The organism is Acidimicrobiales bacterium (genome assembly GCA_035533595.1).
Lineage (GTDB): Bacteria > Actinomycetota > Acidimicrobiia > Acidimicrobiales > Bog-793 > DATLTN01.
On record DATLTN010000025.1, the window covers coordinates 1 to 56343 of the forward strand.

Consider the following 56343-nt stretch of genomic DNA (forward strand, 5'->3'; position numbering starts at 1 on the left):
GCAGCGCAGCCCGCACTCTTCGTTTCTCCCGTAGAAGAGGGGCGCGAGGCGGTGCGCGCAGTAGGCGGCGACGAGGCCGACCTCGCCGGAGGAGTCTCTGAAGGCGACGAGGTCCTCGCCGAGGATGCGCACGCGGATCGGCGGGCTGTCCGGCTCGGCGATCTCCTCGGAGAGGCAGGCCGGGATCCAGTAGCGACGGAAGACCTCTCCCATCGGGGTCCCCGGTCCGACGCGGACGAGCCGCTCGTTCATCTCAGGTGTGATGTGCACGACGCACTCCCTTCGACACCGGAGCGAGCAGAAAGGTCCCCCGGGCTTTAACCAGCGATTCTAGCGGCGGGGGTCGTCCGCCAGCGGACCCGGCGCACGGGCGGGCGGGGGCGCCACTCAGCTGGCGAGGTCGAAGGCCCGCCAGAGGGTGGCGTAGAAGCCGCCCATCGCCACGAGCTCGTCGTGGTTCCCCGACTCGACCACCTGGCCGGCGTCGACGACGAAGATGCGGTCGGCACGGCGCGCCGTCTGCAGGCGGTGGGCGATGATCACCGTCGTCCGCCCGCTCGCGACGACCGCCATCGCGCGGTTGACCTTCGCCTCGCTCGCGAGGTCGAGGTTCGAGGTCGCCTCGTCGAGGAGGAGGATCGCCGGGTTGACGAGGAGCGCGCGGGCGAAGCAGAGGAGCTGGCGCTGGCCGATCGAGAGCGAGCGGCCCCCCTCGCGCACCGGTGAGAGGTAGCCGCCTGCGGCGACGATGAAGTCGTGCGCACCGACGCCCCTCGCCGCCGCCTCCACCTCCGCCTCGGTGGCATCCGGCCGCCCGTAGGCGATGTTGTCGCGGATCGTCGCGCTGAACAGGAACGGCTCCTGCGGCACGTAACCGAGGCGCTGGCGGTAGCCGGCGAGCTCGAGGGTGGTGAGCGGAGCGCCGTCGATCAGGATCTCCCCCGCCGTCGGGTCGTAGAAGCGGGCGAGCAGCTTCACCACCGTCGATTTCCCCGCCCCCGTCTCGCCGACGAGAGCGACGGTCTCCCCGGCGGCGATGTGCAGGTCGACCCCGGAGAGTGCCTCGGCGGCCTGGCCGGGGTAGGCGAAGTGGACGTCCACGAAGTCGATCGCCCCCGCCATCGCCTGCGGCACGACCGCCGAGGAAGCAGAGGCGACGCTCACCGGCGTCTCGAGGAGGCCGCCGAGCCGCCGCAGCCCCGCGGAGGCCTGCTGATAGGTGTCGAAGACCTGCGAGAGCTGCTGGATCGGCGCGAACAGCTGGGTGAGGTAGAGCAGGAAGGCGACGAGCGCGCCGACGGTGAGCACCCCCGAGTGCACGAGGTGGTAGCCGAAGCCGAGGACGAGGAGGATCGCGACGTTGCCGGCGAGCTCCGCGTAGGGGAAGTAGAGCGCCTGCAGGAACTGCGAGCGGATCCCGGCGTCGCGGTACTGGCCGGTGAGGGCACGGAAGTTCTCGGTACTGCGCGCCTCACGGCGGAAGGCCTGCGTGACGCGCACCCCCGACACGCTCTCCTGGAGGTCGGCGTTGACCGCGGCGATGCGGTCCCGCTGGCGGTCGTAGGCGACGCGCGAGCGGGCCCGGTACCAGAAGGTGCCGAAGAGCAGCGGCGGGATGACGATGAAGACGATGAGCGCGAGGTGCGGGTTCATCGCGATGAGGACGAAGCCGACGCCGAGGAAGCTCGCCCCGTTTACGAGCGCGTTCACGAGGCCCGACTGCAGGAGCTGGGAGAGGGTGTCGACGTCCGAGCCCATGCGGGTGAGGACCCGCCCGCCCATCTCCCGGTCGTAGTAGTCGAGGCCGAGCCGCTGCAGGTGGGCGAAGACCTTGGCGCGCATCCCGTAGAGGAGGCGCTCACCCGTCCGCCCGGTGATGAAGATCTCGCGCCACATGAACCACCAGTCGATGGTGTTCACCGCGAGGTAGAGGCCGGCGAGCGCGAAGAGCACTCGCTCACGGTGGCCGGTGATCCCCGAGTCGATCGTGTGGCGGACGATCTGCGGGCCAACGAGGCCGCAGAGGGCGTCGAGCATCACGAAGAGCGTCCCGAAGGCGAGCTGGGGATAGAAGGGGCGCAGGTAGCGGGCGAAGTGGAAGCGTCCTGCGACCTGCTCGGTCTCGCGCGCGTTGTCGAGGTCGGGGACGTCGCGCACCGGTGGGAGCTTGCCGATCTGCTCGAGCAGCTCTGGGGTGGGCGGCCCTCCGAGGCCGCGCCGGGTGGCGCGGCTGCTCACGAGGTCGAAGCGGACCCCTTCGAAGCCGGCGAGCTCGTCGGCGGGCGGCTCCCAGGCCTCCGGGCTCGCGGGGGCGTCGGCGGCGGCGGTGCCCCCCTCGGCGCTCTCTCCGGGGCCAGAGATCAGCTCCCGGTACGAGTCGCAGCGCGCCATCAGCTCCTCGTGGCTCCCCGAGTCGAGGACCGAGCCCCCTTCGAGCACGACGATGCGGCTCGCGAGGCGCAGCGTCGAGCGGCGGTGGGCGATGAGGATCGTCGTCCGCCCGACCATGAGGCGCCGCAGGGTGTGGTGGATCTCCTCCTCGACCCGACTGTCGATCGAGGAGGTGGCGTCGTCGAGGAGGAGGATCTTCGGGTCGGTGAGGAGCGCCCGCGCGAGGGTGATGCGCTGCCGCTGGCCCCCCGAGAGGAGCAGGCCCCGCTCGCCGACGACGGTGTCGTAGCCCTGGGGGAGGTTGCTGATGAAGCGGTGCGCCTCGGCGGCGCGCGCCGCGGCCTCGATCTGCTCCTCGGTCGCATCGGGGCGGCCGAAGGCGATGTTCGAGCGGATCGAGTCGGAGAAGAGGAAGGCGTCCTCGAAGACCACGCCGATCTGGCGGCGGAGGCTGCCGAGGGTGAGGTCGCGCACGTCGACCCCCTCGATGCGCACCCGCCCCTGCTGGACGTCGTAGAAGCGCGGCAGGAGGAGGCCGATCGTCGACTTCCCCGAGCCGGAGGTGCCGACGATGGCGATCGTCTCGCCTGGGGCGACCTTCAGGTGCAGGTTGGAGAGCACCGGCTCGGAGCGGTGGTAGCCGAAGGAGACCCCCTCGAAGGCGATCGCGCCGTGCTCGACGACCAGCGTCGAGGCGCCCTCGCGCTCGGTGACGTCCGGCAGCGAGTCGAGGAGCTCGAGCACGCGCTCCGCCCCGGCGCGCGCCTGCTGCGCGGAGACGATCACGCTCGCCATCTGGCGGGCCGGGGAGGCGAGCTGCGCGAGGTAGGTCATGAAGGCGACGAGCGTCCCGACCGAGAGGTGGCCCCGGAAGGCGAGATAGGCGCCGAGGGTGAAGACCCCGACCTGTGCGAACTGCGGGATCGCCTGCAGGGTCGAACTGCGCCGGGCGCGCAGCCGCAGGTTGCGCATCCGCGAGCCGAACAGCTTGACGAGCGCGGCGAGGAGGCGGTGCAGCTCGCGGCGCTCCTGGCCGAAGCCCTTCACGACCCGCACCCCCGAGACGGCGTCGTCGACGACGCCCATCATCTCGGCCATGCGGGCCTGGGCTTCCCACTGCGAGGGGTAGACGACCTTGCGCATCCGCAGCGAGAAGTAGAAGAGGATCGGGATCTCGGGCAGCACCGCGGCGGCGAGTGGGGCGTCGAGGAAGAACATGATCACCAGCGCGAAGAGGAACTGCAGCAGGTTCGTCAGCAGGTTCGGCACCTGGTTAAGGAGCTGGCGGACGAGGTTGAGGTCGGAGTTGGTCCGCGAGGTCAGCTGACCCGTCTGCAGCTCGTCGTGGCGGGCGAAGTCGAGCGACTGCAGGTGCGAGTAGACGGCGTTGCGGAGGTCGCAGTCGACCTCCCAGCTGATCCGCCCTCCGTGGAAGCGCCGCACCCAGCCGGCGGCGAAGCGCAGCGCGAAGAGGCCGCCCATCACGATGAGGTAGGGCGCCATCGGCTGACGTTTGTAGAGCGAGTCGTCGATGATGTGCCGCTGCACGAGGGGCGTCGCCGCCTGGGCGAGGACCGCGAAGATCGAGCCGACGAGGGCGACCGCGATGACGCGCCGGTGCGAGGCGAAGATCGGCCACAGGCGGCGGACCCAACCACCTGCCGAGGCGGGCGCGGGCTGCGGGCCGGCGGGGGGCGGCGGGGGTCCCTCGGGCGTCCAGCTCGACGGTGGGGGTGCGGTCGTGGTGCGGGGCGCCCTCATCGGCTCCTCGGCGATCGGTGGGTCATCTCGTCCTCGGGCGGACCGCCGGTGGCGGGCGGCAAAACCAGTAGGTAATCGAACTGTTTAACACACCAACTAAGTGGTGACGTGTCCACCGTTCGGGGGTACCTTCCTTCTGTCAGAGATCTGACTAAAAGACCCCCTCTTACTGTCCACTAGCTGACGATAAGAGGGGGTCTTTCCGGCAGACTTGCCACACTGCGCTCATGTTGCACGACGACGAAATCGTCGAGATGAACCCGTGGTGGACAGATCCCGCTTGGACCGCGAGAGACCCGGAACTTAGACGTCTCGCGAGTCAACCGACCCGACTGCCGACTCCACAGATTGCCCGCATCGACCTTCGGGACGTCGGCACCTACGTCATCCGAGGGCCTCGCCAAGTCGGAAAGTCGACGGACTTGAAGCTCCTCGCCACCCAGGCGCTCGCAGACGGACGCAAACCCACCGATGTCGTCTATCTCGCCCTGGACACGCGGGAGGACCAATCCTCCGAGCAGGTGACTCGCAGCGTCCGCCGAGCGTTCGAACTTTCTCGGTCCGCCCCTGACGGACTCCTCCTTCTCGACGAGGTCACTTATGTAAAGCGATGGGCGAACGCCGTCAAGGCTCTCTTCGAGGGCGGGATCACCGACAGAGCGACCCTTGTATGCACCGGATCCTCCGCGACCGACCTCGCCCTCGCGGAATCCGAGGGCTTACCGGGTCGGCGCGGAACGGGCGACGACATCCTCGTACTTCCACAGGACTTCGGAGCATTCGCCCGCGCCGTCGACCCATCACTGCCGGAGCCGCCCGGCATGACAATCGGTGCCCTCCTGAGCGACGACGGTAAGGATCTCATGATGCAGACGAGACTGCATCTGCCCCGTCTCCAGCAGGCGTTCGAGCGCTACCTCGTCTTCGGCGGCCTACCGGCCGCGGTCGCCGAGGCGGTGGAGGGGGCACCGCGGCCGAGCGAGGCGACGAAGCGGGTGCTCACCGATGCGCTCATGAGGGACCTCCGTAAGAAAGGGGGGACGGTCCCGGCAATCGAGGCGCTCCTGGAACGGGTGCTGCGTTCGCTCTCATCAAGGGTCAGCTGGCAACACATGGCCTCGGAGGTGGATGTTCCGCTCGGCGGACGCGGCCCGACTCCATCGAGGACGGATCGGAGGACTCTCCAGGACTACATCGAGTTCATGGCAGCCGGATACTTCGCCCTCGTTCTCTACTTCTGGAAAACCGACCTCGGCACGTCCGACCTGTCGAAGGATAAGAAGATCTACTTCGGCGACCCCCTTCTCCACACCGTCACCATTGATCGCATCGGCTCAACTCCTGACATGCACGCGCTGGTCGAGAATGCGGTCGGAATCCATCTCTATCGGCGCTACGAGCCGAGCGCCAGGCAACCGGAGACCTTCGTCGCTCCGGATTGTCTTCACGTCTGGGGCACCAGGAGCGGCGGCGAGATCGACTTCGTCTGCGGACCGCGAGACGGCATTGACGCGGTTGAGGTGGCCGACTGGGTGAAGGTGAACCGGCAGAAGGCGACGGCTCCGATGCGAGCGCTTCCGGATCGTCTGAGTCTTGTGGCAACTCGTACGGAGCTGGAGTTCGGCTCCGGGGTGAACTTGGTGCCCGCTGCGATGCTCGCTTGGGCCGTAAGCAGCCCCGCACGCTAAGCAGGATGCCAACGGCATCCGGCTTGGGTTCGCCAACGGACACGCCGCCAACCAAGTCATGGGATCGTAAGTCCTGGTGATCGCGGTCCGGCGCGGACCGCGCCGCTGTACGCTCGGCCGATGGCGGGCGGGCAGCACGACGAGCAGCTCTTCGCCGAGCTGCGTGCCGTCGCCACGGCGACCCTCGCGGCGCAGCTCCGCCGCCACGAGCTCGATGCCGCGGTCCTCTCCGGCCTCACCCCGCTCGCCCCCGGCCAGAAGCTCGTCGGCCGGGCACGCACGCTGCGCTACCTGCCCTTCCGCGAGGACCTCGCCGCCGCCAAGGGGATGGGGGTGCAGCGCAGCCTGATCGAGTCGCTCGCGCCCGGCGACGTGCTCGTGATCGAGGCGCGCGGCGTCACCGACGCGGGGACGATCGGCGACATCTCGGCGCTGCGGGCCCGCGAACGGGGCGCCGCGGGGATCGTCACCGACGGCGCGCTGCGCGACGCGGCGGTGATCGCCTCGTTCGGCCTGCCCGTCTACTTCTCCGGGACCAACCCCGCGCAGCCGAGCCGCCGCCACGTGCCCTTCGAGTCCGACGTCGCGGTGGCGTGCGCGGGTGTCCTCGTCGAGCCGGGCGATGTGCTCGTCGGCGACGACGACGGCGTCGTCCTGCTGCCCGCTGCGGCAGCTGCGGCGATCGCCGCCGACGCCCTCGCGCAGGAGGAAGAGGAGCGCTTCGTCGCGGCGCGCGTCGCCGAGGGGGAGTCGCTCCTCGGCCTGTTCCCGATGGGTCCCGAATGGCGCGCCCGCTACGAGGCCTCCAAGGAGCGCCCGCCGGCCCGATGAGGCGCGCCAGCGGCGGCCGCGGGAGCGCGGCCGCTCAGTGCGCGGCGACGAGCGCCCGGATGCGGTCGGGGTCGATACCCCAGCGCGGCACCTCGGTGAGGTAGCGCGCGTAGTCCTCGCCGAAGCGCTCGAGGAGGTTCGCCTCGTCGCCCTTCACCCGCTCGTTGAACCACGGCACGTTGCCGAGCGCGAAGCAGAGCGCGAGCGGGGAGGAGGTGAGCACCGCCAGCCCGAAGAGGTAGAGCAGGTGGCCCGTGTACATCGGGTTGCGGGTCAGCGAGTAGATCCCGGTGGTCACGAGCTGTTCGGGGGGTGGCCCGGAGAGCCCCGAGCCACCGCCGGCGATGCCCTGCCGGTAGGGGCCGCACAGGCGGTAGAGGGCGAAGCCGGCGGCCATCGGCACGAGGCCGATGAAGCGCAGCTTGCGGCGGCGGAACGGCTGGCCGAGGAGGACGACCGCGGGGGCCACCGCGAAGTCGCGCTTCGAGGTGGAGCGGCACCAGCGCCACGCCACCTGGAAGAGCTCGTCGAGCCGCGAGGTGGTCGGCTCCTCGCTCACTTGGACCTCGGTTCGGTCGGCTGGCCGATGATGTCGATCGCGACCGCGTAGGGGCCGCCCTGGGAGGTCTTCGGTATCTCGAGCAGCACCCGGCTGCCGACGGGGAGGCCGATCAGCGGGTCGTAGTAGCTCGGCGACTGCGGGTTGCCGACCGGATCGCCCTCGGGATCACCGCTCGCCCAGGTCGAGCCGAGCACCTGGCCGCTCCAGGCCGCCGCGACGTACTGCAGCACCACGAGGCCGGCCCTCACCTTCGGCCCGTCGCCCTTGGCGACGAGGAAGGCAGCGAGCGAGGAGGGGAGAGCGGCGGTCTTCGCGATCTGGATCTTCGGGACGCCGCCGAGCGCGCCGGTGACCTGGACGCCGTGCACGGTCGAGTGCAGCCCGCTCGCGTGCGCGTCACCGCCCTCGGTCGTCGGATAGTCGGCGACGACGTCGACCACGAAGACGAGGTCGTCGGTGCCGGTGATCCCGGCCCCGGTGTTGCCCTTCGCGCCGTAGCCGTCTGCGGGCGGGATGACGAGCAGCAGCCGTGAACCCACGCGAGCGCCGGTGAGGCCGGTGTCCCACCCCTTGATCACCTGGCCACGCCCGACGGCGAAGTCGAAGAGCTCGTGGTGCTTGAACGAGCTGTCGAAGTTGGTGTCGAAGACCTTCCCTCGCCAGATCTGGCCGAGATAGTTGACGACGACGAGGTCGTGGTTCTTCACGACCGGGCCGCTGCCGCGCGAGAGCACCTTCTCCTCGAAGGCGGTGGGCGCCTTGGAGGAGGGGAAGTCGAGCTTCGGCACGCTCCCGAAGCCGTCGCTCACGTGCGGGTAGACCGGCGCGCTCGCCGCGACGGCCGCCCCCGCCGTGAGGAGCGCGAGCAGCGGCAGAAAGACGAGCAGGACAGCGAGGGCGCGGCGCACGGGCACTCCGGAGAAGAGGTGGTCGAAAGGGCGGTGCGCGCCGAGCCTACCCCGCACCCGCCGAGCGGCGGCCGGCGGTAGTGGGTCAGTTTGACGATTGAAACTGACCCACTACCCGGCCGGTGGGGGGCGTCGCGAACAGGCCACGGACGTCGGGGAGCGCGTCCAGCCCCTCGACCGCGGCGACGAGGCGGTCGAGCTCGCCCGCCGGCCGCGGTGCGACTGACGCCGCGTTGGCGGCGGTGAGCTTGTCCGCGAGCGCCTCGCCGTCGAGGCGCTCCTCGTTGCGCGGCGCGAGCGGCTCCCGGTGGGCCGCACCCGCGGCGGTGACGACCTCGACAGCGGGCTCGCCGTCGAAGGTGTGGGCGGTCGCCGCGAGGAGCGCCGCGACCTCGGCTCCGCCGAGCGGCCCCGCCCCGGCGCGCAGGTCCGCGATCCGCAGCGCTCCGTGGGCGAGGGCGCAGGCGACCCCGAAGGCGATGCTGTTCGCCGCCGCCGAGGCGTTCTGTGGTTGGCGGCGGGCCGCTGCGGGCTCGAGCCAGTCCCGCTCGGCGGGCGCCGCGGTGATCCGCACCGCCGAGAGCTCGCTGGCGGAGAGAGCGGCACGCCCAGCTAGACGGAGCGCGGCGTCGACGTAGGGCTGCACGACGCCGCTCGCCGGCCACCGCTTGAGGGCCGCGCTTCCCGCCGACCACTCCTCCCCGAAGCCGTCGAGGGCCCCCGCGAGGGCCTCCTCCCCGAGCTCGAAGAAGACGGGCATCAGCCCCGCGTCGCCCTCGAGGGCGCTCATCCGCGCGTCGACCCCGCCGGCGGCGAGGGTCGCCGCGAGCACCCCGCCGAGGCAGGCGAAGGCACCGTAGAGGCCCTTCGCGGGTGCGTCCCCCTCGATCATCACCTGCTTGGTCCCCGCCGTCTGCATCAGCGCGAGGCCGAGCGCCGAGAGCGTCGCCTCGGGGTCGAGGCAAAGGACGCGGGCCGCACCGCAGGCGGCCGCCAGGTAGCCGATCACCTGGCCGAGGAGCCACCCGCCGTCGCGCCGGCCGTGGATCTCGCCGCCCCCCGAGCGCGCCGCCCTCGCGAGGCGCTCGGCCACCTCGCCGGCGAGGAGCGAGGCCGTGAGCAGCTCGGCACCGCTCACGGCGATGCTCCGGCTCTCGGCCGCGGCGAGGACGGGGGCGAGCGCGACGAGGCCGACGTGGCCACCCGAGGCGCCGTTGGCGTCGAAGTTCAGCGCGTGCACGTGGCCGCCGTTCACGAATGCGGCGTGCGCCGGGGCGGTCCGCTGCCCGCTCGCCAGCAGGGTCGCGGCTCCGGCGCCGGCGAGCGCCGGGGCGGAGGCCGCCTCGGCGAGGGTGCCGACGTCGACCTCGCTGCCGGCGAGGGCACAGGCAAAGGCGTCGAGGATCACCCGCCGCCCGGCGGCGCGCGTCTCCTCGGAGAGGGCGTCCGCAGGCAGCGTCGCGACGCTGCGCGCCAACCCCACGCTGAACCGCCCGAAGCCCTCGGCCATCGTCTCCTCCCCGCCCATGATCGCCGACGACGGGCGCCGCCGCCCGCGTGCGGGGCGGCCCCGCCGCGAGCGGCGGTAGCTTCGGGCTCGCCGACGAGCAAGGGAGCCCGATGCCAGAGCTAACGATCCGCCAGGCCGTGGACAGCGTCCTCGCCCAGGCGCACGCCGACACTCCGATGGGACAGGCCATCGCGAGCAGCCAGGTGCGGGTCACCGACGACATCGACGGGCACACCGAGATCCTCCGCCACCTCCTCTCGATGGGCGAGGCGACCGAGGCGCTGCTGCGCATCCTCGCCCTCGAGCTCGACGACCTGAAGGCCGCGCGCTGAACGACGCGCGGCGGCGCCTCGTCCTCGCCTCGGCCTCCCCCGCCCGCCTCCGGCTGCTGCGCGCCGCGGGGCTGGACCCGGAAGTGATCGTGAGCGCAGCCGACGAGCAGTGGGAGGGGCGGCGCCCGACCGCTGCGGTCGTGCAGCTCCTCGCCCGACGCAAGGCGGAGGCCGTCGCCGTGGCGGCCGGGGACGCGCTCGTCATCGCCGCAGACTCCCTCCTCGACCTCGGCGGCGAGGCGCTCGGCAAGCCCGGCAGCGCCGAGGTCGCCCGCGAGCGCTGGATCCGCCTCAGCGGCGCGCGGGGAACGCTCTGCACCGGCCAGTACCTCCTCGACGCGGCGACCGGCCGCGCCGCCGTCCACCTCAGTGAGACGGCGGTGCACTTCGCCTCGCCGAGCGACGAGGAGATCGCCGCCTACGTGGGGAGCGGCGAGCCGATCGAGGTCGCCGGCGCCTTCACCATCGACGGCCTCGGCTCCGCCTTCGTCACCCGCGTCGAGGGGGACGCGAGCGCCGTCGTCGGCCTCTCGATCGCCGGCCTGCGCCTGCAGCTCGCCGAGCTCGGCGTCGGCCTCACCGAGCTCTGGCGGGGCGCCCGCCGGGGCTGACGGCGGCGCCGAGCAGCGTCAGTTCTGCTGCACCGCCACGACGACGAGCGCCGCCCTGCCCCCCTCGACCGCCGCCAGCCCTCGCCGCAGCGCACCGTCGAGCTCGCGGTGGTGCTCGACCCGCTCGCCGTGCGCGTGGCAGGCGGCGGCCAGCGCGACGAAATCGGGGGTCCCCTCGAAGCGGGTCCCGACCGCGTCGGCCGCGAGCGCCGAGGCGCCCTCGGGGAAGAGCTCGTAGACCGGGAGGCGGCTCGCCCGGTAGCCGCCGTTGTCGAGCACGACGGCGAGGAAGGGGGCGCCGAGGGCGGCGGCCATCATCCACGCCGAGGTGGGCACGCCGAACAGCAGGCTCCCGTCGCCGCAGACGGCGACGACCCGCCGATCCGGGCGGGCGAGCTTCACGCCGACGGCACCACCGAGCGCCCAGCCGAGGCCGGGAGCGAAGGGGCCGGCGACTGTCCCCGGCTCGCTGCGCACGAGGTGCTCGTAGAGCAGGCCAGAGTTCGTCACCGCCTCCTCGATCACCACGTCCTCGGGGCGCAGGACGGCGTTCATCGCCGCGAAGACGTCGCGCGGGACGAGGTGCTCGGGGTCGGCGGGGGCCGCCTCCGGCGGCGGGTCGGGGACCGCCGCGGCGGCGCGCGCCGCCCACCTCTCGGCGAGGTCGGGATCGTCGGCGGCGCGGCGCGCCAGCGCCTCGACGAGCTGGGTGACGGCCGTCGGGCCGTCGGCGCGCACCGAGTGGTCGACCGGGAAGGCCCACAGCGGCATGGTCTCGTGCAGCGGCTCGGGGTCGACGTACACGACGGTCGCGGCCGCGGCGGGCTGCACGAAGCGGGGGATCCAGGGGACGTCGCACTCGACGACGAGCACGACGTCGGCGGTACGCAGGGCGGCCGCCTTGGCTGCAGGTGAGCGGCGGTGCAGCGGGTGCAGGGTGGCGATCGACAGCGGCCCGGTGTCGGCGCCGCGCACCACCTCCATGCCGAGCAGCTCGACGAGGCGGGTCGCCGCCGCGAAGCCCTCGGCGCTGCGTCCGAGGCGGGAGGTGACGAGGAGCGGGCGCTCGGCCCCGGCGAGCAGCCCGCTCAAATGAGCGAGCGTCGCGGCGTCGACTGCCGCGGGGCTCGGCACGGCGTAGCCGGCGCTGCGCGGCGCGGGCGCCGGGGCGTCCATCAACACGTCGCGCGAGACCGTCACGTACACCGGCCCCGCCGGGTAGCTCGTCGCGAGCTGCACCGCACGGCCGATGGCGCGGCCGAGCATCTCCGGGCGGGTGATCTCGAGACAGGCCTTGGTGTAGGGGCGGACGATCGAAGCCTGGTCGGGCACGTCCTGCAGCCACTGGATGTAACCGCTCCGCCCGCCGGGGGCCGTGGCGTCCTCCCCGTAGGGGGTGCGGCCGGCGAGGATCACCACGCCGGCGCGGTCACGGAAGGCGTCGTGCATCATCGCCCCGAGGTTCTGGGTGCCGGCGTCGACGTGGACGAAGAGGCACTGCGGCCGTCCGGTCGCCTGGTAGTAGGCGTGCGCCGCGGCGAGCGAGACTGCCTCGAAGGTCGAGGGGTGGACGGCGGGGATCGCCACTCCCCGCTCGGGGAGGGTGCGCATCGCCTCCTGCAGCGGTGCCGAGTCGGTGCCCGGGTTGAGGAAGAAGTGCTCGACGCCGTGCTCGGCGAGGAGCGCGAGCAGCTGCTCGGCGACCGTGGCGTAGGCGGCGCCCAAGGGGGCCTCCCTCAGCGGCCGATGAGGTCGGCGGTGGCCGCGAGCCAGTCGGCGCCCTCGGGGAGGATGACGCCCCCCGAGCGCACCCGGTAGACCTCGGGTTCGTCGACCCCGGGCGGAGCGACGCCCTCCTCGGCGAGCGCGCGCGCCGCCACGGCGAGGCGCTTCCTTAGGAGGATGACCATCACGTCCGAGCTCGCGAGGTGCTCGCGCTCGCGGTGCAGGAGCGGCCCCATCGACTCGGTGATCGCCTTGTCCTGCATGTGGATGCCGGGGATCCCCGTGTAGGAGTCGCGGCGCTGGGCGGCGCGGTCCATGCGGTAGTCGTTCCCGAAGACGGCGAGCGGCCGGAAACGGTCGAACCAGCCGCTGCCGTTCGGCTGCAGCTCGGCGTCGGAGACGACCGGCACGGTGCCCCCCTTCTCCCCCATCGAGAAGAACAGCACGTGCTCGTCGTCCATCGGCACCCAGGCGCGGGTGAGCACCTGCTCACCGAGGACGCCGGTCGGGATGTGCGAGAAGACGGGGAAGAGGAACTGCGCGATCCGCCAGTAGGTCTCCCCGCTCCCGGCCGGGCGGTAGGCCCCGTACATCGCCCCGTAGGGGGTGTCGAGCGCCGCATAGCGGGGGGCGCGGTCGCGGACCGTGTAGTAGTTGAAGGAGCCCTCCTCGAAGTCCTCCGGCTGCTGGGCGCCCATGTGCAAAAAGCCGAGGTGGCTCGTGTCGAGCTCGCCCTCGATCGCCTGCAGCCAGTTGCACTCGCGCGAGACGGCGTAGACCTGGCGCTCCGCCTCGCCGAGCTCTGCAGCCTCGAGGGCGGGCGGCGCGGGCGGGACCTCGCGTGGGCCGAGATAGGCCCAGATCACGCCGCCCCGCTCGGTGACGGGGTAGGCGCGCGCCGCAACGTGCTGCTTGAAGCGCGAGTTCGGCGGCTCGTTCGGCATGTCGACGCAGCGACCGCGGGCGTCGAACTTCCAGCCGTGGTAGACGCAGCGGAGGCCGTCGTGCTCGTTGCGGCCGAAGTAGAGGCTCGCGCCCCGGTGCGGGCAGCCGTGGTCGAGAAGGCCGACCTCGCCCGCCGAGTCCCGGAAGGCGACGAGCGCCTCGCCCAAGAGCATCACCCGCACGGGGTCACAGTCCGGCGCGGGCAGCTCGCTCGACAGGAGTGCGGGCAGCCAGTACTGGCGCATGAGCTCGCCCATCGGCGTGCCCGGCCCCGTCTCGGTGAGGAAGCGGTTCTCCTCGACGTCAAGCACCGGGATCCATCCTTTCCTCGCGCGCGCGGCCGGCGGCCACCTCGCTCGTTGCTGCGCCGGAGGTCGCGGCGCTCACCACAGCGCCTCGCTCGCCAGCCGGGCCCCGGCGGCGAGCGCCTCGAGCTTGGCCCAGGTGATCTCGGGGTGGCCGACGCGCGCCGCGAGGCCGCAGTCGGTGCCGGCGATGACGTTCTCCCGCCCGAGCAGGCCGGCGAAGCGCAGCAGCCGCTGGCAAACGAGCTCGGGGTGCTCGATGAGGTCGCTCGCGTGGCCGACAGCGCCCGGCATGAGGATCCGCCCCTCGGGGAGCTTCACCTCCTCCCAGAGCCGCCACTCGTGCTCGTGCGTCGGGTTCGCCGCCTCGACCGAGAGGCACTGCGCAGGGACGCGCAGCACGATGTCGATAATGTCGCGCAGCGCGATGTCGTCCCGGTGGGGGCCATGCTGGCTCCCCCAGCAGACGTGCAGCCGGACCTTCTCCTCGGGGATGCCGCGCAGCGCGTGCAGGAGGGCCTCGACGCGCAGCGTCGCGTAGTCCCGGTACTCGGCAACGGTCATCTCCGGGTACATCTGCCAGCCGTCGGGGAGGTCGGGGTCGTCGAGCTGCAGGATGAGGCCGGCATCGGTGATCGCCAGGTACTCCTCGCGCATCGCCTCGGCGATCGCGAAGAGCAGCGCCTCGTCGTCGGGGTAGTGCTCGTTGAAGAGCCAGTGCTCGACCGTCCCCGGGGTGATCGCGGGGAGGTAGGCCTCGACGTCGAGGCCGGCCGTCGCCTGCTGCAGGCGGGCGATGTCGGCCTGCACCGCCTCGGCGCCGATGTAGGCGAGGGGGGCGGTGCAGAAGTAAGGATCGTTGTTGGTGCTCGCCCGGTTGGCGTTCACCCCCCGCCCGACGCCGCCGAGGCCCGCCGCGTAGAAACCGGGGAAGTCGCGCTGGTCCCGCAGGTTGGGGCTGCGCGTCCGCAGCCCGTCGGGGAGCGGCCGCTGCTCGATGCCGGAGAGGCGCTCGCGGACGTAGCCGGAGAAGCCGCCGCGCTTCGCGACCTCGCCGTCGTTCACGACGTCGATCCCGATGTCGGCCTGGTGGCGCACGACCTCGGCGACCGCGCTCTCGAGGCGGGCGTCGAAGGCGGCGCGCGATCCCTCACCGGCGAGGAGCAGCTGCTGCAGGTCGTCGGGGCGAGGCAGCACACCGGCGTGTGAGACGCGGATCCGCCCTTCGCTGCGCTGCATCGGCCCCCCTCGCTCGGCTCGCGGCAGTGTAGGCCGAGGCGCGGGCCGCGCCACAGTGGCAGGGTAAGGAGCGCGCCACAGTGGCAGGGTAAGGAGAAGGAGGCGACGATGGCGGAGCAGAACGAGCGCAACCGGTTGCTCGCCGAGGAGTACCGGCGCAACGGCGGGTGGGTGGCGGAGGAGAAGTTCAAGGACGCTCCCCTGCTGCTGCTCACGACCGAGGGGCGCCGCAGCGGGCGCCGCTACGTCAACCCCCTCATGTACCTCCCCGACGGGGAGCGCTACGTGATCTTCGCCTCCCACCAGGGGGCGCCCGAGGACCCCGACTGGTACAAGAACCTCGTCGCCGCCGGTGAGGCGACGATCGAGGTCGGTCGCGAGGAGATCCCCGTCGCCGTCGTCGTCACCTCCGGGGAGGAGCGCGACGAGCTCTACCGCCGCCACGCCGGTCTCCATCCGCGCTTCGCGGCCTACGAGGACAACACCTCGCGCCTCATCCCCGTCGTCGCCCTCGCCCCGCGGCGCTGAACCGCCTGCCGCGGGCCGGCCCCGCCGTCAGGGCGCCGAGCCCCCCCCCGAGAGCGGTCAGACGCTTCCTCGCGGCGAGATGGCCGGCGCCCCGCCGCTGAAATGGCCGGAGGTCGGCGCGACGTCGGCGTAGCCGCGACCGACGGCGACCGTCAGGTAGCCGTCGCGGGTCGGACGGCCGTGCCTGGGGTTGAGCGCGAGCACCTCGCCGCCCCCGCGAGCACCTCCACCCAGGCGTGCGAGCCGCCTTGGCCGATCAGGTGGCCCGAGACGTAGCGGGCGCCGATCCCCGCGGCGCGACAGAGGGCGCGTAGCCCTGACAGACGCCGCGCCCACCGGCGAGCTCCGCGGCGGCGAGGCGGGCGTCGGCAGCGGTGAGCGGCGCCGGGCGGGCGAGGAGCCGGCGCGCCGGTCCGGCGGGCGCCGCGGGGCGGCCTCCCGCGCCACCGGCGACGCGCCCTTCCACGACAGCCCACGCGGCGAACGTGATCCCGCTCGTCACCTCGGCCGCCTCGACGTCGAGGACGTCGTTGCCGAAGCGTCGGTCGCCCAGCGCGAGCGCACCTCGGCACCGGAGATCTCGACGCCGAAGGCGGTGCGGCGGCGGCGGCCGTGGCGGGCGCGGGGGACGACGATCAGCCGGTGGCGCAGCCCGCGGATCGGGGGTTCGTTCTAGTAGCGGTACTCCTGCTCGAGGAGCAGCGCCTCGCCTTCGAGGAGCGGCGCCTCAGTGCGCACCGGCGACCTCGTCGGCCCACACCGTCATCCGCACCAGCTCTGCCGCACCCCAGGTCGTGACCATCGCCGCGTCCGACGCGTCGCGGCCGTAGGCGACGACCACGCGACCGGCGCGCGGCTCGTTGTTGCGCGGGTCGAAGGTCCACCAGCGATCGCCCAGCCAGACCTCGAGCCAGGAGCAGAAGTCCATCGGCAGGGGCGCCTCGACACCGATGTCGGGCAGGTAGCCGGCGACGTAGCGGGCCGGCAGGTTGAGCGCGCGACAGAGCGTCACGCCGAGGTGGGTGAAGTCGCGGCAGACCCCCGAGCGCGACCGCCACACGTCGACGGCTGTCGTCCACGGATCGCTCGCGCCGATCTCGTAGCGGAGCTGGTCGTGCACCCAGTCACAGATCGCCACCACCTGCAGATAGCCGGGAGCGACCTCGCCGAAGAGCTCCCACGCCTCGTCGTGGAGCGCGTCCGGCCAGCAGAAGCGGCTCGCCAGCAGGTAGAGGAGGGCCTCGTCGGGGAGCGCCTCGAGCGGCCCCTGCTCCGCCGTCGGGTCGCTTTCGTCGGCGCCGTCGGCCACCTCCACGAGGGCGTCGTAGCGGAGCCGCGAGGGCCCCTCTGGAAGGACGAGGCGGTCGCAGTAGTTGCCGTAGGAGTCGAGGTAGGCCGCCGCCGGGGCCGGTGGCTCCCAGCGCTCGTACACGATGCGGTGGGCTCCGTCGAGGCGCGGCCGCACCTGCCAGAGGGCGGGCACCCGCCCGGCGCAGAGGTAGTCGAACTCGCAACCGAGGCGTACCAGCACGGGGTGATCTTGGCCGCGAACGGCGCGTGGGGCGGGACTTGTCCGTGACGGGCGGGTGAACACGCCCGCCGCTACAGCGTCGCGTCGCCGATCTCGAGCGCCGTGCTCACCCTCGTGAGCAGGTCCTCGATGGCCGCCTCGTCCTCGCCGAGGGCCTCACGGACCATCGCCGTGGCGATGCGCATCGCGTACGCGAGGTAGGCCTGCAGGTAGGCCGGGCCGGTGACCCCGGTGGCGTCGGGGGCGATCTCGATCCCCGCGAAGGTCTCGATCACGACCTCGTTGGCGAGGGTGATGAAGGAGAGAACGTCGTGCACCGCGGCGGCACGCACGAGCTCGCGGGCGTGCGCGCCGATGCGCAGGCGCAGCTCCCGGTCCTCGGGGGGGAAGGGCCGCTCCTCGCTCACCGCTGCCTCCCCTCGGGCGTCGCCGGAGCGTACCAATGACGGTCCCGTGCGAGGCCGGAGCGACGCCCCTCGGCGCACCGGTTTGACAGCGCGGCGGGCGACAAAGACATTGAGGTGGTGACCGGCGACCGCACGCGCGCCGCCCTCGTCACCCCTGCCTTCCTCACCGTCGTCCTCGTCGGCCTCGTCTACTGGGTCGGTTTCAACATGGTGATCCCCGAGCTGCCCCCCTTCGTCACCCGCGAGCTCGGCGGCTCGAGCCTCGCCGTCGGCCTCATCGTCGGCGCGCCCGCCCTCACCGCAGTCTTCACCCGCCCCGTCGCCGGCCGCCTCGGCAACCGCTTCGGCCGCAAGGTGCTGATGATCGGCGGCGCCGCGACCGCCGGCGGCGCGATCGCCGCCTACGGCCTCACCTCCTCGGAGGTCGCGCTCGCCGCACTACGCCTCGCGACGGGCGTCGGACAGGGGCTCTTCTTCACCGGCGCGGCGACGCTCGTGAGCGACATCGCCCCTCCGGCGCGCCGCGGCGAGGCGATGAGCTACTTCTCGATCGCCGCCTACATGGGTACCGGGCTCGGTCCCCTCACCGGCCAGCTCCTCGCCGAGCAGATCGGCCTGCACGCCGTCTTCGGAGTCGCGGGGCTGTTCTGCGTGGCCGGCGCGCTGCTCAGCCTGCGCGCCCCCAACGTGCGCATCGTCGCCGGCGCGGGGCTGTCGCGGCCGGGCCTGTTCAACAGGAAGGGGGTCGGCCCGGGCCTCGTGATGATGTTCGGCCTGATGGGCTACACCGCCTTCCAGGCCTACGCCCCCCTCTACACCGTGCGCCAGCTCCACCTTTCGGGGCCGGCGGTGGCCTTCTTGCTCTACGCCGGGATCATCCTCGTCTGCCGGCTTGCCTTCGCCCGCCTCTTCGACCGCGTCGGCGCCCGCCGCTGCGCCTCGACCGCGACGCTCACGATCGCCGCGGGCCTCGTGGTGATCGCCGCATGGCCGACCGTCACCGGCCTCTACGTGGGCGTCGCCGTCTTCAGCCTCGGCATGGCGGTGCAGTACCCGGCGCTGTTCACGATGGCGGTGAACCGCGCCAACGAGCGGGATCGGGCGCCGGTGATCGGCACCTTCACCGCCTTCCTCGACCTCGCCACCGGCCTCGGCGGCGTCACGCTCGGCGCCGTCGCCGCCCTCGCCGGCTACCGGGCGAGCTTCGTCGGGGGGGCGGTCGCGGCGCTGCTCGGCTTCGCCGTCCTGCAGCGCCTCTTCGCCTCTCCCGCCACCAGCTGAGAGGAGCTCAGCCGAGCGCCTCCAGCACGGCCGCGAGCGAGCGCACGTGGCAGACCTGGGGGAGGATCAGCTCGAGCAGCGCCTCGCGCTCGGCCGGCTCGGCATGGCAGCCCTCGGCGACGGCGACGATCTGGTAGTCGAGGTCGCGCGCCGCGTAGATCGTGGAGGCGACCCCGATGTGGAACGAGCCGCCGACGATGAGCAGCGTGTCGACCCCGAGGCGCCGCAGCGAGAGGTCGAGCGGGGTGGCGAAGAAGGCCGACCAGCGGTGCTTGGGGATGTCGTAGTCCTCCGGCCCCACCTCGAGCTCGGCGAGGTAGGCCGTGCCCGCGGAGCCAGAGACGTAGCCGCCCGTGCCGTTCTCGGCACGCGCCGCGTAGGGGCGGTGCTCGCGGTCCATGTCGGGAACGGTGAGGGCGCGGTCGCGCCCGTCGGGGCGGTGGTCGCCGCGGCTGAAGAAGCGCGGCAACCCGGCCTCCCTGCAGGCGCGGGCGAGGGTGATGATCGGCTGCAGCGCACCGTGCGCCTCGATCGCCGCCCGGAACTGTTCGACGGCGTCGAAGACGATGAGCGCGCTGCGGCTGCGGTCGAGCTCGATGCTCGTTGGGATGCTCACCGAGCTCAGGCGAGGAACTCGGTGATCGTCTCCACGAGCCGTGCCGGCGCCTCGTAGGGGACGTTGTGGCCGATGCCCTCGTAGACGACGAGCTTCGCGTCGGGGATCAGCTGGGCGGTCTGCTCACCGAGCTCGAGGGCGTTGACCTTGTCCTCTGAGCCCCAGACGACGAGGGTCGGCGAGCTGATGTGCGGAAGGCGGCGCAACGTGTTGTAGCGGGTGCGCGTCTCGGGATTCGTCATGTGATCCATCAGGCGGCGGAAGGCGGCCGTCGTCTGCTCGTCGTGGAGCATCGCGAGGCGCTCCTCGAGCAGGACGTCGGAGGAGATGTTCGAGCCGGCGTAGCGCTCGACAGCGGCGCGCACGTCCTCCTCGGGGGGAGGCTGCCAGGCGACCATCGTGGTGAGGTTGCGCGTCGCCGCGCCGCCGCCCGCGATGTCGACGAAGCGGCGGACGCGGTTCGGACTCTCGTAGGCGAGGAGGACGCCGAGCCAGCCGCCCATCGAGTGGCCGACGAGGTGGCTCGACTCGAGGCCCATGACGTCCTGGAACTCGCGCAGGTGGTCGACGAGGTAGGCGAAGGAGAACTCCTGCTCGAGGTGGTCCCCCGGCCCGAAGTTCAGGCAGTCGAGGGCGTAGACGTGGAAGCGCTCGCCGAGGCCGGGAAGCACCGGCAGCCAGCCGTCGCCACCCGAAAGGAAGCCGGCGCCGTGCACGAGCAGCACCGGCTCGCCCTCGCCCGCCTCGAAGTACCGCGTCCTACCGTGGCTCATCTCGACGAAGTCCCGCTTCACCTCGACCATGGCACCCCTCCTCGCCCTGGCGCCGCGGCGCCCCCGGATCGGCCCCGACCTTAGAGGCTGTCCGCTGCGGCGACACTTCCCCGGGAGCGGCTCAGCGGCGTTCGAGGCGGGGGAAGAGCACCTCTTCGAGGATGAGGTGCAGGGTCGCCGCAGCGGGGATCGCGATCAGCGCCCCGAGCAGGCCGAGGAGGGCGCCACCGGCGAGGGTGGCGACGATCGTCACTCCCGGCGGGAGGCTGACGGTGTGGCGCATCACCCGCGGCGTGAGGAAGTAGTCCTCGAGCAGGCGGTAGACGACGTAGAAGATGAGGGTCGCGATGCCGAGGAAGACCCCGTGGCTGAGCGCGATCATCGAGACGACGAGGCCGGCGACGGTCGAGCCGACGATCGGGATGAGGTCGAAGAGCGCGACGAACATCCCGAGCAGCACCGGGTAGGGGCCGCCCACGGCGAGCAGCCAGACGAAGGTCCCCGCACCGGCGATCGCCGAGGTGACGAGGTTGCCGAGGACGAAGCCGCCGACACGGTCGAAGACCTCGTCGGTGAGGACGGCGACCCGCTCGCGCCGTGAGCGGGGTGCGAGGCGCAGCCAGAGCGTGCGGACGCTCGGCAGCGCGATGAGGAAGTAGACGGTGAGGACCAGGACGCTCAGCGCCGCCGCGGTCGTCGTCACGACGACCTTGCCAGCCCCGAAGAGCCCGTGGCTGAGACGGGTCTTCAAGACGTCGAGGAGGCGCGGGCCGACGACGCCGGTGAGGTGCGTCACCTTCAGAGCGTGGCCGAGCGGGCCGCTGCCGGTCGTCACGTCGTGGCGGATCGTCGGCCACTTGTGCACGAGGGCGCGGACCTCGTGCACGCTCGGCGGCACCGCCGCCACCGCGAAGGCGGCGAGCACGGCCAACAGCGCGGCGACCACGATGAGGGCGCTCGTGGCGCGGGAGAGGCCGCGCTGGGTGAGGCTCCCGATCATCGGGTTGAGGCCGATGGCGAGGAAGAGCGACAGGCCGACGATGACGAGCACCGTGCCGGCACCGGCGAGCGCGCGCACGATGAGGTAGGCGGTGGCGACGCCGAGCGCGCCGGTGAAGCCGATGTAGAAGGGGGCCCGCCGGTCCACCGGGGGGCCGCGCCTCGCGAGGCCCCGCTCGGGGGCGTCCACGTTCGGGGGCAGCAGGAGGGTGACCTCGGGGGGCGGCGGCTGGCCCCCCGCCTCCGGGTCCGGTACGGGCTCAGGCCCATCTGCCGCCGGCTCGCTCATCATCTGCGGGGCACCGGAGCGAGCCGGCGGGGATTACTCGGGCTCGACAGCGGGTGGGCCGTCGGCGACGGGCACCGCGTTGGTTCGGGTCGCGGTGGGGCCGGCCGTCGTCGGGGCGTCGGTCATCGCGTTCGGCCCGGTGACATCGGCGACGGGGACGATCGCCGGCTCCTCGGCGGCCGCCAGCATCTGCACCGGGACGGTGCGTGGGTTGCCCTGCAGCGCCGCGAACTCGCAGGCGAGGCCCCCCATGATCCCGAGGAACAGCCCGGGACCGAGGGCGTAGGCGATCTCCCGCTCGAAGGTGCCATAGGCACCGACGCTGATGAAGTAGCGATGCCCCTCGAGCACCGGCCAGGCGACCGGCCCGATCGCGAACCAACACCCGGCGGCGACCGCGAGAAGCCCTGCGACCATCACGCCCATGCGGCCGAAGCCGAGGCCGGCGATGCGCCCGAGCTGCAAGAGGGCGAGCCCGGCCAGCAGCGCGCCGCCCGCCGGGACTGCGGCGAGGAGGCCCCGGGAGAGGTCCCAGTGCCAGGTCGCAAGACCGTCCGGCGAGAAGCCGAAGACCGAGCCGATGAAGGGCATCAAGCCGCCCCACAGCGCCATCAGCACGAGCAGGCCGCCCGTCATCCCGAGACTCGTCCGGTAGCTCCAGCGGACCTCGCCGCTGCGCACCGTGTCCGGCGCGTCGGTTGCTCCCCTCATGCGCAACGGATGCGTGGCCATAACGCCCCCTCGTGAGCTGAGACCTTGGGCGTCCCCAAGCTGGGCCGCCCACGGCCCTATACCCAGCACCAGAAGCCAGTAACGCGGGCTGCGCGACACCCGTTGCGACTCAGGAGACGGTGAGCAGCCCCTCGTCGATGAGGAGGTCAACGAAGCCCTCCCGCCCTAAGCCGCCGAGGGCCTCGGGGGAGAACCACCCGAGCTCGGAGACCTCCTCTCCGTCGGCCCGCTCGCGGCCGCCGACGACGACGGCGCGGTAGACGATCGCGACGTAGACGAGCACGTCGCCGTTCGGGTACACGGTCCGGCAGCGGTCGCCGCCGAGCGCGGCGTGCAGCCCGGTGACGGCGACCTCGAGGCCGGTCTCCTCGAGCGCCTCCCGTCGGGCCGCCTCCTCGGGGCGTTCACCGGGCTCGACTGCGCCCCCCGGCACCGACCACAGGTCGGAGTCGGCCTTGCGGACGAGCAGCAGGCGCCCCTCGGTGTCATGCACCACGACGCAGGCCGTCGGCATGTGCAGGGGCGTCGTCCCGACGAGCGCCCGCAGGCGGGCGACGTAGTCGGACATCGGCACGGGAAGATCTTCGCCGAACCGAGCCCGGACGCGGCGATTCCCCGGCACGAGGCCGGGGAATCGCCGAAGAATCGGTGTGACTACGCGCTCACCATCGGTACCAGCTGCGCTCCGCGCCGTGGGCGAGGAAGCCCACGACCCACAGGACCAGGAGGATGACGGCGAGGATCCACAAGAAGTGGACAGCGAAGCCGAAGCCTCCGAACAAAAGCACGATGAGTAGCAGCAAAAGCGCAAGACCCATTGTGGGCGACCTCCTTGGGTGACGCTCAGGAGCTACCCGCACGCCGGTAGCAGTAAACCGCGCGGGTCAGCCGGGCCCGTAGACCTCGGGGTTGGCACAGTGCGGGAGGGGCTCCCCGCGCAGCCCCGCCAGGAGGTTGTCGACCGCGAGGTCCGCCATCGCGGCGCGCGACTTTTCGGTCGCAGAGCCCAGGTGCGGGATGGCGACACAGTTCGGTAGGCCGAGGAGGGGTTCATCGAGGGGCACCGGCTCGACCTCGAAGACGTCGAGGCCGGCACCGCCGAGATGGCCCGAGGCGAGCGCCTCGAAGAGCGCCCGCTGGTCGACGACCGGGCCGCGGGCGGTGTTCACGAGCAGCGCACCGCGGCGCATCCGGGAGAGCTCGGCAGCGCCGATGAGGTGGTGCGTCTCCTCACTGAGGGCCACGTGCAGGCTGACGACGTCAGACGAGCAGAGGAGCTCGTCGAGGTCGACGAAGGAGACACCTTCCGCCTCTCGGTGTGTCCGCGAGCACGCGAGGACGTGCATGCCGAAGCCGCGGGCGCGCCGGGCCACTGCCTCGCCGATGCGCCCGAGGCCGACGATGCCGAGGGTCGCACCAGAGAGCTCGAGGCCGAGGAAGCCCGACGGGCGCCACGTCGTCCATTCCCCCGCGAGGAGGGCGTCGCGCGCTTCGACCACGCGGCGGGCGACCGCGAGCAGGAGTGCGAAGGCGACATCGGCGGTCGCCTCGGTGAGGACGCCGGGAGTGTGACCGGCCGGGATGCCCCGGCCGGTCAGCGCAGCGAGGTCGAGGTTGTCCACGCCGACCGCCATGTTCGAGACCACCCGGAGCCGTGGGGCGAGCGCCAGCAGCGGCTCGTCGATGCGGTCGGTGAGCATCGTGAGCACCCCGTCGGCACCCGCAAGGCCCTCGACGAGCTCTTCTCGCGTCGGCGGGCGGTCCTCGGAGAAGAGGCGCACCTGCGCAAAGGACGCCAGCCGCGCGAGGCCCGCGCCCGGAAGCGCCCGCGTCACGAACGCCGTGAAGGCCACCTCTCCTCCCCTCGCGCCGCTACCGGGAGGGCCGAGGCGCTCACCCGAGGCTACTGATGGCCCACCTTTGCGCCCTCCGCGGCGGGCGGCCCGGGATCGGGGACCTCGGCGTCGGCCATCTTCGTCGGCTCGCCGGCGGCCGTGAAGCCGAGGACGATCTGCTGCTCGGGGCGGCGCTGCAGCGCGAGCACCTGCAGCCGCATGGCGCGCTCGTCGGCGTCGGTGAGCGGCGGCTGTACGAGCGCCCGCGGCCAGAGATGGTGATGCAGGACCGTGCTCACCTCGGCGGCGTAGAGCGTGGCGCGTGCCCCGAGGTAGAGCCAGGCGATGAGGCCGAGGACGACCCCGAACAAGCCGTAGGTGGCGCTCGCCCCCTTCAGGTCATGACCGACGACGTAGCCGCCAACCGCCTGCAGGATCGTGAAGAAGACGCCACCGACGATGGCGCCCGGCAACAACGTCCGGATCGCCACCTGTTTGGGTGTCAGCACGCGGAAGGTGCCGATATAAAAGGCCACATTCGCGAGGCCGGCGAACAGCTCGGCGAGTACACCGAGGGCGATGTTGTGCCGGCCGAAGGTGCCGAACCCCGACAGAACTGTCGTGACGACCAGCTCGAGAGCCAGGACGACGAGAAAGAGCAGGCTCCGCGCCAGCCCGGCGAGGAAGTTCGGCTGTTTGACGAAAGGGACGTTCCATACCTGCGACATCGCCGAGAGCCCGGTCTGCGCGAGGCTCGTGCTGCCATATATCAGACCCACGATCCCGATAATGAGGCCGATGAGCGAGCCGCGCTTCAACGCGTGGATGTTGCCGGCGAGCTGGTGGCCGACGATCGGGAACTCGCCGAATGCGGACGCGGTGATCCGCGCCCGTGCCGACGGGTCGCCTGCGAGCACGAGCCCGAGGATCGTGATGAGAAGGAGCAGCAAAGGAAAGATGGTCACGAACATCGTGTAGGTGAGCTGTGCGACAAGCGCACCCGCGTTGTCGTCCCCGTACTTCTTCTGCACCGCGTAGACGAACCCCGCGGCCCGGTGTCGCTGCTGAAAGGTGTCGACGGCACCGAGCGCCTGTTTGATCGCCTTCATCGGGCACTCTCCGAACCGCCACGGCCCTCGCCGCCGAAGTGCCCGCGGGCGGTCGGCGAACAGGCCTCGCGGACGGCACGAGAGCCGGTCCCCCCGCAGGGGGAACCGGCTCTCGTGCAGGCGTCCGTGCGCGGACGCGGTGACAACCCCGTAGCTACTTCGTGCCCCGCCCGATCCCGGCGCGTCGGAGCACCTCCGCGGGGACACCGACCTCGCGCCAGCTCTCGTAGCTGATCCCCTTGCGATTGCCGTACTCCGAGGCACCCTTCACGAAGGCATCCTCGAGGACCGAGATGTCCACGGACTGCCCGGAGGAATTGAGGCGCGCCTGAAGGTCCTTGCGCTCCTGGATGAGATGCAGGCGACGGAGCGGGTCCGCGCTCGCGAGCTTGGTATCGATCTCGGTGAGCTGCTTCTCTGTCGCCTCGACACTCGGACGACGGCCACGACGAGGCTTGTTCTCCTCGAGCGCCTGCAGGTACCGACGGACCGCAAGACCTTGGGTTCTCCCGACCGCCAGTGCCGCCTTGTGGTCGGCGGTCATCGGGGCTGATTTTCTTGGTGACATCGCGGAGCGACTCTCCTTCGTTCCTATGAATACGTGACCGATCCATGTGATCGCCGACGAAAGCGTAATACGTATTTCTCGCGCTCACGACACACTCAGCTCCTCGAACCATTTCCCTCAAGCATTGAGGGCTACCGGTGCATATCCCGGGGGCCGACGCAGGACCCCTGGCCGCCATATCACACACCGGGTGCCCAGCGCGACCCCGCCCGAACCGCGGAATTTCTCGCGGCTCCGTCTCGGATTGCCGCTGCCGGAAGCGATCCGGCGGTCGCGTTGCCGAGATACCCCGACGAGCGACGCGGCGGGCGACCGCGACCCGCGTTCGCTCCATTTCTCTCGGTGGGTCCCTCGTGAGCCTCCCAGCCATCGCCGAAGCGTGCCCGGCCGGGCGCGCGGGGGCCGAAGATCGGACAGGGTCGCCGCTCATCTCGCGCCGGCATCAGGGCGTAAGAGGCGCCGGGCACCTTCCTCACGAGCTCCCGAGACCGACACTCCACGAGAGGCCTTGAGAACGCAACAAGCGGTTGCTCGGCCGATCCATTTGCCAAGACTCCCCCCGCTCGGAGCGAATAGCCGCAGGACGCGGCGCTGCAACACGGCGTCGCCCACAAGCAACGGTTGCGGCGACCTGAGCAGTGACGACCAGTTCAATGCACTAACGTTTGTTACAAATAGGAGAACGACAGCATGCGTAGAACGCCCTGCTCAGTGTCATTCAGGTTGTCCGTCGTGGCGAGCGCTGCTGCACTCGTCCTCGGGCTCGCGGCGATCACCGCCGCTTCGGCGACGTCCACGCCGCAGACCCACATCGCGCCGTCGGTCAGTTGGCCCGGCGCCGCGTGGATCGCGCGCACGGTGACCGGCCGCAGCGCCGGTTACGTCACCCAGAGCTCGCCGACTACCGCGGTGTGGGGCAAAAAGACCATCGTCGCGGTCGGCGCCGAGAACGGCTTCGTCTACGTCATGGACGCGGCCACCGGTAACGAGCTCCCCGGCTGGCCACACCACCTCGCGGTCACGCCCGGCCAGTCGGCCGCCATCGAGTCGAGCCCGACGATCGCCTTTCTTGACGGCCGGCGGCACGCGCCCTCGATCATCGTCGGCGCCGCTTCCACCTGGGTGCACTCGAGCGCCGCCGAGGTGGAGGCATGGCGGCTCTCCGGCGCGGAGCGCTTCGTCTTCCATGTCGGCCAGGCCACCGGGACCGCCACCGGCGTGATCTCCACGCCTGCCGTCGGTGACGTGCTCGGCAACGGCCAGGAACAGATCGTCTTCGGTTCCTGGGACCACCGGATCTACGTGCTCGACGGCGCGGGCAACCAGCTCGGCTTCGCCTACGACAACGCCGACACGATCTGGTCGTCTCCCGCCCTGTACAGGCTGCCCGGGCAGAGGGCCGACGACATCTTCCTCGGGAGCGACGCATCGGGGCGCCCCTTCGGCAACCATCAGCGCTGCGTCGGCGGCTTCATCGCTGACTACCGCTTCTCGAGCGCGGCCCTCGACCCCGACACCTTGAAGACCGGGCCGGGCCTCGTGCGCGAGTGGTTCCACTGCCTCAACCAATCGATCTGGTCGAGCCCCGTGGTCGGCCTCATCGGCACCTCGCATCAGCCCGTCGTGATCGTCGGGACGAGCTTCTTCGAGCAGCCCTTTCCCTCGGACACGAGCAAGCTCTTCGCCTTCGACGCGGCGAGCGGCGCACCGGTGCCCGGCTGGCCGGTGTCGACCGCGGGCCCGACCCTTGGCTCGGCGGCGATCGGCGTCATCGACTCCTCGGGCAACCCCGCGGTCGTGGCCACCTCCTGGGACTGCACCGGGCCACGCCCCTCGAACTGCTTCACCGACCTCTCCAAGGTGTACGCCTGGAACGGGAGTGGGCGCCTCATCTGGTCGGCGTCGCTACCGGGGCCGGAGAGCTTCGCGTCCCCGGTCCTCGTGCCGCTGCAGGCGAGCTCCGCGCAGCCGAGCTCCACCACCGCGGGCGTGCTGAACGACGTCCTCATCGGCTCGCCGAACGGCCTCTACCCGCTCGACGGCGCGACGGGCGCCTTCCTCTTCGGCACCAACGGGTCGAACCAGTTCGCGGCGATCAACCCTGGCTGCCGGGTCTACAACTCGGTGGCCGTGATCGACGTGCAGTCCGACAACGCGCGCGCGGGATGGCACGCGGTCGAGGCTTGCGGCGGGCCACCCACCTTCCGGACGCCGGGGACGATCCTCAGCTACCGCCTCCCGGTCCAGGACTTCGCATCGGCGGCCTGGCCGATGTTCCGGGGAAGTCCGGAGCACAGTGGCGTCGCCTTCTCGAGCCTCGCCACCGTCCCCGCCTCGATCCCCGGGCTGCCGGTCGTCACGACGACCTCGCTCGCGCCCGTCGGCGCGGGCGGGCTGGGCTGACGCTCGCTGGCGATTGATTTCGGTGGGCGCGGGTAGAGGCGGAGTATCCGTCGCACCCGAGGAGCGCTCGATGAGTCACCTGCCCGCCATTGCCGAACTGGTCGCCTTCACCGCGGCGGTGAGCGCCTTTGCTGAGTTCCTGCGGCGCGTCGCGCACCACGAGCACCCGCTCGCACTGCACAGCCATCTCCACGAGGAGAGGGACTTCCGCGCGGTCGCCGAGCTGCCCGTCCCCCGTCGGCTCACGATCACCGCGATGACCGCCCGCGAGAGCGTCGCGCACCGCCGCGCCAGCTGAGCGCCGAGTCTCAGGTGAATCAGTACCGGATTCACAGAGCTTCCTCAACGAGTTCTCAGGCACAGCCGGTTAACTAGAGGCCAGTTGCGGTGGCAGGGGCCACTGCTGGCGACATCTAGGAGCCAGGAAAGATGGAAGGTTTCCCCGCTGAGGACCACCCGGCCACCGAGTGGTCGTTCGCTGAGCCCCTCGGCACTCCACTCCCCCGCCCCACGCGGCGGCGGAGAACCCTTTCGGGAATGTTGGCGGCCAGCCTCCTCGCGACGACCGGCGCCGGTGTCGCGATCGGACACCTCGCGTGGGGCGCCTCCGGCCCGGCGACGACGACCACGAGCGCTGGCGGCGCACTCACCCCGAAGGTCGGCAACGGCAACGGCAACAACTGCGTCGGGACCAACGTCTCCTACTTCTGCAACTACTTCAACGGGAACGGCAATGGCGCGGGCTCGGGCAACAGCGGCTCAGGTGGGACGGGGCCGGCGAACGCCTCGTCGATCGCGAGCGGCGTCGACCCCGGCCTCGTCGACATCAACACCACGATCTCGGGTGGCGCGGCCGCAGGCACCGGCATGGTCCTCACTTCCAACGGCGAGGTGCTGACGAACAACCACGTGATCGCCGAAGCCTCGAAGATGTCGGTCTACGACGTCGGCAACGGCAAGACCTACAACGCGCACGTCGTCGGATACGACAAGCGGGATGACGTCGCCGTCATCCAGCTGGAGAACGCCTCGGGCCTCTCCACCGTGCAGACCGCGGACTCCTCGGCAGTGAAGCAGGGGGACGAGGTCGTGGCGGTCGGGAACGCCGGCGGACGGGGCGGGACCCCCAGCTACGCCGGCGGCACCATCACCGCCAAGGACCGGTCGATCACCGCGAGCGACGGCACCTCGATCTCCCAGAGCGAGCAGCTGACCGGGTTGTTCGCGACGAACGCTGGCATCGAGCCCGGCGACTCGGGTGGCCCGCTCGTGAACAGCTCGGGCCAGGTGATCGGCATGGACACCGCCGGGTCGACGAACTCGAACTTCGGCGGCTTCGGCTCGACGATGATCACCCAGGGCTTCGCGATCCCGATCAACACCGCCGTCGCGCTCGCCGACAAGATCGTCGCCGGCAAGCGGACCGCGGCCATCCACATCGGCAAGACGGCCTTCCTCGGCGTCGAGCTCGGTGGGACGGGCACCCCCAGCGCGGGCAATGGCGGCGGCAGCGCGAACCCCTTCGGCGGCTTCGGCGGCAACGGGAGCGGCTCGGTCTGCTTCGACGGCAACTGCATCGAGGTGCCCGGGGTCGGCGGCAGCTCCATCGGGCAGGGCACCACCACCCCGAGCGCCCCGGCGGTGAGTGGTGTGCAGATCTCCGGCGTCGTCGCCGGGGAGCCGGCCGCGAAGGCGGGCCTCACCGCCGGCGACACGATCACCGCCATCGACGGCTCCAAGATCACCTCCGACGCCTCGCTCTCGGCTGCGCTCTTCCCGCTGCGCCCGGGCAGGACCGTCCAGGTGAGCTACGTCGACGCCAGCGGCACCGCGAAGACGGCCGCCCTCACGCTCGCCGCGGGTCCGCCGCAGTAACGGCACGCCGACCACGGTCGACGACGAGGGCGCCGAGCGATCGGCGCCCTCGTCGCGCTCACCCATGGCACAGCCGATGGGTCTCTCGGCAGCGCGACCGTCGTAGGGGCGCCGCCTTGCCGCGGACGCTGCCAGCCGGGCCCCGAGGTTCAGAGGCGATGCCCGACCGGAGCGGTCGTCGTCGTCGTGGTGGTGCGCGGGAGCGTCGTCGTCGGAGCTTGGGTCGTCGTCGGCGGTGAAGTGCTGCTCACCGGGGGCTGGCTCGTCGTTGTCGGCCGAGCGTCGCGGTCGCAGCGGGCGCGGCCGCGCTGGTGGTGGTGCTCGTAGGGTCAGCGGGCGCGTGAGACGCGGCTTTACTGTCGAACTCGCGCCCGGGACTTCACCACTGCCGTCTTCAGCACCGACCAGCGACCGGCCACACCTTCGCCTCCGTCGCTCCCGCCTTCCTGTCGCCCGAGTAGGTGTAGAGCGGGCTGCCGCGCCAGGTGACCTGCAGGCGGCCGCCGGGATCGCGCACCGTTCCCAGCGTGCCGACCCCACTGCCGCGGCGCGCCGTGGTGCCTCCCTTGGCAGGAGGAGTGGCGGCCCGGTCGTGGCCAAGGCACCGCGGGCTACCCCTGCCCGGCCGGTCGAGGGCGTACCGATAGAGCGTCCCTCCCGCCGGCGTGACGAGGATCGTGCCGAGCCGGCTCTTCGCGAGCACGGCCACCACCGCGGCGGACGGGGCGGCCGAGCGGCGGGCCGGTAGTGCGGCCGAGGCCCCGGCAGCGCCGGCGGCGCTACCGGCGGCAGCCGCGAGCAGCGCTGCGACGGCCCGCGTGCCACCGGTCGAGCTGTCACGTGTCCACTCCTCCCGGGTGCCACCCGCGCGGCGCTCCACCGTGAGGTACGCGCCATCCCCCCCGCGGGATCACTACGCAAGCGCGGTCCGCGGCCGCGATGATGGAAGTGGAACCGACCACAGGGGGTGCGCCATCGCCGACCCGGACGTCCGCCGCTTCCTCGACAACCGCCAAGGCGAGATCGACTCCGCCGCCGTCTACCGGGCGATGGCCGGCGCCGAGCCCAGCCCGCAGCTCGCCTCGGTCTACCGCCGCCTCGCCGACGTCGAGGAGCGTCACCTCGGCTTCTGGGAGGCAGAGCTCCGCGAGCGTGGCGTCGATGTCGGCACGCGTCGCCCTTCCTGGCGGGCGCGGGTGATGTGCCTCATCGCCCGCCGTTTCGGGGCGCACCTCGTCCTCCCGGTCGTGGCCACGCTGGAGAGCGCCAACCAGACCGAGTACGACGACCAGGAGGAGACCGAGGGCACCCCTATGCGCTCACAGGAGCGCTCGCACGCGCGGGTCCTCCGCTACGTCGCGGGCGGCTCGCCGCGAGGCGTCGCCGGGGAGACCCTCGCCCAGCTCGAAGGCCGTCACCGGGCACCGGGCGGGAACGCGCTGCGGGCCGCCGTGCTCGGCGCGAACGACGGCCTCACCTCCAATCTTGCCCTCGTGATGGGCGTCGCGGGGGCGGACCTCCGCAGGGCGGCGATCCTCGTCACGGGCCTCACCGGCCTGCTCGCCGGCTCCTGCTCGATGGCGATCGGCGAGTGGATCTCGGTGCAGAGCGCCCGTGAGCTCTACCGCCGCCAGGTGCGCACCGAGGCCGAGGAGATCCGCAGCGTCCCCGACGAGGAAGAGGAGGAGCTCGCGCTCATCTACGAGGCGAAGGGGCTCCCCCAGGACGAGGCCGAGCGGGTCGCCGCGCAGCTGATGGCCGACGAGCGCACGGCCCTCGACGCGCTCGTCCGCGAGGAGCTCGGCTTGGACCCCGACGAGCTCGGCGGCTCGCCGAACTCGGCGGCCGCTTCGTCGTTCGTGCTCTTCTCGCTCGGGGCGGTGCTGCCGATCCTGCCCTACACCTTCACGAGCGGCGGCACGGGGGTCACCCTCGCGATCGCCCTCGCGGCGCTCGGCCTCTTCGCGATCGGGGCGCTGATCAGCCTGCTCACCGGGCGGGGAGCGCTCTTCTCCGGCACCCGTCAGCTCGTCTTCGGCCTCGCCGCGGCCGGGGTGACCTACGGCCTCGGCCATCTCATCGGCCGGGCGATCGGGGCCTGAGGGACCGTCATCGCGAGACGACGACCTCGGTCCTCCACAGCAGGATGTACTGCGGACAGGCGGTGCCCGGCGGGCAGTACGGGCGCTCGGTTGCCTGGATCGTCGCTGTCCCGTCTTCCGTCGCCCGGTAGTGAGCGACGTAGCCGCGCCCGAGGCGCGCCGGCTCACCGACGGCGGCGAGCCCTCTCCCGCCGAGCAGCGGCGGGCCCCAGAGGTTCGTGCCGTTGCCGAGCGTGAGGGTCACCTGCACGCCGCGGCGGACGTGCTCGACACGACCGCCCGCCGCCCTCGTGAGGCAGACGGTCGTCCCCGCCGGGACGCACGTACCACCGGTGGCCGGCGAGCCGCGCCCGAGAGCGAGGAGGGAGACGCCGACCAGCAGTGCGACGGCGAGGCCGGCGGCGGCGAGTCCGCGACGTGCGACGGGGCTCATGAGGCCTCTCTACCCGGTCAGGGCGACGTCGAGCCGCCCGTGCGAGCGGCCGGCGCGCGTGGCGCGACACTGCGGGGGTGCCACCTCCCGCGGCGAATCCACCCACAGAGACCGCCACGGCGGCACCGAGCGCCTTCTCCGTCGGCGACCAGCTCGAGCTCGACACCGGCGCGATCGCGAGCGGCGGGGGCTGTGTCGGGCGCGCCCCCGACGGTCGGGTGGTCTTCGTCCGCCACGCGCTTCCGGGTGAGCGGGTGCGCGCCGTGGTCACTGCGGTCACCACGAACTTCCTCCGCGCCGACGCTGAGGAGGTGCTCACCGCCTCGGCCGCGCGCGTCACGCCGCCCTGTCCGCACGCCGGGCCGGGGCGCTGCGGCGGCTGCGACTGGCAGCACATCGACCTCGCTCACCAGCGGGAGCTGAAGAGTCGACTGATCGCCGAGCAGCTCCTGCGCGTCGCCCGTGTCGAGCACCCGGTCGTCGTCGAGGCCCTCCCCGGCGGGGCCGACGGTCTCGGCTGGCGGAGCCGGGTGCGCTTCGCGGTCGATTCCTCGGGCGCCGTGGGCCTCCGCCGGCACCGCTCGCACGACGTGGAGGTGCTCACGCGTTGCCCCGTGGCGACGCCCGAGCTCGAGGCGCTCGGGATCGAGGCGGCGCGCTGGAGGGGCGCGGCGGAGGTGGAGGGCTTCGCCGCCGGCGACGGCAACGGCGCGACCGTCCTCGTCGTGCCGGGGCGGGAGGGGGTGCGTGTCGGCGACCTCCCCGCTGACCTCGGAGGGGCCGGTCTCGTCGTCGAGGACCGTGTCCTGCGCGAGCCGCGCGCGGGCCACCCCGAGGTGCTCGGCCGGCGCTTCCGGGTGAGCGCCGGGGCCTTCTGGCAGGTGCACACCGCCGCCCCTGCCGTGCTCGCGCAGGCCGTGATCGACGCCCTCGAGCCGCGCCGGGGCGAGTCCGTCGTCGATCTGTACGCCGGTGTCGGCCTCTTCTCCCTGCTCCTCGCGGACGCGGTCGGCCCCGAGGGGCGCGTCGTCGCGGTCGAGCGCAGCCGTGCCGCCGCAGGCGACGCCCGACGCAACGCGGCGGGGGTCGCGCAGGTCGAGGTCTGGGCGCGTCCGGTCGATGCTGCTCTCGCCGGCGCGCTCGCGGGGAGCGACCTCGTCGTCCTCGACCCGCCCCGTGAGGGCGCCGGCAAGGCGCTCACTGCGGCTCTCGTCGCGCTCGACCCGCCGCCGCGGCGGATCGCCTATCTCTCCTGCGACGCTGCCTCCTTCGCCCGCGACCTGCGGGTCGCTCTCGACGCCGGCTGGGCGATGACCTCGCTGCGTGCCTTTGACGTGTTCCCGATGACCGAGCACGTCGAGTTGCTGGCGGTGCTCGAACCGGCTGTGTGAGGTCGCCGGGCCACCCGTCGGGCAGCGTGGAACAATCACCGCACCTCGCGCGGCGGCCGCCGCGCCCGTAAGGGGGTCCCCATGAAGCTCGTGCTCTTCGACGACTACCGGCTCGGCATCCTGCGCGAGGACGGCGTCGTCGACGCCTCCTCGCTCCTCGACGGACCCGCCGACGCGGCGCACGTGGTCGACACCCTGATCGCGAGCTGGTCGTCGCTGCGCCCCCGCCTCGACGAGCTCGCCGTCTCTGGGACGGCGCGCCCGCTCGACGAAGTGCAGCTCCGGGCGCCGGTCCCAAATCCCGGAAAGATCATGTGCATGGCGACGAACTTCCGTGAGGGGACCGACAAGCCACCGCTCCCGCTGAACGCCTTCCTCGCTTCGCCCGAGGCGGTGATGGACCCCGGCGGCACCACGGTCCTCACACCGCACGAGTTCAAGATCTGTCACCACGAGGCAGAGCTCGTCTGCGTGATCTCCAAGGACGGCCACGACATCGCCGAGGCCGACGCGATGGAGTACGTGTTCGGCTACACCGCCGGCGTCGACATCTCCGAGCGGGCCTCGGACAGTCTCAACTGGGGCTTCCTCGGCAAGTCGGGAGACGGCTTCAAGCCGATCGGCCCGTGCATCGTCACCCCCGACGAGCTCGGCGACCCGCACGCGCTGCAGGTGCGGCTCTCCGTCGACGGGGTCCTCCGTCAGGACTACAACACGAGCGACATGGGCCACTACATCGCCGAGTGCATCGCGTGGCTGTCGACGCTCATGACCCTCCGCCGCGGCGACCTGCTCTTCGTCGGCACCAACCACCAGGAGCTCGGTCCGATCCAGGACGGTGAGACCGTCGAGATGTCGATCGAGCGCATCGGGAGCTTCCAGTTCCACGTCGCCGATCCCCTGAAGCGGAGCTGGCCGAAGGGGATCGACTCGAGCGTCGGTCAGAGCGTGCGCTCCCGCCTCGAGGCACCGGCGCCGGCTGCGCCCTGAGCGGCCGCTGCGGGACCTCGACGGCGCGTCGGCGAGGTGATAAGTAGAGGGTCGAAGTAATCACGCGCCAGCGTGGACCGACGAGGGGGTACGAGGTGACGACCGAGCTCTTCCAGGAGCCGACGAGCGAGGAGCAGCGGGCCGGGCTACAGGAGGGCAAGGCCCAGTCGACGCGGTGGGAGAAGTTCATCGCCGCCGAGGGCGTCCCCAATTACTCGGCGATCGGCTTCCACGACGTGCGCGAGCTCGACCTCGGCCCCTGGCCGCGCCTCGGCGGCAACGGCGCCTACCTCTCGCTGTCGGGGCTCGACGGGATGAAGTCGATGTTCGTCCTCGAGATCCCGGGCGGCGGCGTCCTCAACCCCGAGCGCCACGTCTACCACGCCTTCTACCTCGTCCTCGAGGGGCGGGGCACGACCGAGACCTGGATCCGCGAGGACCACAAGCAGGTCGTCGAATGGCAGCCGGGATCGCTCTTCTACCTGCCCCCGAACGTCATGCACCGCCTGGTGAACGCGACCAACGAGAGGGTGCTGATCATCGCCTCGACGAACGCGCCGCCGATCATGAACATGTTCCAGAACGACGACTTCATCTTCAACAACGACTTCATCTTCCCCGAGCACTACCGAGAGGACGCCGACTTCTACAAGTACGACGAGCAGATCTACGCGATCCCGACCACCAAGCGCGCGCAGGCGCGCACGAACTTCTACCCCGACATCATCAACTCCGAGCTGCCCCTCGACAACCAGCGCACCCCCGGCTACCGGCGCGTGCAACCGGCCTGGCAGGGCTTCCAGGACGAGGCGATCGGCACGTTCATCGCGCAGTACCCACCCGGGCGCTACGCGCGGGCCCACTACCACAACGCCCAGGCGGTGCTCGTCTGCCTGCGGGGCGCGGGCTACACCTTCAACTGGCCGAAGGACTGCGGCCAGACCCCGTGGAAAGACGGTCACGGGGACAAGGTGAACCGCCTTGACTACATCCCTGGCGGCCTCGTCTCGGCAGCGCCGGGCGGCGGTGACTGGTTCCACCAGCACTTCGCTGTCTCGGCCGACCCCTTCCGGGTCTTCAACATGTGGGGCGGCCCGCTGCCGAAGAACTACCGCGGCTACGACAGCGAAACGGGCGTCGCCGGGAACAGCAACATCTCGCTCGGCGGCCACAGCATCGGCTTCGCCACCGAGGATCCCTACGTGCGCGAGACCTTCGAGGAGGGACTCGCGAAGGTCGGCCTCTCCTCCTCGATGCCCGAGGAGCTGTACACCAAGGACGTCTGAGCCGGGACGGCCCCCGCGAGGGGGACCGGTAGCGTGAGCGGTGTGACGACCAGCCTCAGCAAGCGGATCGAGCCCCTCCGCCAGCGCCTCTCAGCGCTCGCGGCACGCCCGGGTGCGGCGCGTGTCCCGCACACCGCCGGGCCGACCGAGGTCGAAGCGCGCCACCCGGCACCCGACGTCCTCGAGCTGCGCCTCGTGAACGGCGCGCGGCGCAACGTCCTCGGCCGGCACACGATCGATCGCCTCGAGCAGCTCGTCGAGTACGCGCCCGCGGCGACGGCGGTCGTGCTCTTGAGCGCCGACGGCCCGGACTTCTGCGCGGGTTACGACCTCCGCGAGGCGGCAGCCGGCGAGGCGGCGGCGCTCATCGCCCACGAGGCGAACTTCGCGCCGCTCCGCCGCAGCCCCCGCCCGGTGGTCGCCGCGCTCTCCGGGAACGTGATCGGAGGCGGTCTCGAGCTCGCCCTCGCGGCCGACGTGCGCATCGCGGCCCGCGACACCCGCTTCGCGGTGCCGGCCTGCGCCCTCGGCCTCGTCTACTCCGAGGCGGGGACCCGTCTCCTCGTCGAGGAGCTCGGCGAGAGCACGGCGCGGGCGATGCTCCTCGGCGGCCGCGCCCTCACCGCCGCCGAGGCGTTCGCGATGGGGCTCGTCAGCGAGGTCGTGGAGCCCGCTGAGCTGCAGGCCCGCGCGGAGGAGGTGGCCGCGCAGATCGCCGCCTGGTCACCGGTCGCGACGGCCGGCAACCGACAGGTCCTCGACACCGTCACCGGCCGCGTCACCGCCGACGTGGCGGCGCTGCGCGCCGCGGCCTTCGCGCCCGCTGGCGCGCTCTCGCGGTCGATCGCCGCCTTCGTGGCCCGCCGCCAGCAGCCCGCCCCGCTCTCGCGCGTGGAGGCCGCCCGTCGCCGCAGCGGCGAGCTCGTGCGTGCCGGGCGGCTGCGCGGCCAGGCACTCGGCAAGAGCCTCGGTCGCCGACTCCTGCCGACCCTCTGAGCGCCTTCGGAGGAGAGTCAGGCGCGGGCGCGCGGCACGGTCGGGGCCTCGCAGGTGCAGCAGATCTCGTCGGTCGTCTCGTCGTGACAGACAAGGCAGAAACGGAGCCGCAGCAGGTGCTTCGCCGCGGCCATCGACCCGAGAGGGTCGGCACCGCTCGGTGCGGGGGGCGCGGGGACGCGGTCGGTGCCGATAGCGGGGACGTTAGGTCAACGGTCGACCGCCCGGACATCGGCTTTTGTTGCGTAGCGGGGCGCGCGACGGGGCAGAGTAAGGACGTGCGCGACGACGCGGCCGGCCGCCTCGCGGGGCCATGACCTCCTCTGTGCTCCTCGACGAGCGCTACGAGCTCGGGGACGAAATCGGCCGCGGCGGGATGGGGGACGTCTACCGCGCCCGTGACCTCCGCCTCGGGCGCAACGTCGCCGTGAAGTTCCTCCGGGACGCCCCGACGGCCGACCCCCGCCGCTTCGAGGCCGAGTGGCGCACCCTCGCGAGCTTCAGCCACCCACACCTCGTCCGCCTCTACGACGCGGGCGAGAGCGAGGGCCGCGCGTTCATCGTGATGGAGCTGATCGAGGGCGAGACGCTCGCCGCCGCGCTCCTGCGCGGCCCCCTCCCCTCCGACCACGTCGCCCGCGTCGGTGACGCCGTGGCGCGGGCGCTCGCCTATGCGCACGGCAAGGGCGTCATCCACCGCGATGTGAAGCCGAGCAACATCCTGATCGGCGAGGACGACGGGGTCTGGCTCGCGGACTTCGGCGTCGCCCGCCTCCTCGACACCACCGGCCTCACCGCCACCGGCCACGCCATCGGCACCCCCGCCTACCTCGCGCCCGAGCAGGTCGAGGGGAGCGCGGTCGGCCCGCCCGCAGACGTCTACGCGCTCGGTCTCGTCCTTTACGAAGCCCTCACCGGCAAGCGGTCGTTCGAGGGGACCCCCGCGGAGATGGCCGCCGCCCGTCTCTACCGTGGGCCACAGCTCGACGACCTCGCCCCCGAGTGGCGGGGGCTGATCGGCGAGATGACGGCCCGCGACGCGACCGACCGCCCGCAGGCCGCGCTCGTCTCGGCACGCCTCGACGCCGAGCTGCGCGGCGGTGGTGCGACCCTCCCCGCCGGCGCGCCGGCCGACGAGGCGGCGACCGCCGTCCTCGCGCCGACCGCACTCCTCGGCGCCGAGACGCTCCCCCTCGGCGGGGACACCGTGGCCTACTCGAGCCTCCGGGAGGAGGCCGCGCCGCGCCAGCCGGTCGGCCTGCGGCGGGCAGCGGTCGTCGGGGTGCTTCTCCTCGTCGGGATCGGCGTCCTCCTCGCTTCACTGCTCGGCGGGGGCGGAAATCCACAGGCCGCCGTCGGCGCGAGCGGCGCGACGACGACCACCGGCGCGCCGACGACGACCGCGCCCTCGACGACCACCAGCGCGCCGACGACCACCGTGCCCGTCGCCTCGACCACGCCTGTCTCGAGCGCCGCGGACGCCGTGCTCGCCGCGGTGCAGGCCGGGATGGCCAACGGCAGTATCGGTAGCGACGCCGGCAAGGGGCTGCTCAACGCCCTCAACCCGCTCCTCTCGGGGGCAAACCCGCAAGCCGAGGCCGCCGCCTACCAACAGCTCCTCAGCCGGGCTGCAGCAGGAGTGCAGAGCGGCGCGATCGGCGGCACGGCGGGGGGGAGCCTCGCGATCGCCCTCGGTCAGCTCGGCGGGGCGCTCGGGCAGACCGCGACGACCACCACGACGACGCCGCCACCGCCGCCGCCACCGCCCCATCACGGCCACGGGCACGGCCCCGGGGGTGACCACTAACGGCGACTAGACCAGGGTGATGGTCCGCTTCCTCACCGCCGACCTGCACCTCGGCCACGCCAGGATCTGCGAGTACACGGGACGCCCCTTCACCTCGGTCGAGGAGATGAACGACTGGCTGATCGACGCCTGGAACGAGCGCGTCCGCCCGGGCGACGAGGTCTTCGTCCTCGGCGACGTGGTGCTCGGTCGGGTCACCGAGACGCTCCCGCTTGTCTCGGAGCTGCAGGGCACGCTGCATCTCGTGGTCGGCAACCACGACCGCCCCTTCGAGGCCGGGCCGCGACGCCCCGAGTGGCAGGCGCGCTATCGCGCCGCCGGCTTCAGGAGCATCACCTACGGGAGCCGCGAGCTCGACCTCGGCCTCGAGTCGCCCGTCCTCGCCTGCCACTTCCCCTACGAGGGGGACAGCCTCGGGGAGGAGCGCTTCGAGGAGCTGCGGCCCGCGGACCTCGGCCAGCGGCTGGTACACGGCCACCTGCACGGCCAGTACCGGCGGAGGGGCCGCATGGTCGACGTCGGCGTCGACGCCTGGGCCGGCCGCCCCGTCGCCTTCGAGGAGGTGGCCGCGCTCTTCCTCGCCGACGAGGAGGCCGTCGCCCCCCTCCCCTGGCGCAGGGAAGCCTGACTAACCGAGGCGCTCGAGCGGGGCCGTCATCAGCAGCGCCGGCGCGCCGCCCCATTCGGCGAGCCGGCACTCCCTCGTCCGCCAGAAGCCGACGGCCCGGTAGAAGGCGACGGTCTCGGCGTAGTGCGCACTCCCGGCGCTCGGGCCGAGGGTGAGCAGGCACAGCCCGGAGGCCCCGACCTCGGCGGCGGCGTCACGCGCCGCGGCGACGAGCAGGCGCCCGAGGCCCTCCCGGCGGCGCTCGCGGAGCACAGCGAGGTAGGTGATCTCGACGCTCTCCTCGAAACGCTCGGCGAGGGAGACGAAGCCGGCGACGGCACCCGCCTCCACTGCGACCAGTCCCCGTTCGGAGCGGAGCGAGCGCTCGATCCCCTCGAGCGCGTGCGGGTAGCCGAACCACTCCGGCAGCGAGGCTGCCACGGCGAGACAGCCCGTGAGGTGGCCGGGGGCGAGCGGGAGCACCTCCACTCCGCCATCATCTCCCAGTAGCCGCCGAGGTAGCGGCCATCTACCCTTCGCAGGATGCGATCGGCCCCCGCACCCCTGGCGCGACCTCCCCGCCCCTCGCCCGCCGTGTACCGACGGCGGCGTGCCGTCGTCTTCGGCGGCCTCGCGACGCTGCTCGCGCTGGTCATCTATCTCCTCACGTCGACGGGCGGCGGGAAGCCACCCGTCGCTGCCCATCAGCCGCCGCCGCACCACACGCTGCACTCCGCACAGGCCTCGCGGAGCCTTGAGGTGGGGGTGCGCGACCTCTCGGTCACCGATCCGAGCCGCACCACCTACAACTACGCGACGGGCAAGAGCAGCGCCGGGCGGACCCTCGGCATCGAGGTCCGCTACCCGACCCGCTTCGGGGCAGCCGCCGCGGAGACCAAGGGCGCCAAGCCCGCCTTCTCCAAGGGCGCCCACCTCGTCGTCTTCGCCACGGGCTTCCGCCTGCAGCCGGGCGACTACGACGCGCTCCTCGACGCCTGGGTGAAGGCCGGAGACGTGGTCGCGGCCATCGACTTCCCCGACACCACCTATCCCGCGACCGAAGCGGCCTATACCGCCAACCTCCCGCACGGCTCCCCCGAGGCCGACGTCTACAACGAACCCGCCGACGTCGCCTTCGCGCTCCACCAGTTGTTCGGCCTCGAGGCGAGCACCACGAGCTGGCTGCACGGCGCCTTCGACCCGAAGGTGATCGCCCTCGCCGGCCACTCCGACGGCGCGAGCGCCGTCGCCGCCCTCGCCTACGACTCCAACTACGCGGTGAGCGGCCTGCCGGTCGGCGCGGTGCTCGCCCTGTCGGGCGGGGAGTTCGCGATCAGCGGCCAGCACTACAGCGCGGCGACCGCCGCCGACGCCCCGCTGCTCGTTGTGCAGAGCGCGGCCGACACCTGCGCCGCGCCCTGGCAGGCGGTGCAGCTCTACGACGCGATCGCGAGCCCGAAGTACTTCCTCGAGCTGCACAGCGCGACCCACCTCGGCGCCTACAACGGGAGCGACCCCGCCGCGGCCACCGTGCAGAAGGTCACGACCGCTTTCCTCGCCGCCGCCTTCGCCGGTCAGGTCTCGGGGAACGCCGCCCTGCTGGCGGCGGGCGCGGTTTCGGGGGTCTCGTCGATCACCGGCGCGACGCTCGCCGCGCCGATCACGACGCCTGCGGGCTCGGGGCAGTGCCCGCACGACTGACAGCGAAGTGCTGCACGCCGTTTGACACCCTCCGGCGCGGGGTAGCGCGCGCGCATGCGGAATTCATGGAAAGGCCTTGTCATCGGCGGCCTCACGGGCGCGAGCGTGGGGATCCTCATCGACGCCTTCGCGAAGGCGGTGCAACAGGCTGCGCACGGCGCGGAGTACGCCCGCGACCACGCGGACGAAGCGGCCGAGTGGCTGCATCACGTGACCCAGCGGGCCAACAAGTGGGCGCTCGACGCCGAGGTGCCCGATCGGGTGCGGCACGTCGCCCAGCGGATAGTGGAGTCCGACCTCGCCTCGCGCCTCGGCGAGACGGCGAGCAAGGTCGCCGAGTCGACGGTCGAGCGGGCGAGCAAGGTCGCCGAGTCGACCATCGAGCGGGCGCGCTCGATGGGCCACGGCGGATGACGCCCTGCCCCGAGTGCGGGGAGGTCTTCGACCCCGCGGCGCACCAGCAGACTGACGGCTACGCCCGCTGCCCGGCCTGCGGCCACCAGTTCCTCGCCGACATCGAGGAGCACCCTACGGTCGAGCCGCAGGGGGATCAGGTCTTCCCCGACCCCGCGGGCGAGCCCTCCTCCGGCGGGGCGCCACCGCTCCCCGACCCCGGGCCGGGAGGTGGGCCGCCACCGATGTGAGCCTCCGCCCCCGGGCCGAGGTGATCGTGCCGTCGAGGTCCCGCAGGCCGCCTCGGGGGCGGTGGGGCGCCGTCAGGCGAGGACGCGGCCCTCGTTCTTCTTCCAGGTGACACCGGAGCTCGTCATCTCTTTGCCCGCGGCGTCGAGGCGGTAGCGGGCGCCCGGACCGCTGCCGAGGCGCATCATCACGAGGTTGCCCTCACCGGTGTTGGTGAACCAGTAGCGCGTCCCTCTCGGCAGCAGCACCGCCTCGTTGGCGCTCACCTCGCAGGTGTTGTCGTCCCGCTCGATGTGGAAGGTCGCCGTGCCGGCGAGGCAGGCGAAGATGTGGTCCTCGAGCGGGTGGGAGTGCATCTCGTTCTCCCCGCCCTCGATGTAGACCTTCACCCGCGCCGTGAGCTCCTCGGTCCCGGGGAGCTCGAACTCGACCCCCCGTTGACCGGGCTCGATGCCCCTCGCTTGCTCGACCTCTTCGCTCATGAAGGTGAAGACGCGCGGGCTCGTCCTCTTTGCCTCGGTTTCCACAGTCATTGGAGACCCCTCCCTCTCGGTCGCACGATTCTCGCCGCGCCCGCCCCCGCCGTACAGCCGGGCTGCCGCTCAGCCCTTCGGGCCCGCCGCCGAGTCGGCGTCGGCGTAGATGTGGAAGCGCTCCGTGAGCCCCGTCATGTCGAAGACCTTCGCCACCGCGGGCGGCACCGCCACGAGCCGCAGCTCGCCACCGCGGTCCTGCATGTGGCGGTGGGCCACGACGAGCGCGCCGAGCGCGGTCGAGTCGAGGAAGGTGACGTTCGCGAGGTCGATGAGGACGTTCGACGGCTCCTCGGCGACCACCTGCTCGAGGGCCTCGTGCAGGCGCGGGGTGGTCATCACGTCCAGCTCGCCGTAGACGAGGAGGACCGGGTGGCCCGAGACGTCGACTCGGACGAGGTCGAACTGCGGCGCGGCGGTGTCGGTCATGGCCGCGATGCTAGGTCGCGGCGGGCGCGCTCAGTCGGCCGGCGTGAAGACGAAGACCGGGATCTCGCGCTCGGTGCGGGTCGCGTACTCCGCGTAGTTGGGGTAGGCGGCGACCGCCCGCTCCCACCACTCGGCGCGCTCGGCACCGTGCGCCTCGTGCACCGCCCCCTCGACCAGCGCGGGACCGTCCTGGAGGCGGACCTCCGCGGGGTTGGTGCGCAGGTTCTGCACCCACAACGGGTCCTCCGGGGCCCCGCCCTTCGAGCCGACGAGCGCGTACTCGCCGCCGTGCTCGACGCGCATCAGCGCGATCTTGCGGACCTTGCCGCTGCGGTGGCCGCGCATCGTCACGATGACGACGGGCAGCCCCGTCTCGCGCAGCGTGTTCGCCTCGCGCCCGCCGCTCGCCTCGTAGCGCTCCACCTGCTCGCGGACCCAGTCACGCGGACTCGGCTCGTACTCACCGTCGAGTGCCACCCCGGCCTCCTCTCCTTCGCGCCGATGCTATTCGCAGGCGCTGCGCGCCAGCCCTCTCAGCCGCGTGCGAGCGGCTTGTAGCGGACGCGGTGCGGCTGGTCGGCGTCCACCCCGAGGCGCCGGTGGCGGTCCTCCTCGTAGTCGCTGAAGTTGCCCTCGAACCAGGTGACGACGGAGTCGCCCTCGAAGGCGAGGACGTGGGTCGAGATGCGGTCAAGGAACCAGCGGTCGTGGCTGATCGCGACGACGCAGCCCGGGAAGGCGAGCAGCGCATCCTCGAGGGCGCGCAGCGTGTCGACGTCGAGGTCGTTCGTCGGCTCGTCGAGGAGCAGCACGTTGCCCCCCGACTTCAGGACCTTCGCCAGTTGGACGCGGTTGCGCTCGCCGCCGGAGAGGGCGCCGACGGTCTTCTGCTGGTCCGAGCCGCGGAAGCCGAAGCTCGCCACGTAGGCGCGCGACTGGAGCTCGCGGCCGTTCACGACGATCCGGTCGGCGCCGCCGGTGATCTCCTCGAAGACCGTGGCCTTCGGGTCGAGCTCGTCGCGGGACTGGTCGACGTAGGCGAGGACCGCGCTCTGGCCGATCTCGAGGCTGCCCGCGTCGGGCTTCTCCGCCCCGACGATCATCTTGAACAGCGTCGTCTTGCCGGCGCCGTTCGGGCCGATGACGCCGACGATCCCGCCGGGCGGGAGGATGAAGGAGAGGCCGTCGACGAGGAGACGGTCGCCGAAGGCCTTCTCGACGCCCTTGGCGTCGATCACCTGGTCACCGAGGCGAGGGCCGGCGGGGATGGTGATCTCGAGGGCGTCGCCGCGCCGCTCGGCCTGCTCGGCCTCGGCGACGAGGTCGTTGTAGGCGTTGATGCGCGCCTTGCCCTTGGACTGGCGGGCACGCGGCGAGAGGCGGATCCACTCGAGCTCGTGCTGGAGGGTCTCCTGGCGGCTCTTGTCGACCCGCTCCTCGCGCGCCAGGCGGTCCTGCTTCTGCTCCAGCCAGGAGGAGTAGTTCCCCTCCCAGGGGATCCCCGCCCCGCGGTCGAGCTCGAGGATCCAGCCGGCGACGTTGTCGAGGAAGTAGCGGTCGTGCGTCACCGCGACGACGGTGCCGGGGTAGTCCTGGAGCGTCCGCTCCAGCCAGGCGACCGACTCGGCGTCGAGGTGGTTGGTGGGCTCGTCGAGGAGCAGCAGGTCGGGCTTGGCGAGCAGCAGTCGGCAGAGCGCCACCCTCCGCCGCTCGCCGCCAGAGAGCGTCGTGACGTCGGCGTCGGGGGGCGGGAGGCGGAGCGCGTCCATCGCGATCTCGAGCGTGCGGTCGAGGTCCCAGGCGCCGGCTGCCTCGATCTTGTTCTGCAGGTCGGACTGCTCCTCGAGGAGCTTGTCGAAGTCGGCGTCCGGCTCCCCCATCGCCGTGCAGACGGCGTTGAAGCGTTCGAGGAGGGCACGCACCTCGGCGACGCCGTCGGTCACGTTGCCGACGACGTCCTTGTCGGGGTCGAGCTGCGGCTCCTGGGGGAGATAGCCGACGGTGAAGCCGGGCGTGAGGCGGGCCTCACCGGTGTAGCCGTCGTCCTCGCCGGCCATGATCCGCAGCAACGAGGACTTCCCCGAGCCGTTCGACCCGATGACGCCGATCTTGGCGCCCGGGTAGAAGGAGAGGTTGATCCCCTTCAGCACTTCACGGTCGGGCGGGTAGAAGCGGCGCAGGTCGCGCATCGAGTAGATGAACTGGGCAGGCATGCCTCCAGTGTGCCGCGGGCGGGCGGTGGGGCGCGCCGCAGCGCTTTCGGGCGGGCCATCGGCGGGGCGAAAGCCCACGTCGCCCACGTGATATCAGCTAATCCTGTGACAGAATCCCACCCTCTACCCGCGATGCGGCGCAACTCCATTAGAGCGCTGCCAAGGAAATGCGATGGCTCTATTAGGGGCTGGTTGAACGCAGTAATCGAACGGTAAAGAAGGATTACGGTCGCAATTGCGCTTCCGTAGCCGCGCATCATGCGCGGAGAAACCCAACCTTTGGTCGAAATAACTGGCTGGAGGGTCCTTCAACACCGAGAAATCGAGGTGGTTGCCGATGCGCGCCCGTCACGTCCGACCCGGAGCCCGACCAGTGTCGCGCTCGACCCATCGCGGGGGCCTGCGGCTCCTCCTCGGAGGGCTCGCCCTCACCTCGATCGGTGGCGCCGCAGCCCTCGCCGGCGCCGGCGCCGCCGTCGCCGCGACGGCGAACACCTGGTCCGCGACGGGCAACCTCGTCACCGGCGTCTCGCAGGCCACGGCGAGCGTCCTCAACAACGGACAGGTCCTCCTCGTCGGCGGGAAGAGCGCGAGCAGCGCGGCCGTCGACAGCGCGCAGCTCTACAGCCCCTCGAGCGGCAGCAACGGCACCTGGGCGGCGACCACCGGCGCGCCCTCGACGGCGCGAGCCGACGCCTCGAGCATCACCCTGAACAACGGCAAGGTGCTGGTCGTCGGTGGGGTCGACGCCACGGGCGCCGCGGTGACCACCGCGGAGACCTACGACCCGAGCTCGGGGACCTTCACCACCACCGGCAGCGGCGCCCCGCCGATGTTCAACACCACCGCGGTGCTCCTTCCCGGTGGCAACGTCCTCGTCGTCGGCGGTGACACCGGCTCGCTCACCGCGGCCACGCCGACGAACGCCGTCTACCTCTACCTCGCGGCCAGCAACACCTGGACCACCGAGGACACGATGGGGTCGGCGCGGGCGAGCGCGGTGGTGACGGTGCTCCCGACGGGCAACGTCCTCGCCGCCGGCGGCACCGGGACCGGCGGCGTGATCCTCGGCACCGCCGAGGTCTTCAATCCGGGCGCGAACACCTGGACCCCGACGCCCGCGATGCCGACTGCGGTGAGTGACGCGCAGGTGGGCGTGATCTCGAGCGGCAAGGCCCTCGTCGCCGGTGGCGTCACCACCGGGGGCGCGGCGACAAGCGCTGCCGAGCTCTACGACCCGAACGCGGGGAGCTGGACCTCGGCTGCCTCGATGAACGCCGCCCGCGACGGCGCCGCCTCGGCCGTCCTCCCGAACGGCCAGATGTTCATCGCCGGCGGCATCAACTCGAGCGGCACGCAGGCGAGCTCGGAGATGTACACCCCCAACGCGACGACCGGTACCTGGACGGCCACCACCTCGTCGCTCGCCACGGCGCGCCACGCTGCGGCGGGGGCGCTCCTCCCGGGCGGCGTCTTCCTCGTCGCCGGTGGCCTCGACGGATCGGGGAACCCCATCTCGAACGCGGAGGACTACTTCGCCGGCCAGGCGCCCGCTTTCACCTCGGCGGCGACCGCCACCGCGACCACGGGGACGGCGTTCACCTTCACCGTGCAGACGACGGGCACGCCCACCCCGACGGTGAGCGAGAGCGGCAACCTCCCGGCGGGGCTTTCCTTCACGGTCGGCACCAACGGGACGGCGACGATCACCGGCACGGCGCAGAGCGCGGCGGGGACCTACCCGGTCACGCTCAGCGCGACCAACACCGTCTCGACGGTGCAGCAGAGCTTCTCGCTCGTCGTCGCGCAGCCAGCCGCGCCGGGGTACCTCGCGGTCGAGAAGAACGGCACGGTCTTCGCCTACGGCCAGGCCGTCGCGAGCACCACCACGGTGAGCGTGAACCCGAAGATCCGTCCGGTCGTCGCTGTCGGCCGTAGCCCGGGCACGACCGGCTACTACCTCGTGACGGCGCTCGGGAACGTCTACAACGAGGACGGTGCGCCCTTCTACGGCTCCAAGGCCGCCAGCAAGCTCGCCTCGCCGATCGGCGCCTTCGCGGCGACGCCCGACGGGAAGGGCTACTGGCTCGTCGGCCGGAACGGCACCGTCTACCCCTTCGGTGACGCCGTCTCGTACTCCTCGCTCGCGGTCGTCGCGAAGACCCGCCCGGTCGTCGCCATCGCCCCAACCGCCGACGGCAAGGGCTACTACCTCGTCACCAAGCTCGGGAACGTCTACAACTACGGCGACGCAGCGTTCTACGGCTCCAAAGCAAGGGGGACGCTCCCGGCGCCGATCGTCGGCTTCGGGCTGAGTGGCGACGGCAAGGGCTATGACCTCGTGAGCGCGAACGGCAACGTCTGGAACCTCGGCGACGCGCCCTTCTACGGCTCCAAGGCAAGCGTCAGGCGTCTCCCCTCCAAGGTGTCGGCCTTCGCCACGAGCCTCGACGGCAAGGGCTACTACCTCGTCACCCTGGGTGGGAACATCTACAACTACGGCGACGCCGTCTGGTTCGGCTCGCCGGTCGCCCACAAGCTGGTCCAGCCGATCGCGAGCTTCGTGATCCCCGACTGACCAGGCCTTCCCCACGGGACCGCCGCCGGCGGTGCGCACTCGGGCGCGCCGCCGGCGGCGTGTCGCGTCCGGACCCCTCAGCCCGCCTTGTCCTCGATCTCGAAGGCATGGTCGAGGGCGTGCCACGCGATGCGGCGGAGGGCATAGCGCGCCGGCCAGCCCCGCTCGAGGACCGCTCGCCCACGGGGGCGTCCGAGGAGGTCGAGCATCGCCTGACGGCGCTGCTCCGCGTCGAGGTCGCGGCCGAGGCCCAGCTTGCGGCCGTAGGCGACCTCGGCGGCGAGGACGTGGGCGACGATCGCGTCACGGTCGCGGCCACCACCCCGCGGCCCCTTGCGGAGCTTCGCCGGGGCGGCCGCGGCGGCCGTCCCGAGCGCCGCCCAGCAAGCCGCGAGGCAGCCGCACTGGCGGGTGAGCGCCGCGCGCGCCGCGGCTCGCGCCTCGGCGGCGGCGGGGCGGCTGGGGGCACCGAAATCGGTGGTCGCGTCGCCGACCAGGTGCTCGACGACGGTAAGGCCGCCGCGCGGCACGGCGGTGACGCCGGCGACCCGCAGCACGGCGGCGTAGCGACCCCGGTAGTCCTCGAGCGCGCCGAGGGCCCCTTCCTCGTCGCGCCCCGAGCGGCTCCAGCCCGGCCAGTCGAGCGCGGAGGCGAAGGTCCTGCGCTTGCCCACCTCGACGACGACCTCCACCGCCACGGGGGCAGTACAGCACGGCAGGCCCGGCTGTGCTTCGATCCGGGGATGGCCTCCCCCGAGCAGCGCGCCCCGATCCGCGGCGCCGAGATCGCGTTCCACGTCTCGGGGACCGGCCCGGACTTCATCTTCGGCCACGGCCTCACCGGCTCGCGGGCGAACGACGACGAGATGTCGCCGATCGACTGGCGCGAGGTCCCGGCGCGCCTCGTCCGCTACGACGCCCGCGGCCACGGCCGCTCCTCCTCGGGGCACACCGCCACGAGCTACAGCTGGGAGCAGCTCGCCCACGACCAGCTCGCGCTCGCGGACCACTGCGGGATCGGCCGCTACGTGGCGGGCGGGGCCTCGATGGGCTGCGGCACCGCCTTGCACGCCGCGGTGATCGCCCCGGAGCGCATCCGCGGCCTCGTGCTCGTCATCCCCCCGACGGCGTGGGAGAGCCGCGCCGAAAGGGCGGCGCTGTGGGCCGAGACCGGTGCGGCAGTCGAGGAGCACGGCGTCGAAGCGCTGGTGCGCCTACGCGCGCTGCAGCCCCTCCCCGACCCCTACGCCGACGACCCGACGCGACGCGCGCGCACGCTCGCGGCGACGCGCGCCTGGGAGGCGCGCCGCCTCGCAGAGGTGCTGCGCGGCGCGGCGTTCGCCGACCTGCCGAGCCGCGAGGAGGTCGCGACGATCACCGCGCCGAGCCTCATCCTCGCCTGGAGCGGCGACCCCGCCCACCCGCTCACGACGGCCGAGGCGCTCGCCGGCCTCATCGGGCCGAGCGAGCTCTCGGTCGCCTCGAGCCCCGACGAGCTCGCCGGCTGGACCCAGCGCGTCGCCGCCTTCGTGGCCGCCCTCTTCTGAGGAGAGCCGCCAAAACATCGTTGGTAGCGTGACGGTGATGGGCCGCGCGGAACGCTCCAATCTCCGCGCCGCGCCCGGGCGCGGCCCACTGCTGCCGGCAGGGGACTCCGGCGAGGTGCCGATCGCCCCCCACGAGCCACCGGACTGGCGGACCGTCGAGCCCCTGCCGCGGCGGCGGCTCATCTTCTTCATCTGCGCGATCGCGCTGTTCATGGCGTCGGTCGACTCGACGATCGTCGCCACGGCGTTGCCGAGGATCGGCTCCGCGCTGCACTCCCGCCTCAACTGGCTCGGCTGGACGATCACCATCTACAGCCTCGGCCAGATCGTGATGCTCCCCCTCGCAGGGCGGATCAGCGACCAGTTCGGCCGCAAGCGCCTCTTCGTCGCCTGCGCGGTCGTCTTCACCGTCTCCTCGGTCGCCTGCGGCCTGGCGACGAGCATCTACGTGCTCATCCCCCTCCGCCTCGTGCAATCCCTCGGCGGCGGTGGCTTCCTCCCCTCGGCGAGCGGCATCGTCGCCGACCACTTCGGCCGCAACCGCGACCGGGCGCTCGGGATGTTCTCCTCGATCTTCCCGATCGGCGGTGTCGCCGGCCCGATCTTCGGCGGCATCATCACCCAGTACTGGGACTGGCGGGGGATCTTCTTCGTGAACCTCCCGATCGGGGCGGCGCTCATCGTGCTCATCGTGCGCTACGTCCCGCACAGCGCGAAGGGCAGCCCCGAGCCGCTCGACGTCCGCGGGATCGCCCTCCTCGCCTGCACGATCGTCACGGGGATGCTCTCGATCACCACCCTCGGCGGGGCCTCGGCCTCGCCGACGAGCCCCGGGGTCCTCGTGCCCGGGCTCGCGGCGATCGCCCTCGGGGCGCTGTTCATCCGCCACATCGGGCGGGTTCCGCACCCGATCATCCCCCTCCGTCTCATCAAGGGGAAGAACTTCGGGGCAATGAACGTCCTGAACGTCCTGTTCGGCGGGGCGGGCTTCGGCTTCGGGGTGCTGATCCCGCTGTACGCCGAGAACCGTTACGGGATCCGCTCGGCCTCGGCGGGGACCGTCCTCAGCGCGCAGGCGGTCGGGATGGTGCTCTTCGCCGCCCTCGCCTCCTACAACCTCCGCCGCACCGGCTACCGGCTACCGATGGTGCTCGGCTTCGGCGTCGCCTCGGTGAGCCTTGTCTTCTTGTCGATCGGCGCCCGCGGCCTCTCCGGCTACCTCTGGCTCAGCCTCTTCGCGATGACCTCCGGCATCGGCCTCGGCACGGTCGCGCCGGCGGCGAACAACGCCACCCTCGCCCTCGCCCCCAACCAGGTGGCCGCCATCTCGGGGCTGCGCGCCACCTTCCGCCAGACCGGCTCGATCCTCTGCGTCTCGACCGTGACGGCGATCCTCGCCCGCAGCAGCGACAAGGGCATCGCGCAGGCGCACATCTTCTGGGTGCTCGCGCTCTTCCTGTGCGCGACGATCGCCCTCACCTTCGCGATCCCCGATCAGCGCGAGAGCTGGTAGCGGGAGCTCCCCGTCCAGCTCAACGGACTCTCCGTGCACGGATCGTTGGCGCGAGCCAAGATTGGCCACCGAGCGGCGCCGACCTAGCAGGGTCGCGCCCGGACCTCCGAGGAGACAGGCAATGGCACAGCGCTACCAGGTGATCATCGTCGGCGGGGGGCCCGTGGGAATGGCGCTCGCCGTCGAGCTCGGCCAGCGCGGGCTCTCCGTCGCCGTCGTCGAGCGCGGTCGCGAGGTCGGTCGGTTGCCGAAGGGGCAAGGGCTCACCCACCGCTCGCTCGAGCACTTCTACTTCTGGAACTGCCTCGAGGAGATCCGCACCATCCGGCTCCTGCCGCCGGGCTACCCGATCGGCGGGATCAACGCCTACCCCAACCTCGTGAGCGACTGGTGGTACCCGAGCGGCGAGGCCCGCAACAAGCTCGGCCCCTACTACTTCCAGCGCAACGATCGCCTCCCCCAGTACCTCACCGAGGAGGTGCTGCGCGGCCGCGTCGAGCAGCTCGACAACGTCACCGTCCTGTTCGAGCGCACGGCCAAGGGCATCTCCCAGGACGCCGAGGGCGTGCAGGTGCAGATGACCTCCTCGGTCTGGCCCTACGAGGACGAGACCCTCGAGGGCGAGTACCTCGTCGGCTGCGACGGGACGGGCTCGATCGTGCTGCGCGAGCTCGGCATCGAGCGCCGCGGCGTCGACTTCGAGACCCGCATGGCGCTCGCGGTGATCCATTCCCCCGAGTTCCACGAGGGGACCAAGCGCTTCGGTGAACGGACGACCTTCCACGTGATCAACCCGGAGATGCACGGCGCCTGGCAGTTCTGGGGGCGGGTGGAGGCCGAGAACACCTTCTTCTTCCACGGCCCAGTGAAGGCCGACGCCACCTCCGACGACAAGGACTACGTCCTCAAGGTGATGCAGGAGGCCGCCGGCTTCGAGTTCGACGCGGAGTTCCAGCACCTCGGCTTTTGGAACCTGCGGATCTCCGTCGCCGACAGGTACCGCGACCGACGGGTCTTCATCGCCGGCGACGCCGCGCACGCCCACCCCCCCTACGGCGGCCAAGGGCTGAACAACGGCCTCGAGGACGTCACCAACCTCGGCTGGAAGCTCGCCGCGGTCCTCGACGGCTGGGGCGCGGACGGCCTCCTCGACTCCTACGACGCCGAGCGCCAGGCGGTCTTCACCGAGATCGGCCGGGACATGATCGCCCAGGGGATCATCGACGAGGACGAGTGGCTGAAGCTGCACAACGCCGAGCGCGACCTCGCCGACTTCGAGGCGGCCTGGAAGGAGCGCAGCTCGGAGTCTGCGGCCCCCCAGGACTTCGTGCAGAACTACGACGGCTCCCCCGTCGTCGAGGGCACCCCCGGCGCGACGCCCGGCATCCACGCCTCGCACTCGCTGCTCGCGCGAGCGGGCTTCCACCTCGCGCCGCAGCCCCTCAGCTCGGGCGAGAACGTCTTTGAGGCGCTCGGGACCGGCTTCACCCTCCTCGCCTTCGGCGTCGAGGAGGCGGCCACCAAGGGGATCGAGGAAGCGGCAGCGGCCCACAAGGTGCCGCTCACCGTCGTGCGCGACTCCTATGACGGCGGGCGCGAGGAGTACGGCAGGCACCTCGTCCTCGTGCGCCCCGACCAGTTCGTCTCCTGGGTCGGCGACGAGCCGCCCGCCGACGCCGAGGCCCTCGTGCGCAAGGTCGCCGTCGGCGGCTGAGCGATACGGGGCTCAGGTGAGCTCGCCGGCTCCCCAGAAGCCGGGTAGCGGCTCGGCTCCCTGGCCGCCCTTCGCGTAGCGAGCCAGCCGCTCGCGCGCGGCCGGGTCGAGCAGGTCGACGAGGTCGAAGACGACCGACGGCCCGGCGCTGCGCAGCGCGGCGTCCCCCGGTCCGGGGCGCTTCGGCAGTTCGGTGGTGAGGAGGACGAGCGGCGCCTCGCTGCGGCCGCGCACCGCCGCCGCCCGACCGAGGGCGCGCCAGACCGCGTCGTTGCGGGCCAGGCCGCCACGGTGGCTCACGAACGCGCCGACGACGTCGAAGAGGAACTCCTCGCCTGCCGCGTCGCGCGCCGCGAAGGAGATCCGCACCCCGCTCTTCGCCACGAGGTGGTCTGTCGCGGTGACGGTGAAACCCGCACCGTCGAGGACCGCGGCGGCGAGCTGCTCGGCCGAGCGCCCCTCGCGGCGTGCCTCGGCCGCGAGCCCGTCCGCACTCCCGCCTGCTGCGGCGAGGGCCGCGACGCGCCTCCGGGCGGTCTCGACGTAGGAGGCGTCGGTGTCGTAGCCCACGTAGCGGCGGCGGAGGCGGGCCGCGGCGACGAGGGTCGACCCGGCGCCCATGAAGGGGTCGAGGACGAGGTCGCCCGCGAAGGTGTAGAGGCGGATCAGCTGCTCGGGCAGCTCGACGGGGAAGGGTGCGGGATGGCCGACGCGCCGCGCCGACTCAGGGGGGATGCTCCACAGGTCGAGGGTGAGGGCCATGAAGTCCTCGGCCATCAGCGTGCTCTCCGAGGGGAGGCCCTGCTCGCGGCGCCGCTTGCCGCCGAGCGCCCGATCGAAGCGGCCCTTGCTCGCGACCACGACCCGTTCGGTGATGTCGCGGAGCACCGGGTTGCTGGCGCTGCGGAACGACCCCCACGCGCAGTTGCCGCTCGCCCCCTCGCCCTTCTGCCAGATGAGCTCGCCGCGCAGGAGGAGGCCGAGGTCGTCCTGCAGGATGCGGATCACGTCCGCCGAGAGGCTGCGGTAGGGCTTGCGCCCGAGATTGGCGACGTTGACGGCGATCCGCCCCCCGGGCTCGAGGACACGGGCGCACTCGGTGAAGACCGCGCCGAGGAGCGCGAGGTACTCGAGATAGGAGGCGGGGACCCCCTCGCGCTCCACCTCCTCCTCGTAGGTCTTGCCGGCGAAGTAGGGCGGTGAGGTGACGACGAGGGCGACGGAGTTGTCGGCGACCTCGGCCATCGTCCGCGCGTCGGCGCAGAGGAAGGGCTCGGCGACGGGGAGCGGCGGCGCGACCTGCTCGTCGGAGGAGAGCAGCGGTGGCCGGAAGCGGTCATAGAAGGCCGCGGCGTCGTGGTTCTCGCGCCGGCTCACCCCGAAATTCGATGTTGCGGTACGTCGACGCGCCGACATGGGCCCTCCGCCCGCGCAATCTACCGGCGCCCCCGCCGTAAAGGAGGGATGGGGGGCGGCACGTGCCGCCGCGACCTATCGTCCGAGGTGATGGAGTACCGGGACTTCGGGAAGACGGGGCTGCAGGTGAGCCTCTGCGGCCTCGGCTCGGGGGGCGCGAGCCGCCTCGGCCTCGCCTACGGCTCGACCGAGGAGCAGGCGATCGCCGTCATCCACCGCGCGCTCGAGCTCGGCATCAACTACTTCGACACCGCCGAGAACTACGCGAACGAGGCGGTCGTCGGGCGCGGCCTCGCGGGCCACCGCGACGAGGTCGTCCTCTCGACCAAGGTCGGGCCGCGCACCGCTGACGACGTGCTCCTCACCGCGAAGGAGCTACGTGCCGCCGTCGAGCTCGCGCTCGAGAAGCTCGGCACCGACCGCGTCGACGTCTTCCACCTGCACCGCCTGCGCGCCTCGGACTTCGACTACTTCACCGCCGAGCTCGCACCCGAGCTCGAGTGCCTGCGCGACGCGGGCAAGCTCCGCTTCACGGGGGTCTCGGAGAGCACGGGCGACGACCCCGAGCACCTGATGCTGCAGCGCGCCGTCGCCGAGGACCTCTTCGACGTGGTGATGGTGGGCTTCACCTTCTTCAACCAGTCGGCGCGCGACAAGGTCTTCCCGGCGGCGATCGCGCACGGCACCGCCGTAGAGATCATGGCCTCGGCGCGCACCCAGTTCTCCCAGGCCGAGCTGCTCGCGAAGGAGATCACCGAGCGCATCGCCTCGGGCGAGGTCGATGCCGACGGGATCGACCTCGCCGCGCCGCTCGACTTCCTGATCGGCCCGGGCAGGGCCACCTCGGTCGCCGAGGCCTCCTACCGCTTCGCCGCGCACGAGCCGGGCGTGCACACCGTGCTCGTCGGGACCGGGAAGATCGACCACCTCGAGGAGAACGTCGTCTCGCTGAACGCGGGGCCCCTCCCCGGCGACGTCACCGAGGTGCTCGTCGAGGCCTTCGGCCACCTCGCCTCTGCCGTCTTCGTGCCCGGCCGACCGGTCGCGAAGTGGGCCTGAGCCCGTCCGCCATCCGAACAGCTCTCCGCAGCACCTCACAGAGGGGGAACCGATGACCACCACCGAGACCGAGACCGCGATCACCACCGACCCCGAGGCGGCGACCTTCACCCTCGCGGGCACCCCGGTGCTCTCCGCCGGCCGCTACGACGAGGTGCTCGCCGCCGCAAACGGCTTCGGCGCGCGGGTGAAGGTCTACTTCGAAGGGGGCGAGAACGCGACCCACACCCATCTCGCGGAGGAGCACCTCTTCTTCGTCCTCGCCGGGCAGGCGACCTTCCACCTCGGCCGCGAGGGCGAGGAGGAGCGGGTCGTGGACGTCCACGAGGGGGTGCTCATTCCGCACGGCGCCTACTACCGCTTCCAGAGCTCGGGCGAGGAGAACCTCGTGATGCTGCGCGTCGGCGCCTCGAGCGGGGACGACCGCGGGCGCGTCGGCGCGGACGGCAAGCCCCTGCCGGGCCACAGCGCGGCGAACAACCACGTCGAGGGCGTCCCCTTCCCCGGCGCCTTCTTCAAGGCTCCCTGAAGCCCGCGTCGCTGGCCGGCGGGTCAGCCCGCGGCGACGCGCGGCGTGACCTCGTAGGCGCACTGCCGGGCCCCGGCGACGAGGTGGGCGACGCGCCGCACCTCCGCCTCGGGGAGGGCGGCCTGGATGAACTCGAGCTCGCTCACGCAGGCGTGCCCGTAGCGCTGGGCGACCGCCCAGATCGCACAGTTCCGCTCGACGATCAGGTAGCCCCCGGCGATCTCCTCCACGCCGGCGAGGTAGCCGTCGGCGTCGAGGATGCGCGCCAGCTCGGCGACGCGCGCGCCGAGGCCGTCGAGGGGCTCGAGGTGCGCCCGCGCGCCCGCGATCCGGTGCTCGCGGCGCCGCTCGAAGAGCGAGGCGAGGAGGGTGGGGTCGGCGTCGTCGAGGTAGCCGAGGAGCTCGTTGGTGAGCTCGCCGTAGGCCTTCGGGAAGAGGTGGTCGGCCTCGGGGGTGACGCTGTAGCGGAGCGTCCTGCGCCCCCGCCGCGGGCTCGGCGGATCCTCCTCGACCGCCTCCACGAGGCCTTCCTCGCTCAGCACGTTGAGGTGCTGGCGGACGCCGCTGTGCGTCATCTGCAGCTGCTCGGCGAGCTCTTCGACGCCCGCCTCGCCGCGGCGGCGGAGCGCGTAGAGGACGGCCCGGCGCCCCGGGGGGAGGGTCACGCGGCCAGCCGGGGAGAGGGTCACCGGGACGCCCCGTCGGGGAGCAGCAGGTGGCTGTCCCCGAACTCGTGCCAGCGGTAGCCGGCGGCGATCGCGTGACGGTAGGCGGCCCCGAGGGCGGGGCGGGAGAGCACCGACTCGAGCAGCAGCAGGTGCGTCGAGGCGGGCTCGTGCCAGCCGGTGAGGAGGCCGTCCAGGGAGGCGACGGGGTGCTCGGCGGTGACGAGCGCCTCCGAGAAGCCCTCGCCGGGGTGAACGACGGCGCGCTCGTCGGTGACGCTCGCGAGCGCCCGCACGACGGTCGTCCCGACCGCAAGCACCCGTGCGCCGCGCCGGCGGGCACTGTTCAACGCCGAGGCCGCGCTCGCGGAGACCCGGAAGTACTCGGGGTAGGGGCGCTCGGCGCCCTCGAGCGAGGAGACCCCGGTGTGCAGGAGG

57 protein-coding genes (1 of these 57 only partly in view) are annotated in these 56343 nt (G+C 72.1%); 25 read left to right on the plus strand and 32 right to left on the minus strand.

The window, feature by feature from the left end; genetic code table 11:
• Together VNF07_04520 and VNF07_04525 are read right to left on the minus strand one after the other, a co-directional pair.
• Positions 1-270: Rieske 2Fe-2S domain-containing protein (locus VNF07_04520; GenBank protein ID HVB05497.1), on the minus strand; the 270-nt coding region annotated here is incomplete at its 3' end.
• A 117-nt stretch (positions 271-387) separates the two neighbouring features.
• A complete protein-coding gene (locus VNF07_04525; GenBank protein HVB05498.1) occupies positions 388-4152 on the minus strand; it encodes an ABC transporter ATP-binding protein in 3765 nt (1254 codons plus the stop codon).
• A gap of 227 nt (positions 4153-4379) precedes the next feature.
• On the opposite strand from VNF07_04525, the gene VNF07_04530 reads away from it, so the two are divergent.
• Together VNF07_04530 and VNF07_04535 are read left to right on the plus strand one after the other, a co-directional pair.
• Positions 4380-5840 (plus strand): ATP-binding protein, encoded by a 1461-nt coding sequence (locus VNF07_04530; GenBank protein HVB05499.1) that lies wholly within the window; start codon positions 4380-4382, stop codon positions 5838-5840.
• A gap of 120 nt (positions 5841-5960) precedes the next feature.
• Positions 5961-6671 carry a hypothetical protein gene (locus tag VNF07_04535; GenBank protein HVB05500.1) on the plus strand — a complete coding sequence of 237 codons (711 nt, stop codon included), beginning with the start codon at positions 5961-5963 and terminating at the stop codon, positions 6669-6671.
• Positions 6672-6705: 34 nt separating this feature from the next.
• On the opposite strand, the gene VNF07_04540 is transcribed toward VNF07_04535, so the two are convergent.
• Genes VNF07_04540 through VNF07_04550 form a run of 3 tightly spaced genes read right to left on the minus strand, consistent with a single transcriptional unit; the run spans position 6706 to position 9651 of the window.
• On the minus strand, positions 6706-7230 hold the full coding sequence (locus tag VNF07_04540) for an isoprenylcysteine carboxylmethyltransferase family protein (protein ID HVB05501.1): 525 nt from the start codon (positions 7228-7230) through the stop codon (positions 6706-6708).
• The gene (locus VNF07_04545; protein HVB05502.1) at positions 7227-8198 is read right to left on the minus strand and encodes an FKBP-type peptidyl-prolyl cis-trans isomerase; all 972 of its coding nucleotides are present in this window, start codon (positions 8196-8198) and stop codon (positions 7227-7229) included. The genes VNF07_04540 and VNF07_04545 overlap by 4 nt, the downstream gene beginning before the upstream one ends.
• A 28-nt stretch (positions 8199-8226) precedes the next feature.
• Positions 8227-9651 (minus strand): MmgE/PrpD family protein, encoded by a 1425-nt coding sequence (locus tag VNF07_04550; protein HVB05503.1) that lies wholly within the window; start codon positions 9649-9651, stop codon positions 8227-8229.
• Positions 9652-9761: 110 nt separating this feature from the next.
• Between VNF07_04550 and VNF07_04555 the strand changes: the two genes are divergently transcribed.
• The gene (locus tag VNF07_04555) at positions 9762-9983 is read left to right on the plus strand and encodes a hypothetical protein (protein HVB05504.1); all 222 of its coding nucleotides are present in this window, start codon (positions 9762-9764) and stop codon (positions 9981-9983) included.
• Positions 9980-10594 carry a Maf family protein gene (locus VNF07_04560; protein HVB05505.1) on the plus strand — a complete coding sequence of 205 codons (615 nt, stop codon included), beginning with the start codon at positions 9980-9982 and terminating at the stop codon, positions 10592-10594. Before VNF07_04555 ends, VNF07_04560 begins: the two co-directional genes overlap by 4 nt.
• A gap of 18 nt (positions 10595-10612) precedes the next feature.
• Here VNF07_04560 and VNF07_04565 read toward each other — a convergent pair whose 3' ends face one another.
• The 3 genes from VNF07_04565 to VNF07_04575 all read right to left on the minus strand — a co-directional run bounded on the left by VNF07_04565 (position 10613) and on the right by VNF07_04575 (position 14808).
• Positions 10613-12319, minus strand: a complete 1707-nt coding sequence (locus VNF07_04565; GenBank protein ID HVB05506.1) for a thiamine pyrophosphate-requiring protein — start codon at positions 12317-12319, stop codon at positions 10613-10615.
• A gap of 11 nt (positions 12320-12330) precedes the next feature.
• Positions 12331-13575, minus strand: coding sequence for a Rieske 2Fe-2S domain-containing protein (locus VNF07_04570; protein HVB05507.1), 1245 nt, complete (start codon positions 13573-13575; stop codon positions 12331-12333).
• Positions 13576-13647: 72 nt separating this feature from the next.
• The gene (locus VNF07_04575) at positions 13648-14808 is read right to left on the minus strand and encodes a cobalamin-independent methionine synthase II family protein (GenBank protein HVB05508.1); all 1161 of its coding nucleotides are present in this window, start codon (positions 14806-14808) and stop codon (positions 13648-13650) included.
• Between the two features lie 108 nt (positions 14809-14916).
• Here VNF07_04575 and VNF07_04580 point away from each other — a divergent pair, with 108 nt between their 5' ends.
• Entirely contained in the window at positions 14917-15336 is a 420-nt protein-coding gene (locus VNF07_04580) for a nitroreductase family deazaflavin-dependent oxidoreductase (GenBank protein HVB05509.1), read from the plus strand.
• A gap of 57 nt (positions 15337-15393) precedes the next feature.
• Here the strand turns inward: VNF07_04580 and VNF07_04585 are convergent, their stop codons facing one another.
• The 4 genes from VNF07_04585 to VNF07_04600 form a co-directional block, all read right to left on the minus strand.
• A complete protein-coding gene (locus tag VNF07_04585) occupies positions 15394-15540 on the minus strand; it encodes a hypothetical protein (protein HVB05510.1) in 147 nt (48 codons plus the stop codon).
• 52 nt (positions 15541-15592) lie between these two features.
• Positions 15593-15838 carry a hypothetical protein gene (locus VNF07_04590; protein HVB05511.1) on the minus strand — a complete coding sequence of 82 codons (246 nt, stop codon included), beginning with the start codon at positions 15836-15838 and terminating at the stop codon, positions 15593-15595.
• Positions 15839-16063: 225 nt separating this feature from the next.
• A complete protein-coding gene (locus VNF07_04595; GenBank protein ID HVB05512.1) occupies positions 16064-16867 on the minus strand; it encodes a transglutaminase family protein in 804 nt (267 codons plus the stop codon).
• A gap of 71 nt (positions 16868-16938) precedes the next feature.
• Positions 16939-17274 (minus strand): hypothetical protein, encoded by a 336-nt coding sequence (locus tag VNF07_04600; protein HVB05513.1) that lies wholly within the window; start codon positions 17272-17274, stop codon positions 16939-16941.
• A 117-nt stretch (positions 17275-17391) separates the two neighbouring features.
• Between VNF07_04600 and VNF07_04605 the strand changes: the two genes are divergently transcribed.
• Positions 17392-18555 carry an MFS transporter gene (locus VNF07_04605; GenBank protein HVB05514.1) on the plus strand — a complete coding sequence of 388 codons (1164 nt, stop codon included), beginning with the start codon at positions 17392-17394 and terminating at the stop codon, positions 18553-18555.
• A 7-nt stretch (positions 18556-18562) separates the two neighbouring features.
• On the opposite strand, the gene VNF07_04610 is transcribed toward VNF07_04605, so the two are convergent.
• From VNF07_04610 to VNF07_04650, 9 genes are all read right to left on the minus strand, one after another.
• Positions 18563-19171 (minus strand): isochorismatase family cysteine hydrolase, encoded by a 609-nt coding sequence (locus VNF07_04610; GenBank protein HVB05515.1) that lies wholly within the window; start codon positions 19169-19171, stop codon positions 18563-18565.
• Positions 19172-19176: 5 nt separating this feature from the next.
• Entirely contained in the window at positions 19177-19974 is a 798-nt protein-coding gene (locus tag VNF07_04615) for an alpha/beta hydrolase (GenBank protein HVB05516.1), read from the minus strand.
• Positions 19975-20065: 91 nt separating this feature from the next.
• Positions 20066-21232, minus strand: a complete 1167-nt coding sequence (locus tag VNF07_04620; GenBank protein HVB05517.1) for an AI-2E family transporter — start codon at positions 21230-21232, stop codon at positions 20066-20068.
• 33 nt (positions 21233-21265) lie between these two features.
• On the minus strand, positions 21266-21943 hold the full coding sequence (locus tag VNF07_04625; protein ID HVB05518.1) for a hypothetical protein: 678 nt from the start codon (positions 21941-21943) through the stop codon (positions 21266-21268).
• Positions 21944-22073: 130 nt separating this feature from the next.
• Positions 22074-22532, minus strand: coding sequence for an NUDIX domain-containing protein (locus VNF07_04630; protein HVB05519.1), 459 nt, complete (start codon positions 22530-22532; stop codon positions 22074-22076).
• A 94-nt stretch (positions 22533-22626) separates the two neighbouring features.
• Positions 22627-22782 (minus strand): hypothetical protein, encoded by a 156-nt coding sequence (locus tag VNF07_04635; GenBank protein ID HVB05520.1) that lies wholly within the window; start codon positions 22780-22782, stop codon positions 22627-22629.
• A gap of 66 nt (positions 22783-22848) precedes the next feature.
• On the minus strand, positions 22849-23817 hold the full coding sequence (locus VNF07_04640) for a D-glycerate dehydrogenase (protein ID HVB05521.1): 969 nt from the start codon (positions 23815-23817) through the stop codon (positions 22849-22851).
• Between the two features lie 50 nt (positions 23818-23867).
• A complete protein-coding gene (locus VNF07_04645; protein ID HVB05522.1) occupies positions 23868-24908 on the minus strand; it encodes a YihY/virulence factor BrkB family protein in 1041 nt (346 codons plus the stop codon).
• Between the two features lie 154 nt (positions 24909-25062).
• Positions 25063-25452: a hypothetical protein gene (locus VNF07_04650; GenBank protein HVB05523.1), complete on the minus strand. Its 390-nt coding sequence runs from the start codon at positions 25450-25452 to the stop codon at positions 25063-25065.
• A 756-nt stretch (positions 25453-26208) separates the two neighbouring features.
• On the opposite strand from VNF07_04650, the gene VNF07_04655 reads away from it, so the two are divergent.
• The 3 genes from VNF07_04655 to VNF07_04665 all read left to right on the plus strand — a co-directional run bounded on the left by VNF07_04655 (position 26209) and on the right by VNF07_04665 (position 29754).
• A complete protein-coding gene (locus VNF07_04655) occupies positions 26209-27879 on the plus strand; it encodes a hypothetical protein (GenBank protein ID HVB05524.1) in 1671 nt (556 codons plus the stop codon).
• 70 nt (positions 27880-27949) lie between these two features.
• Positions 27950-28177 carry a hypothetical protein gene (locus tag VNF07_04660; protein ID HVB05525.1) on the plus strand — a complete coding sequence of 76 codons (228 nt, stop codon included), beginning with the start codon at positions 27950-27952 and terminating at the stop codon, positions 28175-28177.
• 239 nt (positions 28178-28416) lie between these two features.
• Positions 28417-29754 (plus strand): trypsin-like peptidase domain-containing protein, encoded by a 1338-nt coding sequence (locus VNF07_04665; protein ID HVB05526.1) that lies wholly within the window; start codon positions 28417-28419, stop codon positions 29752-29754.
• 394 nt (positions 29755-30148) lie between these two features.
• Here the strand turns inward: VNF07_04665 and VNF07_04670 are convergent, their stop codons facing one another.
• Positions 30149-30634 (minus strand): hypothetical protein, encoded by a 486-nt coding sequence (locus VNF07_04670; GenBank protein ID HVB05527.1) that lies wholly within the window; start codon positions 30632-30634, stop codon positions 30149-30151.
• Positions 30635-30803: 169 nt separating this feature from the next.
• On the opposite strand from VNF07_04670, the gene VNF07_04675 reads away from it, so the two are divergent.
• Positions 30804-31856 carry a VIT1/CCC1 transporter family protein gene (locus VNF07_04675; protein HVB05528.1) on the plus strand — a complete coding sequence of 351 codons (1053 nt, stop codon included), beginning with the start codon at positions 30804-30806 and terminating at the stop codon, positions 31854-31856.
• A gap of 7 nt (positions 31857-31863) precedes the next feature.
• Here VNF07_04675 and VNF07_04680 read toward each other — a convergent pair whose 3' ends face one another.
• The gene (locus VNF07_04680; protein HVB05529.1) at positions 31864-32289 is read right to left on the minus strand and encodes a hypothetical protein; all 426 of its coding nucleotides are present in this window, start codon (positions 32287-32289) and stop codon (positions 31864-31866) included.
• A 77-nt stretch (positions 32290-32366) separates the two neighbouring features.
• Between VNF07_04680 and VNF07_04685 the strand changes: the two genes are divergently transcribed.
• The 6 genes from VNF07_04685 to VNF07_04710 all read left to right on the plus strand — a co-directional run bounded on the left by VNF07_04685 (position 32367) and on the right by VNF07_04710 (position 39387).
• Complete coding sequence (locus tag VNF07_04685; protein HVB05530.1) at positions 32367-33680, plus strand: TRAM domain-containing protein; 1314 nt, start codon at positions 32367-32369, stop codon at positions 33678-33680.
• An 81-nt stretch (positions 33681-33761) separates the two neighbouring features.
• Entirely contained in the window at positions 33762-34670 is a 909-nt protein-coding gene (locus tag VNF07_04690; GenBank protein ID HVB05531.1) for a fumarylacetoacetate hydrolase family protein, read from the plus strand.
• A gap of 95 nt (positions 34671-34765) precedes the next feature.
• On the plus strand, positions 34766-35956 hold the full coding sequence (locus VNF07_04695) for a cupin domain-containing protein (GenBank protein ID HVB05532.1): 1191 nt from the start codon (positions 34766-34768) through the stop codon (positions 35954-35956).
• 42 nt (positions 35957-35998) lie between these two features.
• Positions 35999-36952, plus strand: coding sequence for an enoyl-CoA hydratase/isomerase family protein (locus VNF07_04700; GenBank protein HVB05533.1), 954 nt, complete (start codon positions 35999-36001; stop codon positions 36950-36952).
• A 313-nt stretch (positions 36953-37265) separates the two neighbouring features.
• Positions 37266-38759 carry a serine/threonine-protein kinase gene (locus VNF07_04705; protein HVB05534.1) on the plus strand — a complete coding sequence of 498 codons (1494 nt, stop codon included), beginning with the start codon at positions 37266-37268 and terminating at the stop codon, positions 38757-38759.
• 19 nt (positions 38760-38778) lie between these two features.
• Complete coding sequence (locus VNF07_04710) at positions 38779-39387, plus strand: metallophosphoesterase (GenBank protein HVB05535.1); 609 nt, start codon at positions 38779-38781, stop codon at positions 39385-39387.
• On the opposite strand, the gene VNF07_04715 is transcribed toward VNF07_04710, so the two are convergent.
• Positions 39388-39855, minus strand: coding sequence for a GNAT family N-acetyltransferase (locus tag VNF07_04715; GenBank protein ID HVB05536.1), 468 nt, complete (start codon positions 39853-39855; stop codon positions 39388-39390). It abuts the gene before it with no gap.
• Between the two features lie 105 nt (positions 39856-39960).
• Here VNF07_04715 and VNF07_04720 point away from each other — a divergent pair, with 105 nt between their 5' ends.
• The 3 genes from VNF07_04720 to VNF07_04730 are packed head-to-tail and all read left to right on the plus strand — an operon-like array spanning position 39961 to position 41711.
• Positions 39961-41067: a hypothetical protein gene (locus VNF07_04720; protein ID HVB05537.1), complete on the plus strand. Its 1107-nt coding sequence runs from the start codon at positions 39961-39963 to the stop codon at positions 41065-41067.
• A 54-nt stretch (positions 41068-41121) separates the two neighbouring features.
• On the plus strand, positions 41122-41481 hold the full coding sequence (locus VNF07_04725) for a hypothetical protein (protein HVB05538.1): 360 nt from the start codon (positions 41122-41124) through the stop codon (positions 41479-41481).
• Positions 41478-41711 carry a hypothetical protein gene (locus VNF07_04730; protein ID HVB05539.1) on the plus strand — a complete coding sequence of 78 codons (234 nt, stop codon included), beginning with the start codon at positions 41478-41480 and terminating at the stop codon, positions 41709-41711. The genes VNF07_04725 and VNF07_04730 overlap by 4 nt, the downstream gene beginning before the upstream one ends.
• A 72-nt stretch (positions 41712-41783) precedes the next feature.
• On the opposite strand, the gene VNF07_04735 is transcribed toward VNF07_04730, so the two are convergent.
• From VNF07_04735 to ettA, 4 genes are all read right to left on the minus strand, one after another.
• Positions 41784-42242 carry a cupin domain-containing protein gene (locus tag VNF07_04735; protein ID HVB05540.1) on the minus strand — a complete coding sequence of 153 codons (459 nt, stop codon included), beginning with the start codon at positions 42240-42242 and terminating at the stop codon, positions 41784-41786.
• 69 nt (positions 42243-42311) lie between these two features.
• Positions 42312-42671 (minus strand): STAS domain-containing protein, encoded by a 360-nt coding sequence (locus tag VNF07_04740; protein HVB05541.1) that lies wholly within the window; start codon positions 42669-42671, stop codon positions 42312-42314.
• A gap of 30 nt (positions 42672-42701) precedes the next feature.
• Positions 42702-43148: a nitroreductase family deazaflavin-dependent oxidoreductase gene (locus VNF07_04745; GenBank protein HVB05542.1), complete on the minus strand. Its 447-nt coding sequence runs from the start codon at positions 43146-43148 to the stop codon at positions 42702-42704.
• Positions 43149-43204: 56 nt separating this feature from the next.
• Entirely contained in the window at positions 43205-44884 is a 1680-nt protein-coding gene (gene ettA / locus VNF07_04750) for an energy-dependent translational throttle protein EttA (protein HVB05543.1), read from the minus strand.
• 373 nt (positions 44885-45257) lie between these two features.
• Here ettA and VNF07_04755 point away from each other — a divergent pair, with 373 nt between their 5' ends.
• Positions 45258-47462, plus strand: coding sequence for a kelch repeat-containing protein (locus VNF07_04755; protein ID HVB05544.1), 2205 nt, complete (start codon positions 45258-45260; stop codon positions 47460-47462).
• Positions 47463-47539: 77 nt separating this feature from the next.
• Here VNF07_04755 and VNF07_04760 read toward each other — a convergent pair whose 3' ends face one another.
• Entirely contained in the window at positions 47540-48160 is a 621-nt protein-coding gene (locus tag VNF07_04760; GenBank protein ID HVB05545.1) for a hypothetical protein, read from the minus strand.
• Between the two features lie 45 nt (positions 48161-48205).
• Here VNF07_04760 and VNF07_04765 point away from each other — a divergent pair, with 45 nt between their 5' ends.
• The 3 genes from VNF07_04765 (at position 48206) to VNF07_04775 (ending at position 52236) form a co-directional block, all read left to right on the plus strand.
• Positions 48206-49009, plus strand: a complete 804-nt coding sequence (locus VNF07_04765; protein ID HVB05546.1) for an alpha/beta fold hydrolase — start codon at positions 48206-48208, stop codon at positions 49007-49009.
• Between the two features lie 37 nt (positions 49010-49046).
• A complete protein-coding gene (locus tag VNF07_04770; protein HVB05547.1) occupies positions 49047-50522 on the plus strand; it encodes an MFS transporter in 1476 nt (491 codons plus the stop codon).
• Positions 50523-50643: 121 nt separating this feature from the next.
• On the plus strand, positions 50644-52236 hold the full coding sequence (locus VNF07_04775; GenBank protein ID HVB05548.1) for an FAD-dependent oxidoreductase: 1593 nt from the start codon (positions 50644-50646) through the stop codon (positions 52234-52236).
• 12 nt (positions 52237-52248) lie between these two features.
• Here VNF07_04775 and VNF07_04780 read toward each other — a convergent pair whose 3' ends face one another.
• A complete protein-coding gene (locus VNF07_04780; protein HVB05549.1) occupies positions 52249-53613 on the minus strand; it encodes a site-specific DNA-methyltransferase in 1365 nt (454 codons plus the stop codon).
• Positions 53614-53742: 129 nt separating this feature from the next.
• Here VNF07_04780 and VNF07_04785 point away from each other — a divergent pair, with 129 nt between their 5' ends.
• Positions 53743-54711, plus strand: a complete 969-nt coding sequence (locus tag VNF07_04785; GenBank protein HVB05550.1) for an aldo/keto reductase — start codon at positions 53743-53745, stop codon at positions 54709-54711.
• Between the two features lie 52 nt (positions 54712-54763).
• Positions 54764-55240 carry a hypothetical protein gene (locus tag VNF07_04790; GenBank protein ID HVB05551.1) on the plus strand — a complete coding sequence of 159 codons (477 nt, stop codon included), beginning with the start codon at positions 54764-54766 and terminating at the stop codon, positions 55238-55240.
• A gap of 23 nt (positions 55241-55263) precedes the next feature.
• On the opposite strand, the gene VNF07_04795 is transcribed toward VNF07_04790, so the two are convergent.
• Both VNF07_04795 and VNF07_04800 read right to left on the minus strand, forming a co-directional pair.
• Positions 55264-55929 (minus strand): ArsR family transcriptional regulator, encoded by a 666-nt coding sequence (locus tag VNF07_04795; GenBank protein HVB05552.1) that lies wholly within the window; start codon positions 55927-55929, stop codon positions 55264-55266.
• On the minus strand, positions 55926-56343 hold the 3' portion of the coding sequence (locus VNF07_04800; GenBank protein ID HVB05553.1) for an S-adenosylmethionine:tRNA ribosyltransferase-isomerase. Its footprint extends 644 nt past the window's final position; 418 of the gene's 1062 nt are visible here — the last part of the coding sequence; its start codon lies off the right edge, out of view; its stop codon occupies positions 55926-55928. The genes VNF07_04795 and VNF07_04800 overlap by 4 nt, the downstream gene beginning before the upstream one ends.

Bases quoted from the DNA above. Each gene is read 5' to 3' on its own strand.
- VNF07_04525 (HVB05498.1), bottom strand. From the start codon at position 4,152: ATGAGGGCGCCCCGCACCACGACCGCACCCCCACCGTCGAGCTGGACG.
- VNF07_04530 (HVB05499.1), top strand. From the start codon at position 4,380: ATGTTGCACGACGACGAAATCGTCGAGATGAACCCGTGGTGGACAGAT.
- VNF07_04535 (HVB05500.1), top strand. From the start codon at position 5,961: ATGGCGGGCGGGCAGCACGACGAGCAGCTCTTCGCCGAGCTGCGTGCC.
- VNF07_04550 (HVB05503.1), bottom strand. From the start codon at position 9,651: ATGGCCGAGGGCTTCGGGCGGTTCAGCGTGGGGTTGGCGCGCAGCGTC.
- VNF07_04555 (HVB05504.1), top strand. From the start codon at position 9,762: ATGCCAGAGCTAACGATCCGCCAGGCCGTGGACAGCGTCCTCGCCCAG.
- VNF07_04575 (HVB05508.1), bottom strand. From the start codon at position 14,808: ATGCAGCGCAGCGAAGGGCGGATCCGCGTCTCACACGCCGGTGTGCTG.
- VNF07_04580 (HVB05509.1), top strand. From the start codon at position 14,917: ATGGCGGAGCAGAACGAGCGCAACCGGTTGCTCGCCGAGGAGTACCGG.
- VNF07_04615 (HVB05516.1), bottom strand. From the start codon at position 19,974: ATGGTCGAGGTGAAGCGGGACTTCGTCGAGATGAGCCACGGTAGGACG.
- VNF07_04620 (HVB05517.1), bottom strand. From the start codon at position 21,232: ATGAGCGAGCCGGCGGCAGATGGGCCTGAGCCCGTACCGGACCCGGAG.
- VNF07_04625 (HVB05518.1), bottom strand. From the start codon at position 21,943: ATGAGGGGAGCAACCGACGCGCCGGACACGGTGCGCAGCGGCGAGGTC.
- VNF07_04630 (HVB05519.1), bottom strand. From the start codon at position 22,532: ATGTCCGACTACGTCGCCCGCCTGCGGGCGCTCGTCGGGACGACGCCC.
- VNF07_04635 (HVB05520.1), bottom strand. From the start codon at position 22,782: ATGGGTCTTGCGCTTTTGCTGCTACTCATCGTGCTTTTGTTCGGAGGC.
- VNF07_04645 (HVB05522.1), bottom strand. From the start codon at position 24,908: ATGAAGGCGATCAAACAGGCGCTCGGTGCCGTCGACACCTTTCAGCAG.
- VNF07_04650 (HVB05523.1), bottom strand. From the start codon at position 25,452: ATGACCGCCGACCACAAGGCGGCACTGGCGGTCGGGAGAACCCAAGGT.
- VNF07_04660 (HVB05525.1), top strand. From the start codon at position 27,950: ATGAGTCACCTGCCCGCCATTGCCGAACTGGTCGCCTTCACCGCGGCG.
- VNF07_04665 (HVB05526.1), top strand. From the start codon at position 28,417: ATGTTGGCGGCCAGCCTCCTCGCGACGACCGGCGCCGGTGTCGCGATC.
- VNF07_04675 (HVB05528.1), top strand. From the start codon at position 30,804: ATGGCCGGCGCCGAGCCCAGCCCGCAGCTCGCCTCGGTCTACCGCCGC.
- VNF07_04680 (HVB05529.1), bottom strand. From the start codon at position 32,289: ATGAGCCCCGTCGCACGTCGCGGACTCGCCGCCGCCGGCCTCGCCGTC.
- VNF07_04690 (HVB05531.1), top strand. From the start codon at position 33,762: ATGAAGCTCGTGCTCTTCGACGACTACCGGCTCGGCATCCTGCGCGAG.
- VNF07_04705 (HVB05534.1), top strand. From the start codon at position 37,266: ATGACCTCCTCTGTGCTCCTCGACGAGCGCTACGAGCTCGGGGACGAA.
- VNF07_04710 (HVB05535.1), top strand. From the start codon at position 38,779: ATGGTCCGCTTCCTCACCGCCGACCTGCACCTCGGCCACGCCAGGATC.
- VNF07_04725 (HVB05538.1), top strand. From the start codon at position 41,122: ATGCGGAATTCATGGAAAGGCCTTGTCATCGGCGGCCTCACGGGCGCG.
- VNF07_04730 (HVB05539.1), top strand. From the start codon at position 41,478: ATGACGCCCTGCCCCGAGTGCGGGGAGGTCTTCGACCCCGCGGCGCAC.
- VNF07_04735 (HVB05540.1), bottom strand. From the start codon at position 42,242: ATGACTGTGGAAACCGAGGCAAAGAGGACGAGCCCGCGCGTCTTCACC.
- VNF07_04740 (HVB05541.1), bottom strand. From the start codon at position 42,671: ATGACCGACACCGCCGCGCCGCAGTTCGACCTCGTCCGAGTCGACGTC.
- ettA (HVB05543.1), bottom strand. From the start codon at position 44,884: ATGCCTGCCCAGTTCATCTACTCGATGCGCGACCTGCGCCGCTTCTAC.
- VNF07_04765 (HVB05546.1), top strand. From the start codon at position 48,206: ATGGCCTCCCCCGAGCAGCGCGCCCCGATCCGCGGCGCCGAGATCGCG.
- VNF07_04770 (HVB05547.1), top strand. From the start codon at position 49,047: ATGGGCCGCGCGGAACGCTCCAATCTCCGCGCCGCGCCCGGGCGCGGC.
- VNF07_04775 (HVB05548.1), top strand. From the start codon at position 50,644: ATGGCACAGCGCTACCAGGTGATCATCGTCGGCGGGGGGCCCGTGGGA.
- VNF07_04785 (HVB05550.1), top strand. From the start codon at position 53,743: ATGGAGTACCGGGACTTCGGGAAGACGGGGCTGCAGGTGAGCCTCTGC.
- VNF07_04790 (HVB05551.1), top strand. From the start codon at position 54,764: ATGACCACCACCGAGACCGAGACCGCGATCACCACCGACCCCGAGGCG.